The organism is Amycolatopsis sp. NPDC028719 (assembly GCF_055565395.1).
This window is the reverse complement of sequence record NZ_JBVHUL010000013.1, coordinates 112,250-166,775: the sequence shown is the minus strand read 5'-3', so window position 1 is coordinate 166,775 and position 54,526 is coordinate 112,250. Positions and strand designations below refer to the sequence as shown.

General features: G+C 70.3%; 55 protein-coding genes and 1 pseudogene (2 of these 56 cut by a window edge). 26 read left to right on the top strand and 30 right to left on the bottom strand.

Annotation, left to right across the window (positions count from 1 at the left end; genetic code table 11):
- A protein-coding gene (gene gatC, locus ACZ4TR_RS42560) for an Asp-tRNA(Asn)/Glu-tRNA(Gln) amidotransferase subunit GatC (RefSeq protein ID WP_465293933.1) crosses the window boundary here: on the bottom strand, positions 1-260 show its 5' portion. The gene continues 40 nt to the left of window position 1, outside the view; 260 of the gene's 300 nt are visible here — the first part of the coding sequence; it begins with the start codon at positions 258-260; the stop codon falls past the left edge of the window.
- A gap of 235 nt (positions 261-495) precedes the next feature.
- Between gatC and ACZ4TR_RS42555 the strand changes: the two genes are divergently transcribed.
- A complete protein-coding gene (locus ACZ4TR_RS42555) occupies positions 496-1,149 on the top strand; it encodes an ACT domain-containing protein (RefSeq protein WP_364513474.1) in 654 nt (217 codons plus the stop codon).
- A 65-nt stretch (positions 1,150-1,214) separates the two neighbouring features.
- Here ACZ4TR_RS42555 and ACZ4TR_RS42550 read toward each other — a convergent pair whose 3' ends face one another.
- The 4 genes from ACZ4TR_RS42550 to ACZ4TR_RS42535 all read right to left on the bottom strand — a co-directional run bounded on the left by ACZ4TR_RS42550 (position 1,215) and on the right by ACZ4TR_RS42535 (position 5,699).
- Positions 1,215-1,709 carry a GNAT family N-acetyltransferase gene (locus tag ACZ4TR_RS42550; RefSeq protein WP_465293931.1) on the bottom strand — a complete coding sequence of 165 codons (495 nt, stop codon included), beginning with the start codon at positions 1,707-1,709 and terminating at the stop codon, positions 1,215-1,217.
- Positions 1,702-3,861 (bottom strand): NAD-dependent DNA ligase LigA, encoded by a 2,160-nt coding sequence (ligA, locus tag ACZ4TR_RS42545; protein WP_465293929.1) that lies wholly within the window; start codon positions 3,859-3,861, stop codon positions 1,702-1,704. The genes ACZ4TR_RS42550 and ligA overlap by 8 nt, the downstream gene beginning before the upstream one ends.
- An 11-nt stretch (positions 3,862-3,872) precedes the next feature.
- Positions 3,873-4,577: a hypothetical protein gene (locus ACZ4TR_RS42540; RefSeq protein ID WP_465293927.1), complete on the bottom strand. Its 705-nt coding sequence runs from the start codon at positions 4,575-4,577 to the stop codon at positions 3,873-3,875.
- Between the two features lie 84 nt (positions 4,578-4,661).
- Complete coding sequence (locus tag ACZ4TR_RS42535) at positions 4,662-5,699, bottom strand: methionine synthase (RefSeq protein ID WP_364513073.1); 1,038 nt, start codon at positions 5,697-5,699, stop codon at positions 4,662-4,664.
- Positions 5,700-5,820: 121 nt separating this feature from the next.
- Here ACZ4TR_RS42535 and ACZ4TR_RS42530 point away from each other — a divergent pair, with 121 nt between their 5' ends.
- From ACZ4TR_RS42530 to ACZ4TR_RS42510, 5 genes are all read left to right on the top strand, one after another.
- Positions 5,821-6,645, top strand: coding sequence for an LURP-one-related family protein (locus ACZ4TR_RS42530; RefSeq protein ID WP_465293925.1), 825 nt, complete (start codon positions 5,821-5,823; stop codon positions 6,643-6,645).
- Positions 6,646-6,749: 104 nt separating this feature from the next.
- On the top strand, positions 6,750-7,793 hold the full coding sequence (locus ACZ4TR_RS42525; RefSeq protein ID WP_465293923.1) for an MBL fold metallo-hydrolase: 1,044 nt from the start codon (positions 6,750-6,752) through the stop codon (positions 7,791-7,793).
- A 79-nt stretch (positions 7,794-7,872) separates the two neighbouring features.
- Positions 7,873-8,274, top strand: coding sequence for a GNAT family N-acetyltransferase (locus tag ACZ4TR_RS42520; protein ID WP_465293921.1), 402 nt, complete (start codon positions 7,873-7,875; stop codon positions 8,272-8,274).
- 10 nt (positions 8,275-8,284) lie between these two features.
- Positions 8,285-8,737, top strand: coding sequence for a GNAT family N-acetyltransferase (locus tag ACZ4TR_RS42515; protein WP_465293919.1), 453 nt, complete (start codon positions 8,285-8,287; stop codon positions 8,735-8,737).
- Between the two features lie 229 nt (positions 8,738-8,966).
- Positions 8,967-10,247, top strand: coding sequence for a DUF222 domain-containing protein (locus tag ACZ4TR_RS42510; protein WP_465293917.1), 1,281 nt, complete (start codon positions 8,967-8,969; stop codon positions 10,245-10,247).
- A gap of 7 nt (positions 10,248-10,254) precedes the next feature.
- Here ACZ4TR_RS42510 and mnmA read toward each other — a convergent pair whose 3' ends face one another.
- From mnmA to ACZ4TR_RS42490, 4 genes are all read right to left on the bottom strand, one after another.
- Positions 10,255-11,346 carry a tRNA 2-thiouridine(34) synthase MnmA gene (gene mnmA, locus ACZ4TR_RS42505; protein WP_465293915.1) on the bottom strand — a complete coding sequence of 364 codons (1,092 nt, stop codon included), beginning with the start codon at positions 11,344-11,346 and terminating at the stop codon, positions 10,255-10,257.
- 4 nt (positions 11,347-11,350) lie between these two features.
- Positions 11,351-12,547, bottom strand: coding sequence for a cysteine desulfurase family protein (locus ACZ4TR_RS42500; RefSeq protein ID WP_465293913.1), 1,197 nt, complete (start codon positions 12,545-12,547; stop codon positions 11,351-11,353).
- A gap of 64 nt (positions 12,548-12,611) precedes the next feature.
- A complete protein-coding gene (locus tag ACZ4TR_RS42495) occupies positions 12,612-13,979 on the bottom strand; it encodes an MFS transporter (RefSeq protein ID WP_465293911.1) in 1,368 nt (455 codons plus the stop codon).
- A gap of 44 nt (positions 13,980-14,023) precedes the next feature.
- Entirely contained in the window at positions 14,024-15,307 is a 1,284-nt protein-coding gene (locus ACZ4TR_RS42490; RefSeq protein ID WP_465293909.1) for a helix-turn-helix transcriptional regulator, read from the bottom strand.
- A gap of 150 nt (positions 15,308-15,457) precedes the next feature.
- Between ACZ4TR_RS42490 and ACZ4TR_RS42485 the strand changes: the two genes are divergently transcribed.
- Entirely contained in the window at positions 15,458-16,360 is a 903-nt protein-coding gene (locus ACZ4TR_RS42485) for an NADP-dependent oxidoreductase (RefSeq protein ID WP_465293907.1), read from the top strand.
- A gap of 219 nt (positions 16,361-16,579) precedes the next feature.
- Here the strand turns inward: ACZ4TR_RS42485 and ACZ4TR_RS42480 are convergent, their stop codons facing one another.
- From ACZ4TR_RS42480 to ACZ4TR_RS42465, 4 genes are all read right to left on the bottom strand, one after another.
- Positions 16,580-17,464: a lysophospholipid acyltransferase family protein gene (locus ACZ4TR_RS42480; protein WP_465293905.1), complete on the bottom strand. Its 885-nt coding sequence runs from the start codon at positions 17,462-17,464 to the stop codon at positions 16,580-16,582.
- Entirely contained in the window at positions 17,461-18,243 is a 783-nt protein-coding gene (locus ACZ4TR_RS42475; RefSeq protein ID WP_465293903.1) for a GNAT family N-acetyltransferase, read from the bottom strand. The genes ACZ4TR_RS42480 and ACZ4TR_RS42475 overlap by 4 nt, the downstream gene beginning before the upstream one ends.
- Positions 18,244-18,400: 157 nt before the next feature.
- Entirely contained in the window at positions 18,401-19,360 is a 960-nt protein-coding gene (locus tag ACZ4TR_RS42470) for an electron transfer flavoprotein subunit alpha/FixB family protein (RefSeq protein WP_364513109.1), read from the bottom strand.
- Positions 19,361-19,389: 29 nt separating this feature from the next.
- Complete coding sequence (locus ACZ4TR_RS42465) at positions 19,390-20,175, bottom strand: electron transfer flavoprotein subunit beta/FixA family protein (protein ID WP_364513112.1); 786 nt, start codon at positions 20,173-20,175, stop codon at positions 19,390-19,392.
- Between the two features lie 242 nt (positions 20,176-20,417).
- Between ACZ4TR_RS42465 and ACZ4TR_RS42460 the strand changes: the two genes are divergently transcribed.
- Positions 20,418-21,263 carry a DegV family protein gene (locus ACZ4TR_RS42460; protein ID WP_465293901.1) on the top strand — a complete coding sequence of 282 codons (846 nt, stop codon included), beginning with the start codon at positions 20,418-20,420 and terminating at the stop codon, positions 21,261-21,263.
- Here ACZ4TR_RS42460 and ACZ4TR_RS42455 read toward each other — a convergent pair.
- A complete protein-coding gene (locus ACZ4TR_RS42455) occupies positions 21,241-21,666 on the bottom strand; it encodes a hypothetical protein (RefSeq protein WP_364513117.1) in 426 nt (141 codons plus the stop codon). The genes ACZ4TR_RS42460 and ACZ4TR_RS42455 overlap by 23 nt on opposite strands.
- Positions 21,667-21,719: 53 nt before the next feature.
- On the opposite strand from ACZ4TR_RS42455, the gene ACZ4TR_RS42450 reads away from it, so the two are divergent.
- From ACZ4TR_RS42450 to ACZ4TR_RS42440, 3 genes are read left to right on the top strand one after another with little or no spacing between them, the layout of a single operon-like run.
- A complete protein-coding gene (locus tag ACZ4TR_RS42450; protein ID WP_465293899.1) occupies positions 21,720-22,493 on the top strand; it encodes a class I SAM-dependent methyltransferase in 774 nt (257 codons plus the stop codon).
- Complete coding sequence (locus ACZ4TR_RS42445; protein WP_364513122.1) at positions 22,490-23,995, top strand: glycoside hydrolase family 57 protein; 1,506 nt, start codon at positions 22,490-22,492, stop codon at positions 23,993-23,995. The genes ACZ4TR_RS42450 and ACZ4TR_RS42445 overlap by 4 nt, the downstream gene beginning before the upstream one ends.
- Positions 23,996-24,004: 9 nt before the next feature.
- A complete protein-coding gene (locus tag ACZ4TR_RS42440) occupies positions 24,005-24,493 on the top strand; it encodes a glutathione peroxidase (protein WP_465293897.1) in 489 nt (162 codons plus the stop codon).
- Positions 24,494-24,535: 42 nt separating this feature from the next.
- On the opposite strand, the gene ACZ4TR_RS42435 is transcribed toward ACZ4TR_RS42440, so the two are convergent.
- The gene (locus ACZ4TR_RS42435) at positions 24,536-25,765 is read right to left on the bottom strand and encodes a YbiU family protein (protein ID WP_465293895.1); all 1,230 of its coding nucleotides are present in this window, start codon (positions 25,763-25,765) and stop codon (positions 24,536-24,538) included.
- Positions 25,766-25,853: 88 nt separating this feature from the next.
- On the opposite strand from ACZ4TR_RS42435, the gene ACZ4TR_RS42430 reads away from it, so the two are divergent.
- The gene (locus ACZ4TR_RS42430) at positions 25,854-26,969 is read left to right on the top strand and encodes an ROK family transcriptional regulator (RefSeq protein ID WP_465293893.1); all 1,116 of its coding nucleotides are present in this window, start codon (positions 25,854-25,856) and stop codon (positions 26,967-26,969) included.
- 107 nt (positions 26,970-27,076) lie between these two features.
- Here ACZ4TR_RS42430 and ACZ4TR_RS42425 read toward each other — a convergent pair whose 3' ends face one another.
- Positions 27,077-28,840, bottom strand: a complete 1,764-nt coding sequence (locus tag ACZ4TR_RS42425; protein WP_465293891.1) for a glycoside hydrolase family 2 protein — start codon at positions 28,838-28,840, stop codon at positions 27,077-27,079.
- A gap of 125 nt (positions 28,841-28,965) precedes the next feature.
- Between ACZ4TR_RS42425 and ACZ4TR_RS42420 the strand changes: the two genes are divergently transcribed.
- Positions 28,966-30,243, top strand: a complete 1,278-nt coding sequence (locus tag ACZ4TR_RS42420) for a glycosyltransferase family 4 protein (RefSeq protein ID WP_465293889.1) — start codon at positions 28,966-28,968, stop codon at positions 30,241-30,243.
- A gap of 117 nt (positions 30,244-30,360) precedes the next feature.
- Here ACZ4TR_RS42420 and ACZ4TR_RS42415 read toward each other — a convergent pair whose 3' ends face one another.
- From ACZ4TR_RS42415 to ACZ4TR_RS42405, 3 genes are all read right to left on the bottom strand, one after another.
- Positions 30,361-30,489: a hypothetical protein gene (locus tag ACZ4TR_RS42415; protein WP_364513138.1), complete on the bottom strand. Its 129-nt coding sequence runs from the start codon at positions 30,487-30,489 to the stop codon at positions 30,361-30,363.
- Between the two features lie 117 nt (positions 30,490-30,606).
- Positions 30,607-31,386 (bottom strand): methyltransferase domain-containing protein, encoded by a 780-nt coding sequence (locus tag ACZ4TR_RS42410; protein ID WP_465293887.1) that lies wholly within the window; start codon positions 31,384-31,386, stop codon positions 30,607-30,609.
- A gap of 57 nt (positions 31,387-31,443) precedes the next feature.
- Positions 31,444-31,902, bottom strand: a complete 459-nt coding sequence (locus tag ACZ4TR_RS42405; RefSeq protein ID WP_465293885.1) for a nuclear transport factor 2 family protein — start codon at positions 31,900-31,902, stop codon at positions 31,444-31,446.
- 90 nt (positions 31,903-31,992) lie between these two features.
- Between ACZ4TR_RS42405 and ACZ4TR_RS42400 the strand changes: the two genes are divergently transcribed.
- A complete protein-coding gene (locus tag ACZ4TR_RS42400; RefSeq protein WP_465293883.1) occupies positions 31,993-32,526 on the top strand; it encodes a TetR/AcrR family transcriptional regulator in 534 nt (177 codons plus the stop codon).
- On the opposite strand, the gene ACZ4TR_RS42395 is transcribed toward ACZ4TR_RS42400, so the two are convergent.
- The 4 genes from ACZ4TR_RS42395 to aceA all read right to left on the bottom strand — a co-directional run bounded on the left by ACZ4TR_RS42395 (position 32,517) and on the right by aceA (position 37,143).
- Complete coding sequence (locus ACZ4TR_RS42395; protein ID WP_465293881.1) at positions 32,517-33,377, bottom strand: hypothetical protein; 861 nt, start codon at positions 33,375-33,377, stop codon at positions 32,517-32,519. The genes ACZ4TR_RS42400 and ACZ4TR_RS42395 overlap by 10 nt on opposite strands.
- A 10-nt stretch (positions 33,378-33,387) precedes the next feature.
- Positions 33,388-33,879, bottom strand: a complete 492-nt coding sequence (locus ACZ4TR_RS42390) for a SigE family RNA polymerase sigma factor (protein ID WP_465293879.1) — start codon at positions 33,877-33,879, stop codon at positions 33,388-33,390.
- 242 nt (positions 33,880-34,121) lie between these two features.
- A complete protein-coding gene (gene aceB / locus ACZ4TR_RS42385; protein WP_465293877.1) occupies positions 34,122-35,768 on the bottom strand; it encodes a malate synthase A in 1,647 nt (548 codons plus the stop codon).
- 94 nt (positions 35,769-35,862) lie between these two features.
- Positions 35,863-37,143 (bottom strand): isocitrate lyase, encoded by a 1,281-nt coding sequence (gene aceA / locus ACZ4TR_RS42380; protein ID WP_364513156.1) that lies wholly within the window; start codon positions 37,141-37,143, stop codon positions 35,863-35,865.
- A gap of 228 nt (positions 37,144-37,371) precedes the next feature.
- Between aceA and ACZ4TR_RS42375 the strand changes: the two genes are divergently transcribed.
- The gene (locus ACZ4TR_RS42375) at positions 37,372-38,796 is read left to right on the top strand and encodes a short-chain fatty acyl-CoA regulator family protein (protein WP_465293876.1); all 1,425 of its coding nucleotides are present in this window, start codon (positions 37,372-37,374) and stop codon (positions 38,794-38,796) included.
- Here ACZ4TR_RS42375 and ACZ4TR_RS42370 read toward each other — a convergent pair whose 3' ends face one another.
- Together ACZ4TR_RS42370 and ACZ4TR_RS42365 are read right to left on the bottom strand one after the other, a co-directional pair.
- Entirely contained in the window at positions 38,797-39,783 is a 987-nt protein-coding gene (locus ACZ4TR_RS42370) for a hypothetical protein (protein ID WP_465293874.1), read from the bottom strand.
- Complete coding sequence (locus tag ACZ4TR_RS42365) at positions 39,780-40,271, bottom strand: SigE family RNA polymerase sigma factor (RefSeq protein WP_465293872.1); 492 nt, start codon at positions 40,269-40,271, stop codon at positions 39,780-39,782. Before ACZ4TR_RS42365 ends, ACZ4TR_RS42370 begins: the two co-directional genes overlap by 4 nt.
- A gap of 88 nt (positions 40,272-40,359) precedes the next feature.
- Between ACZ4TR_RS42365 and ilvA the strand changes: the two genes are divergently transcribed.
- Both ilvA and ACZ4TR_RS42355 read left to right on the top strand, forming a co-directional pair.
- A complete protein-coding gene (gene ilvA / locus ACZ4TR_RS42360; protein WP_465293870.1) occupies positions 40,360-41,616 on the top strand; it encodes a threonine ammonia-lyase IlvA in 1,257 nt (418 codons plus the stop codon).
- A 20-nt stretch (positions 41,617-41,636) separates the two neighbouring features.
- A complete protein-coding gene (locus ACZ4TR_RS42355; protein ID WP_364513165.1) occupies positions 41,637-42,203 on the top strand; it encodes an NADAR family protein in 567 nt (188 codons plus the stop codon).
- A gap of 1 nt (position 42,204) precedes the next feature.
- Here ACZ4TR_RS42355 and ACZ4TR_RS42350 read toward each other — a convergent pair whose 3' ends face one another.
- Positions 42,205-43,605: an alpha/beta fold hydrolase gene (locus ACZ4TR_RS42350; protein WP_465293868.1), complete on the bottom strand. Its 1,401-nt coding sequence runs from the start codon at positions 43,603-43,605 to the stop codon at positions 42,205-42,207.
- 674 nt (positions 43,606-44,279) lie between these two features.
- Positions 44,280-45,011, bottom strand: a complete 732-nt coding sequence (locus tag ACZ4TR_RS42345; RefSeq protein WP_465293866.1) for a FadR/GntR family transcriptional regulator — start codon at positions 45,009-45,011, stop codon at positions 44,280-44,282.
- 75 nt (positions 45,012-45,086) lie between these two features.
- Between ACZ4TR_RS42345 and ACZ4TR_RS42340 the strand changes: the two genes are divergently transcribed.
- Positions 45,087-45,962 carry a carbon-nitrogen hydrolase family protein gene (locus tag ACZ4TR_RS42340; RefSeq protein ID WP_465293864.1) on the top strand — a complete coding sequence of 292 codons (876 nt, stop codon included), beginning with the start codon at positions 45,087-45,089 and terminating at the stop codon, positions 45,960-45,962.
- Positions 45,959-47,284, top strand: coding sequence for an APC family permease (locus ACZ4TR_RS42335; protein WP_465293862.1), 1,326 nt, complete (start codon positions 45,959-45,961; stop codon positions 47,282-47,284). The genes ACZ4TR_RS42340 and ACZ4TR_RS42335 overlap by 4 nt, the downstream gene beginning before the upstream one ends.
- A 1-nt stretch (position 47,285) precedes the next feature.
- Here ACZ4TR_RS42335 and ACZ4TR_RS42330 read toward each other — a convergent pair whose 3' ends face one another.
- Both ACZ4TR_RS42330 and ACZ4TR_RS42325 read right to left on the bottom strand, forming a co-directional pair.
- Positions 47,286-47,663 carry a hypothetical protein gene (locus tag ACZ4TR_RS42330; RefSeq protein WP_465293860.1) on the bottom strand — a complete coding sequence of 126 codons (378 nt, stop codon included), beginning with the start codon at positions 47,661-47,663 and terminating at the stop codon, positions 47,286-47,288.
- A 44-nt stretch (positions 47,664-47,707) separates the two neighbouring features.
- Positions 47,708-48,463: an acyltransferase gene (locus tag ACZ4TR_RS42325; protein ID WP_364513174.1), complete on the bottom strand. Its 756-nt coding sequence runs from the start codon at positions 48,461-48,463 to the stop codon at positions 47,708-47,710.
- 52 nt (positions 48,464-48,515) lie between these two features.
- Between ACZ4TR_RS42325 and ACZ4TR_RS42320 the strand changes: the two genes are divergently transcribed.
- From ACZ4TR_RS42320 to ACZ4TR_RS42295, 6 genes and pseudogenes are all read left to right on the top strand, one after another.
- Positions 48,516-49,478, top strand: coding sequence for a nucleoside hydrolase (locus ACZ4TR_RS42320; protein WP_465294131.1), 963 nt, complete (start codon positions 48,516-48,518; stop codon positions 49,476-49,478).
- A gap of 23 nt (positions 49,479-49,501) precedes the next feature.
- A complete protein-coding gene (locus tag ACZ4TR_RS42315; RefSeq protein WP_364513479.1) occupies positions 49,502-50,638 on the top strand; it encodes a C40 family peptidase in 1,137 nt (378 codons plus the stop codon).
- Between the two features lie 99 nt (positions 50,639-50,737).
- Positions 50,738-51,145 carry a YciI family protein gene (locus tag ACZ4TR_RS42310; protein WP_364513177.1) on the top strand — a complete coding sequence of 136 codons (408 nt, stop codon included), beginning with the start codon at positions 50,738-50,740 and terminating at the stop codon, positions 51,143-51,145.
- Between the two features lie 86 nt (positions 51,146-51,231).
- Positions 51,232-51,717 (top strand): annotated as a pseudogene (locus ACZ4TR_RS42305) (pyridoxamine 5'-phosphate oxidase family protein); the annotation flags it as partial.
- Between the two features lie 26 nt (positions 51,718-51,743).
- On the top strand, positions 51,744-52,193 hold the full coding sequence (locus tag ACZ4TR_RS42300) for a VOC family protein (RefSeq protein WP_465293858.1): 450 nt from the start codon (positions 51,744-51,746) through the stop codon (positions 52,191-52,193).
- A 3-nt stretch (positions 52,194-52,196) separates the two neighbouring features.
- Positions 52,197-53,342, top strand: coding sequence for an RNA polymerase sigma factor (locus tag ACZ4TR_RS42295; RefSeq protein ID WP_465293856.1), 1,146 nt, complete (start codon positions 52,197-52,199; stop codon positions 53,340-53,342).
- Positions 53,343-53,363: 21 nt separating this feature from the next.
- On the opposite strand, the gene ACZ4TR_RS42290 is transcribed toward ACZ4TR_RS42295, so the two are convergent.
- A complete protein-coding gene (locus tag ACZ4TR_RS42290; RefSeq protein ID WP_465293855.1) occupies positions 53,364-54,185 on the bottom strand; it encodes an MBL fold metallo-hydrolase in 822 nt (273 codons plus the stop codon).
- Between the two features lie 69 nt (positions 54,186-54,254).
- Here ACZ4TR_RS42290 and ACZ4TR_RS42285 point away from each other — a divergent pair, with 69 nt between their 5' ends.
- Positions 54,255-54,526: the 5' portion of a hypothetical protein gene (locus ACZ4TR_RS42285; RefSeq protein WP_465293853.1), read on the top strand. It continues 265 nt past the right edge of the window; the window shows 272 of its 537 coding nt (coding positions 1-272); its start codon is at positions 54,255-54,257; its stop codon lies off the right edge, out of view.

Genomic DNA, 54,526 nt, shown 5'->3' with positions numbered 1-54,526 from the left:
CCGTCCTCGGCGGCCGGCGCACCGGACAGCGCCTGCTGCTGCGTGAGCCCGGGACGGACGACGTCCTGCCGGAAGACGTTCGTCAACGGCACGGCGTGCGAGGTCGGCGGCACGTCGTCGGCGGCGACCTCGCTCACCTTGGCCACCGAGTCCAGGATCTGGTCGAGCTGACCGGCGAAGACGTCGAGCTCGTCATCGGTCACGGCCAGCCTGGCCAGCTTCGCGAGGTGCGCGACCTCGTCTCGGGAAATGTTGGGCACGCGGGTGACTCCCGGGTTGTGCTGTGCGGGTTGTCTCGGAAGCTGCAAGTCTATGGTGACGACGTCGGACGACTCGACTGGGTTACGCCCGGCGCAGGCCGGGTGCCGTCCGGCGACGCTCGACTCCCGCCCGGCGGACAGCAGGCCCACGGACCGGGTGGGTCTGTCACAATCGGCGACCGGCATCGAGCGTCCCACGGCAAGGCTGGGACGCCAGAGGTGAGAGGGGCGCGTGGTGTCGTTCCTGATCCGGGTCCTCCTTCCGGACAGCCCGGGGACCCTCGGCGCGGTCGCCACGGCGCTCGGCACGGTAGGCGCCGACATCCTCAGCGTGGACGTCGTCGAGCGCGGCACCGGAGTGGCGGTGGACGACCTCGTGGTCGAGCTCCCGTCCGGCCGGCTGCCCGACGCGCTCATCACGGCGGCCGAGAGTGTCGAAGGCGTCGAGGTGGACGCGGTCCGGCCCTACGCGGGCGTGCTGGACACGCACCGCGAGCTCGAACTCGTCGAAGAAATCGCCGCGCAGCCGAAGTCCGGCCTCGACATCCTGGCCGAGGGCGTGCCCCGCATCGTGCGCGCCGGCTGGGCGATGATCGTCGAGCACGCCGAGACCGGCGCCCTCCGGCTGGCGTCGTCGAGCGCCGCGCCGGAGACCCCGATCACCGACCTGCCCTGGCTGCCGCTCGAGCGCGCGACGGTGCTCGACGGCGAAGAGGCCTGGATCCCGGAGACGTGGAAGGAACTGGGCACCGAGCTGGCGGCGACGCCGCTCGGCAAACCGGGCAAGGCGCTGCTCGTCGCCCGCCCCGGCGGCCCGGCCTTCCGCGCGGCCGAAGTCGCCCGGCTCGCCCACCTCGCCGGGATCGTCGCGGTCGTCCTGGACGGCTAACCCCGCACGTCGCCGAAAAGGGGACGAGCCCGAGTCGGCTCGTCTCCTTCTCGACGAACGCCAGGTCAGACGTCGATCTGGTAGGCGATCAGGCTGATGTGCGGGAACGGCCGCCAGTCCCGTTCGGCCAGGCGCGCGAACCCGAGACGCTCGTAGAGCCGGTGGGCGGAGTGCATCCGGTCGAGACTGCTGAGCACCACCTTGGGGACGCCCAGCGCCCGCGCACGGTCGAGCACGGCCCGCGTCAAGGCTTCGCCGACACCGCGACCACGTGCTGACGGCGCCACCGCGAGCATCCGGAACTCCAGCTCTCCCGGACGCGAAATCTCGGCGTACGGCGACCCCGGCCGCACGACGGTCACGGTCCCGAGTACCTCTCCCGCCGCATCGACGGCGACGAGCACCTCGGCCAGCTCGGCCCGGCTCGCGACGTCACGCAGCTTCGCGTCATAACCGACGTCGTCGGCCAAGTGACCATCGACGTCGTAGGCCCGAACCGTGACCTCGCCCGCCGCGGCGTACTCCTCGGGCCGCGGTGGCCGGATTTCGACATCACCCATCCGTCTCCCCAGACTCTTCTTCGGCGGTCTCGTCGCCGGCCGGCAGCGCCACCTCCTGCGCCGCCTCGGGCCCCCGCTCCAGCAGCACGCGGAAGCCGGCTTCGTCGAGCACCGGCACCTTGAGCTGCACGGCCTTGTCGTATTTCGAGCCAGGCGAGTCCCCGACGACCACGAACGACGTCTTTTTCGAGACCGACCCGGCTGCCTTGCCGCCACGGGCCATGATGACCTCCTTGGCTTCGTCGCGGGAGAAGCCGTCGAGCGACCCCGTCACCACGATCGACAGGCCTTCGAGGTTGCGCGGGACGGAATCGTCGCGTTCCTCCTCCATCCGCACGCCGGCGCGTCGCCACTTTTCGACGATCTCGCGGTGCCAGCCGACCTCGAACCACTCCCGCGTCGCGCGCGCGATGGTCGGGCCGACGCCGTCGACGTCCGCCAGCTCTTCCTCGGTCGCCTGCTCGATGGCCTCGATCGAGCCGAACTCGCGAGCCAGCGCCTGCGCCGCCGTCGGCCCCACGTGCCGGATCGACAAAGCGACCAGCACCTTCCACAGTGGCCGGTCCTTCGCCACGTCGAGGTTGGCGAGCAGCTTTCGCGCGTTCGCCGACAACTCGCCGGCCTTCGTGCGGAACAGCTCGACCTCGGCGAGGCTGTCCTCGTTCAGGTCGAAGACGTCGCCCTCGTCGGCGACCACCCGCGCGTCGAGCAACGCGACCGCGGCCTCATACCCGAGAACCTCGATGTCGAAGGCGCCGCGCCCGGCCAAGCTGAAGAGGCGCTCACGCAGCTGCGCTCGGCAGAACCGGCTGTTCGGGCAGCGGATGTCCTTGTCGCCTTCCTTTTGGTAGGCGAGCTCGGTCCCGCATTCCGGGCAATGGGTGGGCATGACGAACTCGCGTTCGTCGCCGGTGCGCGCGTCCACCACCGGCCCGAGGACCTCGGGGATGACGTCGCCGGCCTTCCGGATGACGATCCGGTCGCCGATGAGCACGCCCTTGCGCTTGACCTCCTCCTGGTTGTGGAGGGTGGCCCGCGCGACGGTCGACCCCGCGACCTTGACCGGCTCGGTGACCGCGAACGGGGTCACCCGCCCGGTCCGCCCGACGTTGACCTGGATGTCCAGCAGCGTCGTGATCGCTTCTTCCGGCGGGTACTTGTAGGCGATCGCCCACCGCGGCGCACGCGACGTCGTGCCCAGCCGCCGCTGCAGCGCCACCCGGTCGACCTTGATGACCACGCCGTCGATTTCGTGCTCGGCGTCGTGCCGGTGCTCACCCCAGTAGGTGATGTGCTCGGTGAGCTCCTCGGCCGACGTCAGGACCTTGCTGTGGGGCGACACCGGCAGCCCCCACGCGGCCAGCGCGTCGTACGCCTCCGACTGACGCTGCGGTTCGAAGCCCTCGCGCTTGCCGAGGCCGTGGCAGATCAGCCGCAGCCGGCGCTCGCGCGTGATCTTCGGGTCCTTCTGCCGCAGCGACCCGGCCGCGGTGTTGCGCGGGTTCGCGTAGGGCGGCTTACCCGATTCGACCATCTTCGCGTTCAGCTCGAGGAAGTCCTCGACGCGGAAGTAGACCTCGCCGCGCACCTCGACCAGGGCCGGCACCGGGAACTGGTCGGTGCTCGTGAGCGTCTCCGGCACCTGGTCGAGCGTGCGCATGTTCAGCGTCACGTCTTCTCCCGTGCGGCCGTCACCCCGCGTGAGCGCCCGGGTGAGGTGGCCATTTTCGTACAGGAGGTTGATCGCCAGGCCGTCGATCTTCAGCTCGGCGAGGAACTCGGTGTGCCCGACCTCCTTCTCGACGCGCTCCACCCAGACGAGGAACTCGTCCTCGTCGAAGACGTTGTCGAGGCTGAGCATGCGCTCGAGGTGGTCGTACGCGGTGAACTCGGTCGAGAACGTGCCCCCGACGCGCTGGCTCGGCGATTCGGGAGTGACCAGCGCCGGGTGCTGCTCCTCGATCCGCTGCAGCTCACCGAGCAGCTCGTCGAACTGCCCGTCGGAGATGATCGGCGAGTCCAGGACGTAGTAGCGGAACTGGTGGTTGCGCAGTTCCTCCGCGAGGGCGCCGTGGCGCTCGCGCACGTCGGCCGGGACGTCGGTGACGTCCTCCGCGGTGATCTGCTCCTGGGGGCGTTCGGTGCTGCTCACAGGTGGTGAGCCTAGTCGGCGGCACCGACAATTTCGTCCGGTCCGGCGTCCAGCCCGCGGACCAGTTCACGGAACTCCAGAAGGGTGATCGCGCCCGCCGGTTCGGCCGCCGCGGTCTCCACGCGCCGTAGTCGTTCGGCGGCGAGCCGTTCACCCAATGTCGCGTCGAGAGGCAAGAACGTCATGGTCTGCCGGGCGGCCTCGTCGAGGTCTTCGAAGCCCGGGTGGAAGACGGCGACGTCGACCACGCGCTCGTCCTCGTCGACCTGCGCGACGACCCGGACGTCGGCCAGCGCGATCCGGTGCTCGCCGAGGTTGACGGTGACCTCCGTCGGATCGGGCACGGGCGGGACCGAGTCGTGGTACTCCCAGATCGCGTCCTCCGGCGGCGCGGCGGCCCGCCACGCGTCGGTGAACGGACGCAGCTCCGGGTCCTCCTGACCGGTCACGACCAGGGCGTAGATCGCCCGACGACCACGTTCGAGCGAAAAGTGCAGCCGTGGGTGCAGCGCCTCGACGAGCTGGCAGAGCTCGTGCTCGACCCGGTGCGGCTCACCTTCGCCGAGCGCCGCGCTGACCATCGGGAGCAGGTCGTACCAACTGCGCCAGAACGCCTCCGCGGCGGCCGCCGGGTCCTCCGGCACGTGCTGCTCGGGCCACGCGGTGCGCGGGTCGGGCGGATCGGCGTCGGTGCTCTTGCGGCGGAACAGGCGCATGGCTACAGGTGGTCCTCGTTCGGTCGGCTACCCGGCCACGCTACTGGCCGGGCCGGGTGGACGTCGGCGAGTCGCCGAATTTCGTCACCAGCCTTCCGGGGGCTCCACGAAGGCCTTACCGAGATCACGCGTCAGCGCCAGGACGCGCCGCATCCAGTCGGGCGTGGCGCCGGCGAGACCACAAGCCGGGGTCGGCACCGCACGTTCGGCGAGGACGCTGCGGTTGAAGCCGAGCCGGTCGGCCAGCCGGAACGCCGGCTCACCGATGTCCTTCAGGCTTGGCGGCGACGCGGGCTCCGTCGTCGGCACCGCGCCCAGGAACAGCGTCGCCCCGCCGTCCCAGACTTCGCCGATTTCGTCGAGGAACGCGGCGGACGCGCCACCGAGCGCGGCTAGGTCGAAGGCCAAAGCGTCGGCACCGGCTTCGCGCAGCAGGCCGAGCGGCGGCTTCGCGGCGCAGCAGTGCAGGATCACCGGCTGCCCCGTGATCGCCTTCGCGCCATCGATGACCGTCGAGAGCAGGTCACGTGCCTCCGGCTCCGGCACAGCGGCGACATTCCCGTAGCCGGACGGAGTCGACAGGCCGCCGGCCAGCACCGCGGGCAACGACGGCTCGTCGAACTGGACGACCACGGGTGCGCCGGTCCTGGCCTGAACCTCTGCGACATGCCCGGCGAGGCCGTCCAGCAGGGAGGCCGTGAAGTCCCGCAAGGCGCCATGGTCGGTCAGCACTCGGTGGCCTCGGGGCAGCTCGATCCCGGCACCGAGGGTCCACGGGCCGGCCAGCTGGACCTTGAAGACCGGCGGGGTGGCTCCGGCCTTCTCCCGCGCTTCCTGCAAAGCGTCGAGATCCCAGCGGAGCAGGTCGACGGCTCGGCGGTGCTCGTGTCCCGGCCGCGGGGCGACGCGGTAGCCGCTCGGCACGACGTCGACGGCCAGGTCGACCAGCAGCGCGGCGGTCCGGCCGAGCATGTCGGCACCGACGCCGCGGGCCGGCAGTTCCGGCAGGTGCGGGAAGTCCGGGAGCTCGCCGAACACGATCGCCGCTGCCTCCGCGGCGTCCGTGCCCGGCATCGAGCCGATCGCCGTCGCGGCACCGCTGGGCCAAACTCGCTCATTCACGACCACCGATTCTGGTCGACCACCTGATGGCAGCGCCGACCGGGCTGTCCGGAGACAGACATACGCCGCATTTACCTTTACCGGCACCGTGGCGGGGCCCGCGCGGATAAGCTCACCCGCCATGACGAGTTCGCCACCGCAACCGGGCTGGTATCCCGACGCGCGGGACCCCCGTCTGCACCGTTGGTGGGACGGCCGGGCCTGGACAGCCAACACCCGCCCGGCCGACCAGACGCCACCACCGAGCGACTCCGAGCTGATCGAACTGGACATCGAGCGGTCCCACGACCCGGCACGGGTCCAAGACCAGGTCAATCGCGCGACCCGCGGCCGCGGTGCCGCGCACGCCGGTGGCGGGACGCTGTTCACCGAGCCGGTCCTGGTGGTCAACCAGCGCGCGAAGCTGATCGAGATGGCCAACGAGTTCGGCGTCTTCGACCAGCACGGCAATCGGCTCGGCGGAGTCGTCCAGGTCGGGCAAAGCACGTTGAAGAAGGCGATCCGCCTCCTGACCAACTACGACCAGTTCCTGACCCACAAGTTCGAGGTCCGGGACGCCAACCACAGCACCGTGCTCAAGGTGACCCGGCCCGCCAAGGTCTTCAAGTCGCGGTTCCTCGTCACCCGGGCCGACGAGACCCCGATCGGCGAGATCGTCCAGGAGAACGTCTTCGGGAAGATCCGCTTCGGCTTCGTCGTCGACGGCCACTCGGTGGGCGGCATCTTCGCCGAGAACTGGCGTGCCTGGAACTTCTCGATCCGCGACCACGCCGGCACCGAGGTCGCCCGGGTGACCAAGACGTGGGGCGGGTTCCTCAAGGCCGCCTTCACCACCGCCGACAACTACGTCGTCGAGATCCCCCGCCCCCTGCCTGATCCGCTCGCCAGCATGGTCGTCGCCGCGGCCCTCACGATCGACACCGCCCTGAAGCAGGACACCAACTGAGCAAGTGACCGGTGTCTCAGCTTCTCCCGGTGGACAGCGCGCCCGGCACGGCTCAGGGTGAATGGAGGCCGGGACACCGCAGTCTCGCCGGGACGGAGGTCACCGTGGAACCGTTGCCGGAAAGCAGCGACAGGAACTGGACCGAGCCCGGAATCTACGAGGTCTCGGCCGGTGTCTACCGGATCCCGTTGCCCCTGCCCAACGACGCTCTGCGCGCGGTCAACGTCTACGCGGTCACCGACGGCGAGAAGCTGGTCCTGGTCGACTCGGGCTGGGCGTTGAGCGTGGCACGGCAACAGCTCGCGGACGCGCTCGGCGGCATCGGCGCGGAACTCGCCGATGTCAGCGAATTCCTGGTGACCCACGTGCACCGCGACCACTATTCGCAGGCTGTGGTCCTTCGTCGCGAATTCGGCTCGAAGATCGCCCTGGGCCAAGACGAAGAGCCATCGCTGAAGGCCTCCGGCAACCCTGACCGGATGCCGATGGAAGCTCAAATCGACCTGCTTGCCCAGGCCGGCGCCCGCGAAGTCGTCGAAGCCCTGGCCCGCGATTTCGGTACGGACCGGCGGCACACGGAGGCCGATCTCTGGGAAGCACCCGACGAGTGGCTGACTCCGGGACGGCGATCGATCCTGCCCGGCCGCGAGTTCGACGTCGTCGCCACTCCCGGTCACACGACCGGCCATGTCGTGTTCGTCGACGACACCGCCGATCTGCTGTTCTCCGGTGATCACGTGCTGCCGCACATCACGCCTTCGATCGGGTTCCAGCCCGTGCCGGCCGAGTTGCCGCTCAACGACTTCATGGACTCGCTGCGCCTGGTGCGCGCGATGCCCGATCGCCGCATGCTGCCCGCCCACGGTCCGGTGTCCGAAAGCGTGCACACGCGGGTCGACGAACTGCTGGAACACCATCGGCAACGCCTCGAGACGATCGGTTCTCAGATCACAGCCGGCGCAAGCACCGCATTCGAGGCCGCACATCGGATCGGCTGGACGCGCCGCAACCGCAAACTGTCCGATATGGACTCGTTCAACCAGACGCTCGCGGTCCTGGAGACAGCGGCACATCTCGACCTGCTGGTATCGCAGGGCAAACTGGCCGCCCAGGTCGTCGACGGCGTCCGCCACTACACGGCACCCTGAGCGACATCGCGGCCAGCACCGCGGGTAGTCACGTCGTCGCTTTCACGACGCTCGGCCGGCCTCCTGCATACTGGGTGAAATGGAAGTCATCAGGCGTGCCAGAGCGAGGGACATCGAGGCGCTCGTGCGCCTGTTCGGCGCACCGGGCGAGCCGCTGGCAGCCGCACTCCAAGAACTCATGACCACCCCGCACGTCACGCTGGTCGTCGCCGAGGACGACAACGGCGTCGCCGGTACCGCGCAACTGACGGTGCTGCGAGGACTCGCCTGGGACGGCGCGACCCGCGGCTTGCTCGAGGGCATCCGCGCCGCGCGGCGTGGCGTCACCAGCGCACTTCTGACGTGGGGCATCGACGAAGCTCGTCGACGGGGCTGCAGCCGCCTCCACCTCGATTCCGGCCTGGCGCGCGTCGACCTGCGGGACTTCTACGCGCGCTTCGGCTTCGAGCAGAGCTATCAAGGGTTCACCCGAGCCCTGTGATACTGGCGCCGTGAACGACTACATCATTCGTAGGGCACGGCGCGAGGACATCGGTGCGATAGTGCGCATGCTGGCGGACGACCAGCTCGGCGCGGGCCGTGACGATCCCCGTGACCTCGGGCCCTACCTGCACGCTTTCGAGCAGATCGACGCAGATCCGAACCAGCTTCTGATCGTCGTGGTCTCCGAAGATGAACCGGTCGGGACATTGCAGCTGACGATCATTCCCGGACTCGCCCGGCGCGGTGCCCTCCGCGGTCAGGTCGAGGCCGTCCGGATCCGGGCCGACCACCGCGGCTCCGGGCTCGGCGCCGACCTCATGCGCTGGGCGATCGACGAGTCGCGTCGACGGGGATGCGCACTCGTACAGCTCACGTCGGACGTCTCGAGGGCCGACGCACACCGGTTCTACGAGCGGCTCGGCTTCGTTCCGAGCCACACCGGCTTCAAGCTCAAGCTCTGAACTCTCACGGCGTTGGTGTCCAACGATTTCCGGTCCATCCACATAGGACATAAACTCGATCAGCCTCCTTCCGGAATCGGTGACGCACACGTCCGCGCACGCGAACCATCGCGAATCAATTCGCGTACGTCAAGTCACAGAGGGCGCGAACGGACCGTTCGCTCCCCTTTACCACCCATTCTTCTGAATCTCGGTGACATTTCCCGCGAGGCCTCGTACGGTCGAGCTCATGACACCTTCGCAACCGCTTCGCAAACTCGTCCCGCCCGGAGACTCCTCGACCATCTACGACAAGCTCCCGTTCGTGCTGAACACGGTCCGCGCTGACCCGGATGTGTTGCAACGCATGAAAGACGATCAGCTCGTCGAGTTGATCCGCGTCACCGATGCCGAGATTTCCAAGCTGCAAGCCCTTCAGCTACGGGCGATCGCGGACCTCAGCGTGCGCCGGAGACGGGCGCCCGGTACGGCTTCCGAGGTGGCGTTGGCACTGTCCATCACGGAACACCGAGCAGGCGCCATAGTTTCGGCGGCGAACGCGCTGATCGCCCGGCTCCCCCGCATGCTCAACCTCATGGACGACGGCCGGCTCGACCTCTATCGCGCCATGAAGGTCACCGATGCGACGGCATGGCTGTCCAGAGACCACGTACGCGTCGTCGATGCGACGCTCGAGGACCGCGTTCCGGGGCGCAATGCCACTCAGGTTCGCCGAGCTGCAGCCTACGCGGCCGCGAAAGTAGATCCGGAGGGTGCCGCGCAGCGCACCGAACGGAGCCTCGTCGAACGGCGGTTGGCGATGCACCACCAAGACACCGGCGTGACCAGTCTTTCGATCAACAACGCGCCGACCGAGAAAGCGACAGCGGCCTACGCCCGTATCGACCGGGCCGCTCGGGCGTTGAAGACCCCGGACGAGTCTCGGACCCTGGACCAGCTTCGAGCGGACATCGCCATGGATCTACTGCTCAGCGGCATGGGCGGCCCGAGCGAGCGCACCGAAGTGTTCCTGCACGTCGATCTGGCGACGTACCTCGGCGTGAACGACTCCCCGGCCATCCTGGCCGGACGCGGGCCCATCGCGGCGTCAGTGGCCCGGCGCATCATCAGCGGCTCCGACACAACGCTCCGGCGAGTCCTCACCGATCCGCGTAGCGGCCAAGCGATCGAGCTGTCACCGACGCGGTATCCGCTGGCCCCGGCGCACGACGAGTTCGTCCGGGTCCGGGATCGCGAGTGCCGACAGCCCGGATGCACACGTCCTGCGCAGAACTGCGGGGTCGAGGCGACCCGGGCGCAGGGCGAGCCCGCAGAAGCGGCGGATCAGCCGGTCACGTACTGCTCGCGGCATCGCAAGCTGAAGGGCCAACCCGGTTGGAACTACGAAGTCACACCTGACGGCACGGTGAACGTCGCGACACCGGCGGGCCGGACGCACTCGACGACACCGCCATCGATGCACGCCGGCCGAAGACGGGCGACCCGGAGCCGCAAGAAGCCACGGCAATAACCGACGATCAGCGCGTGCCCAAGATCTTCGCGCTGCCCAGCACGATGTCCCCGCCCTCGGCATCCGGCCGGTAGAGCACGACGACCTGGCCCGGGGCCACCCCGCGTAGCGGCTCGCGCAGATGCACCGTCATGGTGTCGGAGTCCACGTCGGCGACTGCGTCGACAATGCCTCCGTGGGCCCTGACCTGCACCACGCATTCGGTCGGCTCGGTCAACGGCTTACCACTGGGCCAGATCGCGCGGTCGGCCTCGATCGTGTTGATCCCGAGTCCGGCGGCGGAACCGACCTTGACGGAGCCGGAAACCGGTTCGAGGGACAGGACATATCGAGGACGGCCGTCAGGCGCCGGAGCTTCGATCCCGAGCCCCTTGCGCTGTCCGACGGTGAATCCGTGCACCCCGGTGTGCCGGCCGAGCACTGCGCCGGTCTCCGCGTCCACGAGTTCGCCGGGACGCTGCCCCAGCCGGTTCTCCAAGAACTTCTTGGTGTCACCGTCCGGGATGAAGCAGATGTCGTGGCTGTCCGGCTTGTTGGCGACGGACAATCCGCGACGCTCCGCCTCGGCGCGCACATCGGTCTTCCATGAGTCACCCAAAGGGAACATGGCGTGGCTGAGCTGCTCCGCGGTGAGGGAGGCGAGCACGTAGGACTGATCCTTGCCACTGTCGGCACTACGACGCAGCTCGGGCACGCCGGCCTCCACGGAAAGGCGTGCGTAGTGTCCCGTCGCGACCGCGTCGAACCCGAGCGCCATCGCCTTCTCGAGAAGAGCCTCGAACTTGATCTTCTCGTTGCAGGTGACGCACGGATTCGGTGTGCGTCCGGCGGCGTATTCCCCGACGAAGGTTTCGACGACCTCTTCGGTGAAGCGTTCCGCGAAATCCCAGATGTAGAACGGGATTCCGAGGATGTCGGCAGCCCGCCAGGCGTCGTGGGAGTCTTCGATCGTGCAGCAACCGCGTGACCCGGTCCGCAAGGTGCCGGGCTTGGCCGACAGCGCCAGGTGCACGCCGACGACGTCGTGCCCGGCGTCGACCGCGCGTGCGGCGGCCACCGCCGAGTCCACTCCTCCGCTCATCGCGGCCAAAACCCGCATTGCGTTACACCTCTTGCTTCTGGGTCTGCTTGCGCATTCCGGCCAGGCCTGCCTGCCGGGCGCGCGTGACGACTCCGCCGATCTCGGCGGCGACCGCCTCGACGTCTGCGGCAGTGGATGTGTGACCGAGGGAGAAACGGAGAGAACCCCGAGCCGCCGCGGGGTCGGCGCCCATGGCGAGCAGCACATGGCTCGGCTGGGCGACGCCGGCTGTGCACGCGGACCCCGTCGAGCATTCGATACCCTTGGCGTCGAGCAGCATCAGCAGGCTGTCGCCGGCGCAACCGGGGAATGTGAAGTGAGCATGGCTGGGCAGCCGCTCGCCGTCTCCGCCGTTGAGGATGGCGTCGGGTACTTCGCGCTGGATGACTTCGATGAGTCCATCGCGGAGCTCCTCGACGCGCTTTGCGTAATCGGCTCGGGTCGCGACGCTGGCTCGGACCGCGGCCGCGAACCCGACGATCGCCGGGACGTCAAGGGTGCCGGAGCGAACGCTGCGTTCCTGGCCTCCGCCGTGCAGAAGGGGCACGCACGTCACGTCACGGCCGAGCAGGAGCGCGCCCACGCCGAAGGGACCACCGAGCTTGTGTCCGGTCAGGGTGAGTGCGGCGGCGCCGCTGGCCGCGAAGTCGACCGGGACGGCGCCGACGGCCTGTACCGCGTCGGTGTGGAGCGGGATGTCGAACTCGGCGCTGACCGCGGCCAGCTCGGCGATCGGATTGATCGTCCCGACTTCGTTGTTGGCCCACATCACCGTCACCAACGCCACGGTGTCGGGATCCGCGGCAATGGCGGCGCGGAGGGTGTCGGGCGAGATGCGGCCTTGACTGTCGACTTCCAGCAGCGTGATCTCGGCGCCGCAGTGGGATTCGAGCCATTCGACCGTGTCGAGGACGGCGTGGTGCTCCGCGGCGCCGACCAGGATGCGGCGACGCTGCTCCTGCTCGTCGTGGCGAGCCCAGAAGATGCCCTTGAGCGCGAGGTTGTCGCTCTCGGTGCCGCCGCCGGTGAAGATCACTTCGGAGGGACGAGCCCCGAGGGCGTCGGCGATGGTTTCGCGGGCTTCCTCGACCATCCGCCGGGCGCGGCGGCCCGAGGAATGCAACGCGGAGGCGTTGCCCACGTGGGACAGCGCCTCGGTCATCGCCGCTACGGCTTCGGGCAACATCGGAGTGGTTGCCGCGTGGTCGAGATAGGTCATCGCTTTATCAGGGTAGTCCGCTCCACCGCGTGACGAAGTCCACCCTGGCCCTCGAAGTGGGCTGTCACACCTTCGACGGCCAGCGTCCGGTCAGCCGGGCCCCCAGCAGCGCGAGGGCCACCAAGGCCATCGTGAGCAGGGCCATCGCCGGCGACGGAGCGAAAACCGACCCCACCACGCCGAGCAGGACACCGCCCAAGCCGATGAGCAGCGCGGAGCCCACCCAGTCGGCCAGCTGCATCGCTGAGGTGTTGAAGCCGCGCTCGCCCTCGGGTGAATAGCGGAGCAGGAGGACGGAGATCGCCGGCATCGCGATTCCCATACCGGCGCCCCCGACCGCGCAGGCTACGAAAGCGGTCCAGGCGGAAAACCAGGGCTGGGAGACGAGACCGAAACAAGCCAAACCTGCCGCGACCAGCAAGAACCCGGTGCGAAGCGATGCCTCTCTGGACCAGTTGAGGAACCGGCCCTGCACTGCCGAGGCCGCTGACCAACCCAACGCCGTGATGGTCAGCGGTAGGCCGGCCATGGCGGGGCTGTAGCCGTGGACCGCGCTCATTGTCAGAGGCAGGTACGCCTCCATCCCGGCGTACGCGCCGGCGATCAGGGCGCGGGATGCGACGACTGTCGGGAGGCCGGGGCGGGATGACAGCGTCCCGGTCGGGAGCAGCGTCCGGATGGCGTAACCCAGGGCGACGAGCCCGGCCGTGCCGTAGGCGAGGGCCAAGAGTGAGTGATGCTGGGCCGCCCATGTCAACGCCGCGACGCCGAGGGCCGCGACGATCGCCTGGACCACGCCCGCGCGGCGGCCGTTGGCGGAAGGGATGTGCGCAGGCAGGCGCCGGATGACCACCATCAACATCGCCACGCCGATGACCACCAGCGGGACGAGACCGAGGAAGACCCAGCGCCAGCCGATGCTGACGGTCACCACACCGGCCAAGGACGGCCCGAGCACCGCCGGCAGGACCCAGGCGGCCGCGTTCGCCGCGTAGATCACCGGGCGCTCCTGGTCGGTGAACGTCAACGCGATCAGGAGCGAGACCGAGACCAGGAGCAGTCCCGAACCGAAGCCTTGCAGGGCGCGACCGAGGAGGAACGTGAGCATTTCGCTCGCCGTCCCTGCGACGACCAGGCCCACCGCGAACAACACCGGTCCCACCAGCAACGCCGGAGCCGGCCCGCGGCGGTCGCCGATCCGGCCCGACAGCACCGTTGCGACCACGCTCGAGATGAGGAAGATCGTGAATGGCCACGAGTACAGCGACAACCCGTGGAGGTCGGCCACCAAGGTCGGCATCGCCGTCGCGACGCCCATGTTCTCGAACGCGACCAACGTGACCACGAGCAGCAGCGCGATCGTGGTCAGGCGGTGTTCCGCGGTCCACAGCACGCTGCGGCGACGAGGTGCGGAGTCGAGCGTCGAGGCCATGATCGGCAGCGTGCAACCTCCAGCCCGCTGGAGGTCAAGCCGGTTCAGGCCGTGCGACGCGCCACTGGCTCCACCCGCAGGTCGTGGGCGAGCGCGGCGGCCTCGCCGCGGGAGCTCACGTCCAGCTTGTCGAGGATGTTGCGGACATGGAACTTCACCGTGTGCTCGCTGAGCTGCAGCTGTTCGGCGATCTGCCGATTGCGCAAACCCTGCGAGATCCCCGTCAGGACCTCGACCTCACGCGGGTTGAGCCGGTCGAGCGGACGCAGCTCCGGTGGTTCGGCGACGCCGAGCGGGAGAACCGCGCTGACCGTCGTGCCCCAGCCAGGCACCGCGTCGACCTCCCAGCGGCCGCCGAGGGCGGTGAGCCGATCGGTCAGGCCGCGGGCCGGGATCGCGTCGGCGACTTCGGGGCTGTCGTCGCGGACCGTGATCCGCAGCACCGGGCCGTCGAGCCGCCACGACGCCCGCAGGCGCGTGGTCGCCGGCCGGTCCAAAGCAGCGAGCACCAGCCCCCGGGTCATCGTCCGCGCCGTGTGGGCGATGTCTTGCGGGAGCGATGCGTCGCCGACCGGGTCGACCAGGTCGACGTCGACCTCGGTGTGCCGGACCAGGTCGGCGAGCTGGGTCCTCAGCAGGGCGAAGGCCACGCCTGCCCGTTCCTCGGACAGGGCTTGGTCGCGGTCGACGACACCTTTCAGTTCGAGCAGCGCGTCGCTGGCCAGGTCGGTCGCCGTGCGGCGGGCGACGGCGTCGGAGAGGCGCCCCGAGCGCAGCACCGCCAGGAGCGTGGTCAGCGTCGCCGCGTGGGTCTGTCCCAGGTCGGTGATCGCCTGGGCTCGCGCGGTGGCCGCCGCGAGGTTGCCGGCCAGGACGTCCGGGCCCGGGTCGGTCGCGCGCTGGCCCGCGTCGGTGCCGAGGATGTGCCACAGCTGCGCGGCCAGCCCCAACTCGGCCGCCGGCAGCTCCGTGTCCTCCGGCACGACGGCGAGCACGGCACCCTTGCCGACTGCCGGCATCGCCGAAAGAAGGACGAGACGGCGCTCGACGCCGCCCAGGACGCCGTCGACCACCAGGGCCTTGCCCGGCTCGCTGCGGTCGACCAGCCGTTGCAGCTCGACGCTCGTCACGGCGTCGACGATCGCCTGGTCACCGACGACCTTGAGCGGGCTGCGCGGACAGTCCCCGGTCTGCATGGCGACCGCGCGGTGCGGGATCAGCTTCCCGAGCTCGGCGGAGAACTGGAGCAACAGGTGCGGCCGCGGTGCCGACAGCAACCGTTCGACGACGTCGAGCACGTGTCGCGGATCCGACCAGGAAGCGTCCATGCGTCCAAGGTAGGCGCGCCCGGACTGTGTCCACCCGCTCGTCCGGCTAGTGAACACTGCTCGTCCGGGTGGTTCGGCGGAATAGCCGCAGGAGTTGACTCCTTGGAGAGGACATTCGAAGTCACACACCCGAGGAGCGCAGCGAACACCATGCGAGCGATCACCTTCTCCGCCTACGGCGGGCCGGACGTCCTGCAGCTGTCCGAGGTTCCGGTGCCGGAACCCGGCCCGGGACAGGTGCGGCTGGCCATCCGCGCCGCCGGGATCAACCCGATCGACTGGAAGATCCGCAACGGCTTCATGCAGCAGAACTTCCAGGTCTCCTTCCCGCACATCCCCGGCCTCGAGGTGGCCGGGGTCGTCGACGCCGTCGGCGAGGGCGCGGACTTCGCCGTCGGTGACGAGGTGTTCGGCTGGTCCGAGACCGGCGCGTACGCCGAATACGCGCTGGCGAAGACGCTCGCGCCGAAGCCCGCCAGCGTTTCGTGGGCGGACGCCGCGGCCTTGCCGGTCGCTGGCGAAACGGCGCTTCGCGTCCTCGGGCTACTCAACGTCCGCGAAGGCGAAACGCTGCTGGTCCACGGGGCCAGCGGCACCGTCGGCCGGTTCGCCGCGCAGGTCGCCGTAGCCAAGGGACTGACCGTCATCGGCACCGCCGGCAACCGGAATCTCGACGACCTGAAGGCGCTGGGCATCGTGCCGGTGCGCTACGGCGACGGCTGGGTGGACCGGGTCCGCGAGGCCGCGTCCGGGCCGGTGGACGCCGTGTTCGACGCAGCCGGACACGGGGTGCTGCCCGGCTCGGTCGAGCTGCGGGGCACCAAGGACCGGATCGTCACCATCGCCGATGGTGCCGCTTTCGAGCTCGGCATCCCGTTCTCGAGCGGCGGCGAGCAGTCGCGTGAGGTCCTGACCGGGATCGCCGGCTGGGTGACCGACCGCGGGGTCCGCATCGCCCAGGGCAAGAGCTATCCGCTCGCCGAGGCCGCCGCCGCGCAGATCGAGAGCGAGGACGGGCACCCCGGCGGGAAGCTCACGCTCGCCATCAGCTGAACGAACCCGGCACGACAGGAGACCGAGCGCGCCGGCCTCGACGGCGAACGCCGTCGGCTGAGCGGGTCCACGCGAACCGCAGCACGGACGCCGCGAACTCGGTGCCCGAATTCGGGCGAACGGGCCTGTCATCGGATCACGATGGCAGGCCCGGGCTCACAAGACCGCAATTACCTCCCGACCCGGGCCTGTCGCCGGATCGCGACGACAGGGCCCGGATCACTTCGCGGGAGGCGAAGCCAGTGGGACCGGCTGGGGACGCGGGATCCGCCGCCGCTGCTGGGCCGGGATCTGCACCGTCCCCAGCGCCGAATGCACCGCAGCCTCGGCGAGAGCCGCCAGCTCACGACGGTTCTCCGCGCGGCCCGGGGCGATCTCCGGGCAGATGTGGATCTCGAGCACCAGCCCGCGCAGCGCCGCGACCCGGCGGATCGACGCGATCAGCGACTCCGGGCCGATGAACGCCGGACGGCTCGTCTCGCGGCCGTCCGCGAGGCGGTACCTGAGTGCGATCGGGCGGACCGGGACACCGCCGTCGATGGCCGCCTGGAACGTCGCCGTCGTGAAGCGGCCCGATGCCAGGCCGCACCACGTCGTCCCTTCGGGGGTGACGCTCACCAGCGAGCCCGTCCGGAGCGCGTCCGCGAGCGACGCCATCGTGGCCGGCAGCGTCGTCAGCCGTTCGCGGTCGAGGAAGATGCTGCCGCCGCGGCGGACCAGGCCGCCCAGCACCGGCCAGCCCGCGATCTCCTTCTTGGCCAGCGCGCGCATCGGCCTCAGTGCGTTGATCGCGACGATGTCCAGCCACGAGATGTGGTTGTTGACCACCAGCGCGCCACGGCCGGCGGGCGCGGTCAGGAAGTCGGCGCCGCCCCGGATGTCCAGGCGGACGCCGAACGCCCGCAGCACGCCGCGGAAGATCAGCCGGACCCGGCGCTCACGCCCCCACGACACCAGCAGCAACGGCGCCGACAGCAGCGCCACGAGGACAACGAAGATCGACGCGGTGACACGCAGGACGCGTCGCGGGAAACCGACCACCGGGTCGCCGTCGGTCAGGCAGCCGTCACCGCACGGCGAGGCCGGCATCCAGGCGTGGCTCATGCCTGGACCCCGAGGAAGAACTTCAGGTACCGCTCGTCGACGTTGTGCAGGTCCAGCACGACGAAGAAGTCCGCGACACCGAAGTCCGCGTCGAGCGCGGGCGGGCCGTAGGCCTTGGCGCCGAGCCGGACGTAGCCCTTGATCAGCGGCGGCAGGATCGAGCGGCCGGGACGTTCGATCTCCGACGCGTCCCACGGGATCAGCGGCGAGACGCGCGTGGCCTCGTCCGAGTAGTGCTTGGTGCGCAGGACGTCCCAGACGCCGGCGGCGAACGAACCGCCGTCCACCAGCGGGACCGACGCGCAGCCGGCCAGGTAGCGGTGGCCGGACAGCAGCATGTAGCGGGCGATCCCGGCCCAGACCAGGCTGACGACGGCGCCGCTGCGGTGGTCCGGGTGCACGCACGACCGCCCGGTTTCGACCAGGGACGGCCGCAGCCCGTCGAGCGCGCTCAGGTCGAACTCGCTGTCGGCGTAGAGCTTCCCGGCCTGCGCGGCGCGATCCGGTGGCAGCATCCGGTAGGTGCCGACGATTTCATTCGTGTTGTCGTCGCGGACCACGAGGTGGTCGCAGAACTCGTCGAACTCGTCGACGTCGAGACCGGCGACCGGCGAGTGCAGCCGAGCGCCCATCTCCTCGGCGAAAACGCGGTGCCGGAGCTTCTGCGCGGCGACCACTTCGTCGTTCGCGTGGGCGACGAGAAGGGAGTACCGGGGAGTGTCCGCGGGGAGGTCGGCACCCGCCTGATCAGTGCTGACGAGGAGCTGTGACGTCGTCATGGTCAAGGTTTACCCGCGCGGAGGAAACCGCGGAGAGTGCCATCCGATGACCGATTGGTGCACGTTCAGTTAATGGCGGGTTCTCAGGCTTTTCTCAGGTCCCGAGAACGCACGAAGGGCCTTCCGGGAAGTCCCGGAAGGCCCTTCGAACAGGCAATCAGCCCTTACGCTTCTCGACCGCTTCGGTCAGCTGCGGCGCGACGTTGAAGAGGTCGCCGACGATGCCGAAGTCGGCGATCTCGAAGATCGGCGCCTCCGGGTCCTTGTTGACGGCGATGATCGTCTTCGACGTCTGCATGCCGGCGCGGTGCTGGATCGCGCCGGAGATGCCGAGCGCGATGTACAGCTGCGGCGACACGGTCTTGCCGGTCTGGCCCACCTGGAACTGCGCCGGGTAGTAGCCGGAGTCGACAGCGGCACGCGACGCGCCGACAGCCGCGCCGAGCGAGTCGGCCAGCTTCTCGACGACGTCGAACTTCTCCGCCGAGCCGACACCGCGGCCACCCGAGACCACGATCGAGGCCTCCGTCAGCTCCGGACGGTCACCGCCGGTCACCGGCTCGACGCCGGTGATCTTGGTCGACTTCGCCGCATCGGTGGCGGGCAGCTCGACGGTCTCCTCGGCCGCCGCACCCTCGGCCGGCTCGGCCTCGACCGCACCCGGGCGGATCGAGACGACCGGCGCGCCCTTCGCGGACTTCGACTTCACCGAGAACGCGCCACCGAAGATCGACTGGTCGATGACGCCGTCGCCGTTGACGCCCACGGCGTCGTAAATCAAACCAGAGCCCAGGCGCACGGCCAGGCGGGCGGCGACCTCCTTGCCCTCACCGCTGGCGGTGACGAGCACGGCGGCCGGGGACGCCTGCTGCGCCAGCGCGGCGAGCACGTCCACCTTCGGCGTGACCAGGTAGTTCGCGGCGTCGTCACCTTCGGCGACATACACCTTGGCGGCGCCGTGGGAAGCCAGCGCCTGCTTCGCCTTGGCGGCGGTCCCGGTCGGGCCGACGACGACGGCCGACGGCTCACCGAGCGCGCGGGCCGCGGTCAGCAGCTCGAGCGTGACCTTCTTGACCTCACCGTCGACGTGGTCGACGAGGACGAGTACTTCAGCCATGTTCTTTGATCCTCCTCGAAGAGCCGTTGTCAGATGAGCTTCTGGCCGACCAGGTACTCGGCGACCTTGGTGCCGCCGTCGCCCTCGTCCTCGACCTTCTCGCCGGCGGTGCGCGGCGGCTTCGGCGAGGCTTCGGTCACGGTGGACCACGCGTTGCCGAGGCCGACCTCGCCCGCGTCGATGCCCAGGTCGGCGATGGTGAACGTCTCGACCGGCTTCTTCTTCGCGGCCATGATGCCCTTGAAGGACGGGTACCGCGGCTCGTTGATCTTCTCGCCGACACTGACCACCGCGGGCAGGGTCGCCTCGAGGCGGGTCAGGCCGTCCTCGGTCTCGCGGACGGCCTTGATGGTCGTGCCGTCGACCGTGACCTCACGGGCGTAGGTGACCTGCGGCAGGCCGAGCAGCTCGGCGAGGATCGCGGGGATGGCACCGCCGCGGCCGTCGGAGGACTCGTTGCCGGCGATGATCAGGTCGTAGCCTTCGACCTTGGCGATCGCGGCGGCGAGCACCTTGGCGGTGGCGATCGCGTCGGAGCCGTGCAGCGCCTCGTCGGAGACGTGGATGGCCTTGTCGGCGCCCATGGACAGCGCCTTGCGGATGGCGTCGGTCGCGCGGTCCGGGCCCACCGAGATCACGGTGACCTCGCCCTCGCCGGCTTCCTTGATCTTCAGCGCCTCTTCGACGGCCTTCTCGTTGATCTCGTCGAGCACGGCGTCGGCGGATTCACGGTCAAGGGTGTGGTCGGTCCCGTTGAGCTTCCGCTCCGAGTAGGTGTCCGGTACCTGCTTGACCAGGACAACGATGTTCGTCATGGGTCTGCTTCGACCTCCCGGTTGTGCCCCGCGGACGACCACGGGTCAGTGCTCTACTGGCCGGTAGATTAGGGCCAATCGGCGCGCAGGACCCGCCGAGGTGACGCCATTCACCTGGATGCGCAACTTAGTGGGACTATCGTCCCGGTAGTCGACCGGTTACCCCACCCGACCTGCCGTTCGTCCGATCGGACCAACCACGGCCTACTCGCAGTGGGTGTAAGGCATTAATCTCCCCCACCATGCCCGCGCGCATCGCCGTCATCACCGACTCGAGCTCCTGCCTGCCCGACCTCGTCGCCTCCCGCTGGGCCATCGGAGTCGTCCAGATCCAGCTGAACCTGGGTGGTCACTTCGACGACGAAAACCGCTTCGACCGCGGCGAGGTGATCGACGCCATGAGAAAGGGGCACATGATCACCACTTCGCCCCCGGATCCGGGGGCGTTCTTCTGGACCTACCAGGAAGCGGCCGCCTCGGGCGCGACCGCCATCGTCAGCATCCACATCTCCGGCCGCATGTCCGACACCGTCCGCGCGGCCCGGGAGGCCGCCCAGCAGGTCCGCATCCCTGTGCACGTCCTGGACAGCCGCACCACCGGGATGAGCCTGGGCTTCGCCGCGGTGTCGGCCGCCCGCGCGGCCGCGGCGGGTGCGGACGCCGGCCGCGTCATCGAAGCCGCCGAACGCCGGTGCTCCACGAGTACCGAGTTCATCTACGTCGACACGCTGGAGTACCTGCGCCGGGGTGGGCGGATCGGCGCCGCGCAGGCGATGATCGGCTCCGCGTTCTCCATCAAGCCGCTGCTCACGGTCAAGGACGGCGAGGTCGCGCCGCTGGCCCGCGTCCCCGGCACGCGGCGGGCGCTGGCCAAGATGGTCGACCTCGCGGTCAAGAAGTCCGGCGGCTTCCGCGCCGACATCGCCGTGACCCGGTTCGGCGCGAGCGACCACGAACTCGAGATCGGCCGGCAGATCGAACGCCGGGTGCCGGCGATGGCCGAGAGCATGGTCGTCGAAGCGAGCACGGTCATCGGCGCGCACCTCGGCCCGGGCGCGCTCGGCATCACGGTGTCACCGGTGTACTGACCCGGCGCCCCGGAATCGCCAGCAACACGAGCGGCACCAGCACGGTCAGCCCCGTCAACGCGATGATGAGCACCTGGTCGATCGCTGCGAAGTGCGACACGTGCCCGACGTGGTACGCGAAGTGCGGAACGCTGTAGAGCAGCGCCGCCACGGAAGCCAGCCGGGCCGCGGCTGTGGTACCGATCACGGCGGCACCGATGAGCGTCGCCGCGAGCGCCAGGTTGAGGCCTCCGAAGTCGCGCAGCAGGTGTTCGTTGAAGGGCCCGTCCATCGACACCCAGCCCGTGCGGACGCCGGGAAAGTCCTGGTAAAAGCCGGTTGGTGTGATCAGCGGCCACAGTCCGATCGGGACCTCGATCAGGCCGAAGAGGACGAGCAGAACGCGAGTGATTGGTCGTTGCATGACCACGGAACGAGACGGCCGGGCCGGACGTGACACCCGCTAGGGTCGCGGAGGTGACCATCCCAGCCACCCGGGCCGAGGCGCTGCACCTGACCGGCGAACGGACCGTCCCCGGCATCGCCGAGGAGAACTACTGGTTCCGCCGCCACCAGGCCGCCTACCTCGCCCTGCTCCCCCACTGCGCGGACGCGACGGTGCTCGAAGCCGGCTGCGGCGAGGGCTACGGCGCGAGCCTCCTCGCGACCACAGCCCGCCGGGTGCTCGCGCTGGACTACGACGTGCCGACCACCGAGCACGTCGCCCGCCGCTACCCCGAGATCGCGGTCGCGCGGGCGAACCTGGCGTTCCTGCCGGTGCGCGACGGCGCTGTCGACGTCGTGGCCAACTTCCAGGTCATTGAGCACCTATGGGATCAGGCCGGGTTCCTGGCCGAGTGCCGGCGGGTGTTGTCTCCGGGCGGCAAACTGCTGGTCACGACCCCGAACCGGCTGACCTTCACCCCAGACAGCGACACGCCGCTGAACCCGTTCCACACCCGCGAGCTGGCGCCGGCCGAGCTGGCCGCGCTGCTCACCGACGCCGGATTCGCCGTCGAAGCGCTCCACGGCCTGCACCACGGTGATGCCGTGCGCGCTCTGGACGAGCGGTACGGCGGATCGATCATCGACGCCCAGCTCGACGTGGTCATGGGTTCGCTGCCGGGACAGGCCGTCTGGCCGGCGCCGCTGCTCGCCGACGTCACCGCGATCGAGGCCGCCGGGTTCGACATCCACGGCGACGACCTCGACTCCAGCCTCGACCTCGTCGCCGTGGCGGTGCGCCGATGAACGAAGGCACCTTCTGCCTCGTCGTGCACAGCCACCTGCCGTGGCTGCCGCACCACGGGAGCTGGCCGGTCGGCGAGGAATGGCTCTACCAGGCGTGGGCGCATTCGTACCTGCCGATGGTCGACCTGCTCGAGCGGTTCGCCGCCGAAGGCCGCCAAGACGTGCTGACCCTGGGTGTCACGCCGGTGCTCGCCGCGCAGCTCGACGACCCGTACAGCATCCGCGCGTTCCACGACTGGCTCGGCCACTGGCAGTTGCGCGCCCAGCACGCGTCGACGTTGTGGCGCGGCGACCCGACCCTGCGCGAGCTGGCGGCGGCCGAACACCGCACGGCCGTCCGCGCGGCCGAAGAGCTGGGCACCCGCTGGCGGCACGGCTTCTCCCCCATCCTTCGTTCGCTGGTCGACCACTCGACGATCGAGCTGCTCGGCGGACCGCTGGCCCACCCGTTTCAGCCGCTGCTGGACCCTCGGGTGCGCGAGTTCGCGCTGAACGCCGGGCTGGCCGACACGGCGCTGCGGATCGGGTCGCGGCCCGAAGGGATCTGGGCGCCGGAGTGCGGCTACGCGCCTGGCATGGAGAAGGGCTACGCGGCCGCCGGCGTGCGGCGGTTCATGGTCGACGGGCCGTCTCTGCGCGGCGACACCTGGCTCGCGCGGCCGGTCGGCGACAGCGACGTGGTCGCTTTCGGACGAGACCTCGAGGTCACCTACCGCGTGTGGTCGCCGAAGGCCGGCTACCCCGGCCACGCCGCCTATCGCGACTTCCACACCTGGGCGCACGAGGTCGGGCTCAAGGCGTCGCGCGTCACCGGGAAGACGGTCGAACCGCCGGACAAGGCGCCGTACGACCCGTCGCTGGCCGCGGACGTCCTGGGGTCGCACGTCAAGGACTTCGTCGAGACCGTCGTGGCACGGCTGCGTTCGCTGAAGAAGCAACACGGGCGTGAGGCGCTCGTGGTCGCCGCTTACGACACGGAGCTGTTCGGGCACTGGTGGCACGAAGGGCCGGCCTGGCTGGAGGGCGTGCTGCGCGCGCTGCCCGAGGCGGGTGTCCGGGTGACGACGCTGAAGGGCGCGCTCGACGCCGGGCTCGTCGGCGAGCCGATCGCGCTGCCCGCGTCGTCGTGGGGGTCGGGCAAGGACTGGCGCGTCTGGGACGGCGAGCAGGTCAAGGACATGGTCGACGCCAACACGGCGCTGCAGGAACGGCTCCTTTCGCTGGTTGCCGGATTGCCGACCACGGCCCGGGACACCGTCGCCGACCAGGCCGTGGCCGAGGCGATGCTGGCGCTGGAGAGCGACTGGGCGTTCATGGTCACCAAGGACTCCGCCGCCGACTACGCACGCCGTCGCGCGGCGGTGCACACCGAGCGCTTCGACGCCTTGGCCGGGTTGCTGCGACGCGGCGACCGCGCACGGGCCGAGGAGCTGGCGGCCGCCTACCGCGCCGACGACGGACCGTTCGGGCACCTCGACGCCCGGGCACTGAAGCACGACTGAAAGGAACTCATGGGGATCCACGAAATTCCGGTCAAGACGCTCGACGGGCAGGACAGCTCGCTGGCTTCGCTCGCGGGCAAAGCGCTGCTCGTGGTCAACGTCGCGTCGAAGTGCGGCCTGACCCCGCAGTACTCCGGCCTCGAGCGGCTGCAGGAGCGTTTCGGCGGCCAGGGCTTCTCCGTCGTCGGTTTTCCGTGCAACCAGTTCGCGGGGCAGGAGCCGGGCAGTGCGGAGGAGATCCAGACGTTCTGCTCGACGACCTACGGCGTGACCTTCCCGCTGTTCGAGAAGATCGACGTCAACGGCCAGGACCGGCACCCGTTGTACGCGGAGCTGACCAAGACGGCCGACGCCGAGGGTGACTCCGGCGACGTCCAGTGGAACTTCGAGAAGTTCCTGGTCGGCGCCGACGGTGAGGTCCTGGCGCGGTTCCGGCCGCGGACCGAGCCCGAGGACGACGCGGTCGTCAAGGCCATCGAGGCCGCGCTCCCGGCGTGAGACGTCCGGTGCCGCGCCGGGCCCCGTCCGACGCGGCGCCGTTCACAGACCGAGCTGCTCGCGCCCGAGCGCGTTGAGGTCGTCGATCGTGGCGCGGCCGGTCCAGGTCACTTCGTAGTCTTCGGGTGCGAAATCGCCCGGGCTCGCGCCGGCCAGGAACGCGCGGCCGCACTTTTGCGCGTAGGCGGCGTTCTTCGCGCAATGCGGGCTCGCCGGGATGTACATGACGTTGCCCCAGCGATCCGGATTGGTGCCGTCGGCGACCGAGTGGATGACGTCGCCGTGCCACCAGACCGTGTCGCCCGGTTCGACGTCGGGGATCGAGGTCAGCGCGGGCAGCAGGTCGTCGTGGTACTTGTCGTCCACCGGCAGAGCCTGGCCGTTGGCCGCGCCGCAGAGGTCGTCGGCGGGGATGTCGTCCTGCAGCGCGCGGAGCAGCACGTACGTGATCGCCGACGGGATCGGCACCACGTGCAGGACGCCGTCGCCCTGGTGCATTTCCGACAACGCCGTCCAGCCCTGGAAGGTGCGGAAGGCCGAGCACATGACCGTCGACGGGTATTCGTCGACTTCGGTGCGGTAGGCGCCGTCCCACGGGTCGTACTCGTGCCAGTTTCCGGCGAAGACGTGGCGGAACACCTGCTGGTAGGCGGGCAGCAGCCAGCGTTCGACCGAGCCCGAGTCGGTGTGGGCGGACAGGCCGAGCGACGCCGAGCCGGGCGGGCGCCGGCGGATGCGGTCGGGGTAGGCCGTGTCGCGATCGGGGTCGAACCAGACGCGACCCTCGGACTCGTGCCGCCAGAAAGAGTTGAGGAACCGCCGGACAGCGACCATGTGCTCGTGCTGCCGGGCCTGGATCTGCGGCTTCGACCAGTAGACCGGGTAGATCTGCGGCTGGCTCGACGCGAGGCCGGCGAAGACGTCGTCGGCCGGGCCTTGGTAGGTCCCGGCGAAGTCGTTGTCGGCGAGGTACGCGGCCAGCTCGGCGTCCCAGGCTTCGGCTGTTTCGCGGGCGAAGGTGCCCTTGACAAGGGCACAACCGCGGCGCCGGACGGCGTCGAGCGTGCGCTGCGGCACGGTCCCGCCGGCGATGTCGCGGAAACGAACGATGGGGAAGGCGTCCGGATCGGCGGCGACGGCGTCGACCTCCCGCTGCATCCCGTCCCGGACTTCGGCGAACGCGCCGGCGACGTCGCCGATCCGGGCGCGCAGCTCTTGCTTGGTCCGCGAGATGGCCTCGGACATGTTCGCGGGCAGCTCAGTGGTCGTCATCGGTGTCCTCGCAATCTTTGGTTAGGACTCCTTACTAGAATGTCCCGGCTACGGTAGCCCGTGTCCGTCTCCCGCCACAAGAGGTGCGATGTCCGACCCCGAACGGCCGCTTCCGCGCCTGGCGATGCTGCGGGCCATGACCGACCGCACGGTGCTCGACCACGTTTTCGACCACGGCCGGACCACGCGCGCGGAGCTCGCCGCGACCACCAGGATCTCGAAGCCGACGATCTCCGAGTCGGTCCGCCGGCTGGAGACGGCGGGCGCGCTGCGGGCCACCGGCACCGACCAGACCGGCCGCCGCGGCCGGATCGCCACCTTCTACGAACTGGCCGCCGACGCCGGCCGCGTGGTCGCCGCGGAGGTCAACCAGCAGGGCGTCCGCACGATCACGACCGATCTGACCGGGACGGTCCTGGCCGCCGAGCGGCACCCGCCCGGCGGCCGGCCGGTGACGGCCGCGGTCCGGAGCGCGGTCATCGCGGCGGGCGAAGTGGGCTCAGGTCCGGTGCGGGCGATCGCGATCTCGGTGGCCAACCCGGTCGACCCGGTCACGCACGAGGTCGTCGCGCTGCCCGGGTCGCCTTTCCCCGAAGGGAAGCTCCGGGCCGAGGAGATCGGGCACGACGTTCTGCTCGACAACGACGTCAACTTCTCCGCACTCGCCGAACGGCGGGAGGGCGCCGCTCAGGACGCGAAGAGCTTCGCCTACGTCTACGTCGGCGCCGGGCTCGGCGTCAGTCTTTACGTCGGCGACCAGCTCGTGCGGGGCGCGCACGGGCTGGCGGGCGAGATCGGGTACCTGGACAGTTCGGGGTCGACCCTCGCGTCGGCTCTCGCTGACCAGGGTTTCGGCAGGTCCGACGCGCCTTCGCTGGACGTCGACGCAATCTTGACCACGCTCGACCAGGCCGCCGGTGACGCCGTGGCCGCCGAACGGCTACGGCTGCTCGGCGCGACGCTCGGCCGGGCCGTCGCCGCGATCTGCACGATCGTCGATCCAGACCTGGTGCTGCTGGGCGGCCCGGCGGGGAGCCGGGCGGGCCTCGTGGCCGAAATCCGGCGAACGGTCCGCGCGGCGGCGCCGGGGCCGGTCCGGGTGGAGGCGGGAGCGGTGACGGACTCGGCGGCCCTGCGCGGCGCGTTGTTGTCAGCGCTCGACCACGGGCGGGATGGCCTGGTCAAAGCAGCTGCCGAAAGCTGACCACCGCCGGGGCGAGGGGCCCGCACTCGTCGGGATGAGTCGCCGGGAATCGACCGAGAGGAGTCCGTGCTCGGTGCGAAGAGTCGCCGGGAATCGACCGAGGCAGCTCAGGCCGAGCCGGCGTCGATCACCGCTCGTACGCACTTCGCGACCACCGACGGGTCGACCTTGACCACCCGGCGGTCGTACGTCAGCAGGCCGTTGACCTCGTTCTCGACATCGGTCGTCTGGGTGTAGATCGCGCCGGACAGTCCTCGCTCGACGACCACCCGTTCCAGTGCGGTGCTCACGTCCGCGTAGCGCTCGGTCAGCCGCTCCCGGGTCGGCGTCATCTCGTACGCGTTCGGCGGACCCGGCCAGCGGTGGTCGTCCAGGACCAGACCGAGGCCGCCGTACTCGCCGTCGACGATCGCCCGGCCATCGGTGACCGTCGGCGCGCCCGGGCCCACATACGTGTGGTCGTCGTAGACGTCACCCGCGCCCGTGTCCGGGCGGGAGAAGCAGCAGTTGACCCCGCTGTTCGCGATCACCAGCCGGGTCGGGTCGAGGGCCTTGACCAGTTCCGCGACACGGGCCGTGTCGAACTCGCCCCAGCCCTCGTTGAACGGCACCCAGCCGACGATCGACGGGACCGCCCGCAGCTGAGTGATCATTTCGATCAATTCCGCCTCGAACCGCTCGCGCGCCCGCGGGACCGGGTCCGGCGCGATGCCGGGTGGGCCGTCGAACGACACCGTCAGCGACGGCATGTCCTGCCAGACGACCAAGCCCAGCGTGTCGGCCCAGAAGTACCAGCGCGCCGGCTCGACCTTGACGTGTTTGCGGACGAAGTTGAAGCCCAGCTCCTTCGTCTTCTCGAGGTCGAAGCGCAGGGCGTCGTCGGTGGGCGCGGTCGAGATGCCGTCCGGCCAGTAGCCCTGGTCGAGCGGGCCGTGCAGGAACGTGGGCCGGCCGTTGAGCGCGATCCGCGGGCGCCCTTCGGAATCCGGGAGCAGGCCGATCGTCCGAAGACCCGCGTAGCTGCCGACTTCGTCCAGAACCGCGCCATGCCGATCGAGCAGGCGGACGCGCAGCGTGTAGAGGTGCGGGTCGTCGGGCGTCCAGAGCCGTGGTTCGGGAACGTCCACGCGCACCGACGTCCCCGCCGGACCCGAACCGCGCGCCACCTCGCCATCCGTGGCCGAAACGTCGACCACGACCTCGGTACCGCCGGTGACCTGCGGGAACACCGTCACGCCGGTGAGGTCCGGGGTCAGGTCCAGGCATTCGACGCGCGTCTCGGGCACCGGCTCCAGCCACACGGTCTGCCAAATTCCGGACGACGCCGTGTAGCAGATCCCGCCTGGTGCGTTGCGCTGCTTGCCGACCGGGAAGGGCTCGATGTCGGTGCGGTCCTCGGCCCGCACGGTCAGCTCCTGCGGCCCCGACGCCCGCAGGACGTCGGTGATGTCCGCGCTGAACGCCGTGTAGCCGCCTTCGTGCGTCGCGACGAGCTGGTTGTTGACCCACACCTTCGCCGTCTGGTCGACCGCGCCGAAGTGCAGGAGGACCCGCGAGCCGCGCCAGTCGGCGGGGATCTCGACCAGGCGCCGGTACCAGAGGACTTCGTCGCGCCGGCTGATTCCGGACAACGCCGACTCCGGTGGGAACGGGACCAGGATCCGCTCTGCGTAGCCGGACGGCCGTGGTTCCTCCGGCGACGACGGCCAGCCCGCGTACTCCCAGACGCCGTTGAGGTTCAGCCAGCGAGGCCGGGTCAGCTGCGGCCGCGGGTACTCGGGCAGGGCGTTGTCCGGGCCGGCCTCGCCGGTCCACGGGGTCGGCAGGGGCGGGTCGAGCCGGCGCCAGCCGGTGTCCTCTGGTGAAGTCATCCCGGCCGATGGTGGCAGAGATCGCCGGGCTCGCCAGTGAGTCGGACCACATTCCGTGACCGATCTGGCCGGTCGGCTGGCACGGGCGCCGCCGAGCCGTCCTGACTCGCGAGTAACCTCTGCCCATGCGTGTGCTGATGCTGTCCTGGGAGTACCCGCCAGTGGCCATCGGTGGCCTGGCCCGGCACGTGCACGCGCTCGCCTGCCACCTGGCCCGCCAGGGTCACGAGGTCGTCGTCCTCTGCCGGCACGCCGCGGGCACCGACGCCGGGACGCACCCGCGCACCGACCGCGTCGTCGAGGGCGTGCGGATCATCCGGGTCGCCGAGGACCCGATGCACGTGACGTTCGAACGCGACCTCGTCGCCTGGACGCTGGCCATGGGGCACGCCATGATCCGCGCCGCGCAGGACCTGCTGCGCGGCTGGCAGCCCGATGTCGTCCACGCGCACGACTGGCTGGTCGCGCATCCGGCCATCGCGATCGCCGAGGCCGCCCGGGTGCCCCTGGTCGGCACGATCCACGCGACCGAGGCCGGCCGGCACTCCGGCTGGCTGTCGCACCCGCTGAACCAGCAGGTTCACTCGGTCGAGTGGTGGTTGGCGAACCGGGCCGACGCGCTCATCACCTGCTCGCAGGCCATGCGCCGCGAGGTCGCGCATCTCTTCGAGGTCGAGGCCGGCGACGTCACGGTGATCCACAACGGCATCGAGGAACGCGGCTGGCAGGTGCCGGCGAAGGAGATCGCCCGCGCCCGCGAGGTCTACAGCCCGGCCGGGGCGCCGCTGTTGCTCTATTTCGGCCGGCTCGAGTGGGAGAAGGGCGTGCAGGACCTGCTGGCCGCGCTCCCGCGCATCCGGCGCCGCCACCCCGGCACGCGGGTGGTCGTCGCCGGAAAAGGACGGCACTTCGACGAGCTGGTCGAGCAGGCGCGGAAGCTGCGGGTGCGGCGGGCGGTCGACTTCGTCGGGCACCTGTCGGACCGTGACCTGCGTGCGGCGCTGGCCGCGGCCGACGCCGTCGTGCTGCCCAGCCGGTACGAGCCGTTCGGGATCGTCGCCTTGGAGGCCGCGGCCGCGAAGGCGCCACTCGTGGCGTCGACGGCCGGCGGGCTCGGCGAGGTCGTGGTGCACGGCGAGACCGGGCTGGCGTTCAGCCCCGGCGATGTCGCGGAACTGGCCAACGCGGTGACGGCCGTCCTCGACGACGCGCCGGCCGCGGCGAAGCGGGCGAAGGCCGCGCAGTCGCGACTGGCCGCGGACTTCGACTGGGGCCGGATCGCCGAGGCGACCGCCGCGGTCTACAAGCGGACCAGGCCGGGCGAGCCGGTCGAACTGCCGCGGCCGAAGATCGCCACCGGCAACGCGTTCGAGCCGGTCCCGGCCGGGTTGCCGGAACTGTAGGTAGCGGTCGTCTGCGCCGTAACGACGAATGCTCGACGACGCGACACCCCGGTCGGCCGACCGGGGTGGCTGACGGACTCGAAGCTCGCCAAAGCCGAACTGTAGGTAGCGGCCAGCTCAGAAGCGACAGGACCGGAGGCAGTCGCTGTGAGCCGAGGTCGGCGCGGGCACGGTCACCACGGCGCCGAACGAGAACGAAAGCACGACGAAGACGGTGGCGACGACGGATCTCAACGTGCTGGTCATGGGGACTCCTCGGGACGACAGACGCAAAGACGCCTGGTAGCGAGCATCCGCGCGGGTCCCCGGGGAAACAATAAGCGGAACACTACGGGCCAGTACCCATTCGCCTTCCGTGACCGGTCAGCGAGTCCCGGTCAGGATGCGCACCCGGACCCGCTCCCGCAGTGGTCCGTGCGGGGCCACCGCCTCCCGGACGCGTTCGGTGAAGGCCGGCCGCGCCTCGGGCGCCGGCAGCTGCGACGGGCTCATGGCCGAAAACACGCCACCGACGATCTCCTCGACACTCAGCGGCGCGTCATACGAGACGACCTGGGAATCGACCGCGTACCCCGCTGCCGAGAGCGCGTCCGCGTAGCGCGACTGGCTCGTCTCGTCCGTGCCGCACGTGCGGTGCGGCGGTGTCCCCAAATACGACGAGACCACCTCGCGCAGCGCCGCCGACCACGCCGTGTCCTGCAACCACAGCGGCTCGCCGTTGGTCACCACCGCAATACCGCCGCCCGGACGCAGCAGCGGGCGCACCGCCGCGAACAGCCGAGCGTGGTCCATCCAGTGCAACGCCTGCGCCACCGTCACCGCACCCAGCCGGCCCGCGCCGAGAGCCGGCGTCAACGCGCCGACGTCGGAATCCGCGCCCAGGAGCCAGCTCACGTTCGGCGGCGAACCCGCCTTGCGGGCCTGGCCGAGCATCGCCGGTTCCGGGTCCATGCCCAGCACCGCGCCCACGCGGGGCGCCAGGACCCGGGTGAGCTGGCCGGTGCCGCAGCCCAGGTCGAGCACGACGTCGTCGCGCGTCAGCGTGAACGCCGCCGTCAGCGCGTCCCCCACCGCGGGCGGGTAGCCGCGGCGGAACCGCTGGTAGTACTCGCTCACTTCGCCGCCGAACGCCGGTGCCGTCACGCTCCCGAGCATGCGACGACGAGACACCGGCCGGGGCGATTTACGCGCGAAGCGGACTCAGAAGACCGGCAGCAGGACGCCGTGCTCGGACTCCGGGCGCGGGCCGAAGATCCGGCGATCCGACGCCTCGATCGGCACGTCGTTGATGCTCGCCTCCCGCCGGCGCATCAGGCCTTCGTCGCTGAACTCCCACAGCTCGTTGCCGTAGCTGCGGAACCACTGGCCGTCGGCATTGCGGGACTCGTACTGGAACCGGACGCCGATGCGGTTGCCGCGGAATCCCCACAGCTCCTTGCGCAACGCGTAGTCCAGCTCGCGCTCCCACTTCGCCGTCAGGAACTTGACGATCTCCGCGCGGCCCACGACGTGCTGGTCGCGATTGCGCCACACCGAATCCTCCGTGTAGGCCAGCGAGACGCGCTCGGGATCGCGCGTGTTCCACGCGTCCTCGGCGGCCTGGACCTTCTGGCGGGCGGTGTCCTCGTCGAAGGGCGGGAACGGCGGACGCGGGGTCATGTGAGCTCCTTCTCCAAGAGGAGAACGTGCGTTCTCCAGCCACCCCGCTAGGCTAGAGAACGTTGATTCTCCGCACCAGAGGCAGGTGACATGACTCCCACGGAGGCGACCGACCGGCTCCTGGAAGCCGCCGAGGAGCTCTTCTACGCCCACGGCGTCCAGGCGGTCGGGATGGACGCCGTCCGCACGCGCTCGGGCGTCTCGCTCAAGCGGCTCTACCAGGCCTTCCCGGCGAAGAACGACCTGGTCGAGGCCTATCTCCGGCGCCGCGACGAGCGCTGGCGGGCGTCGTTGCGCGCATTCGTCCACGCCCGCGGCGACGACCCGCTCGCCGTGTTCGGCTGGCTGCGGAACTGGTTCTCCGAACCGGGCTTCCGCGGCTGCGCGTTCGTCAACTCGTTCGGCGAGTTCGGCGAACCGGCGCCGGGGATCGCGGCCGCGATCCGCGAGCACAAGGACCACGTCCGCGCTTACCTGCGTGGTCTCGTTCCGGACCAGACCGCCGCCGACCAGCTGTTCTCGCTCGTCGAAGGCGCGACCGTGCTCGCGGCGATCACCGGAGATCCGCGCGAAGCGGACACGGCTCGCGAAGCGGCGAAGGTTCTTCTGGCGGCTCAGGGATAGAGCGTCAGCCCCGGGTCCAGCGCGATGTCGGTCAGCTGGGCGAGGCTCAGCGGCGGCGAAGGCATGTCCGGTCCGCCCGGGTGATCCTTCTTGGCGTCGTCGGCGACGTTCTGCGCCTCCACCATGACACCTGTGCCGTCCGGCTTGGTGACGTTCGTCCGGTTGGCCGTCGCCTGCCCCGGAGAGCTGAGCGTTTCCTCGACGACCGTCTCGCCGTGCGGCCCGGCCTTCCGCTCGCACGATTGCCGAGCGTCATCGGGCGGCTTGCCGCACTCGGTGGCCGGTGTGGCGTTGCCACCGAGCCGGGTGACGATCGCCCAGACGTTGCCCTGGCCCGCCGAGCCGGCCGTCGTCGCCGCGGCCATGAAGTAGTCCTCGCCGCCGCTGCACGAGCTCTCGTGCCGCACCTGCGCGGAAAACACGTGGTAGAAGGTCAGCGGCCCGTGCTGCTTCCCCTTCGGGTACTCGCCCTGGGCGTGCGGCTGCAGTTTCGTCCCGGCCGCGACCCGCTGCTGGACGGCGGCGGTCAGCACACCGGTCAACCGGTTCGCCGCGACATTCACCTTTTCCGGGATCGGCGGCCCCGTCTGCGGCGGGTAGGGACTGGTGGCGCACGGATCGGGTGAGGGCGGCGCCGAAGGCGGGCTTCCGGGCATCACCGGCGCCGCGCCGGAACCCCCGGGCACGAACACCACCGCGGCGGCGACGGCCACCGTCGCGACACCCGCGGCCGCGGCCGTCCACGGGTTCACCACCCGGGCGCGACGGCGTTCACGAGCCAGCACCGCGTCGAGGTCCACCGTGGACACCGGCACCGCGCCGATCGCCGCGTCGAACTGTTCCTTGCTCATGGCCCCTCCTTCAGCTCTGGCTCGCGGCGACGAGCGCGCGCAGCGAGTCGAGCCCGCGCGCGGTCTGGCTTTTCACGGTTCCGGGCGAACACTCGAGGATCTCGGCGGTCTCCTCGACGGAGAGGTCGCAGTAGTAGCGCAGCACCACCGCGGCCCGGCGCCGCGGCGGCAGCGCGTCGAGCAGCTCGAGCAGGCCCAGCCGTTCGACGACGTCGTCACCGGGCAGCACGGCCGGTTCCGGCAGCGTCTCCGCCGGTTCCTCCCGCCGCCACGCGCGGGCCTTCTCGTCGAGCCACGTCCGCACCAGGATCCGGCGCACGTAGGCGTCGACGTGGTCCATCCGCCGGACCCGCGGCCAGTGCCGGTAGAGCTTGCCGATGGCGATCGACACCAGGTCGTCGGCGAGGTGCCAGTCCCGGCACAGCAGGAAGGCCGTCCGGCGCAGGACGTCCATCCGGGCCGTGACGTAGTCGCGGAACCCCGCCTCTTCCGGCCGTCTCACGTAGTCCTCCTCGTCGCCCTCACACCGTGTCAAACGGGGCCGGCGGACGCGGAGGTTGCTCGGAGGAGGAAATCGGCCGGAAACGACGAACTGGCCCGGCGACGGGGAGCCACCGTCGCCGGACCAGTTCCGGACCACACCATCCCAACCAGTGTGGTTTCCGGGGACCCCTCGTCAGGTAGGGGTCCCCGGCGCCCGAAGCACTCTCCTTACCGGTGAGAGCGCATCGAGCGCAGCCCCTGCTACCGGGCGTCCGTGAGATACCGCGCGTAGGCGCCCGTGGTGAGGAAGCTCGGCAGCTTCTCGCCCAGCGCGGTTTCGGTGAAGATTTCGTACGCGTCGTCGAGGCGGTTGCCGGTGCCCAGCTCCGCGCGCACCGACGCGAGCTCCTCGTTCAGGTACTCGACCGCCAGCTCGCGGGTCAGCGCCGTGCCGTCCTCGAGCTTCGTGCCGTTGCGGATCCACTGCCAGACCTGGCAGCGCGCGATCTCCGCCGTCGCCGCGTCCTCCATCAGGTTGTGGATCGCCGCCGCGCCGGTGCCGCGCAGCCAGGCATCGACGTAGCGCAACGCGACGTTGATGTTCGCGCGCACGCCCGCTTCGGTGACCTCGCCGCCGGCGCTGGCCACGTCGAGCAGGTCCTCGGCGGTGACATGGACGTCGTCGCGCAGCTTGCCGAGCTGGTTGGGCCAGCCGCCGAGCACGCCGTCGAAGACCTCGCGGCAGATCGGGACCAGGCCCGGGTGGGCGACCCACGAGCCGTCGAAACCGTCGCCGGCCTCGCGTTCCTTGTCGGCGCGGACCTTCTCGGCCGCGATCGCGTTGACTTCGGGGTCCTTGCTCGGGATGAACGCGGCCATACCGCCGATGGCGTGGGCGCCGCGCTTGTGGCAGGTGCTCACCAGCAGTTCGGTGTAGGCGCGCATGAACGGCACGGTCATCGTGACCTGCGCGCGGTCCGGCAGGACGAAGTCGGCGCCGTGCGCGGCGAAGTTCTTGATCATGCTGAAGATGTAGTCCCAGCGCCCGGCGTTGAGACCCGCCGCGTGCTCGCGGAGCTCGTAGAGGATTTCGTCCATTTCGAACGCGGCGGTGATCGTCTCGATCAGCACGGTGGCGCGGATCGTGCCGCGCGGGATGCCGAGCTCGCGCTGCGCCATCAGGAAGACGTCGTTCCACAGCCGCGCTTCGAGGTGGTTCTCCAGCTTCGGCAGGTAGAAGTACGGGCCGACGCCGCGGGCGAGCAGCTGGCGCGCGTTGTGGAAGAAGTACAGGCCGAAGTCGACCAGGCTCGCCGACACGGGACGGCCGTCGATGCGGATGTGCTTCTCCACCAGGTGCCAGCCACGCGGGCGCGCGACGATCGTCGCCGGGTCGTCGCCGATCGTGTAGTGCTTGCCCGCCGACGTGCTCTTTCCCGCGGAGGCGGCATCAGACACAGCCTCGGTCGTGAAGTCGATGTTGCGGCGGATCGCGTCGTAGAGGTTGATCTGTCCGTCGATGACGTTGTGCCACGTCGGCGACGTCGCGTCCTCGAAGTCCGCCAGCCAGACCTTCGCGCCGGAGTTCAGCGCGTTGACCGTCATCTTGCGGTCGGTCGGGCCGGTGATCTCGACGCGGCGGTCCTCCAGACCCGGCGCGGTCGGCGCGACCTGCCACGAGTGGTCGTCACGCACCCGGCGCGTCTCGGGCAGGAAGCCGAGCGGCTTCTCGCCGGACTGCAGCTCCTCGCGGCGCACGCGACGGGCGTCGAGCAGCTCGCGCCGGCGGCCGGCGAACGTGTTGTCGAGCTTGGCCAGGAAGTCGAGTGCCGCCGGGGTCAGGATTTCGGCGAACCGGCCCTCGACCGGCCCGGTGACCTCGATGCGGTAGTTCAGTCGATCAACCATGGGATGCCTCCGCGAGCAGAGCAGTGCAGGGAAGGAAAGAAGGGAGGGACGCGGCCTGACGACGGAGGGGGTCGCCGTCAGGCCGCGACCGGGATCAGTGGAACTGGGCTTCTTCGGTGGAGCCCTTGAGCGCCGTGGTGGAGCTCTCCGGGTTCAGCGCCGTCGCGACGTTGTCGAAGTAGCCGGTGCCGACCTCGCGCTGGTGCTTGGTGGCGGTGTAGCCGCGGCTCTCCGAAGCGAACTCGCGCTCCTGCAGGTCGACGTAGGCGGTCATGCCCTCGCGGGCGTAGCCGTGCGCCAGGTCGAACATCGAGTAGTTCAGCGCGTGGAAGCCGGCCAGCGTGATGAACTGGAACTTGTAGCCCATGTGGCCGAGCTCGCGCTGGAACTTCGCGATCGTCGCGTCGTCCAGGTGCTTCTTCCAGTTGAACGACGGCGAGCAGTTGTAGGCCAGCATCTGGTCCGGGAACTTCGCCTTGATGGCCTCGGCGTACTTGCGCGCCACCTCGAGGTCCGGCTCGGAGGTCTCCATCCAGAGCAGGTCGGCGTACTGGGCGTAGGCCAGGCCGCGCTCGATGCACGGCTCGATGCCGTTGCGGACCTCGTAGAAGCCCTCGGCGGTGCGGCCGCCGGTGAGGAACTGCTGGTCGCGCTCGTCGACGTCGCTGGTCAGCAGCGTCGCGGCCTGCGCGTCGGTGCGGGCGACGATCAGCGACGGCACGTTCAGCACATCCGCGGCGAGGCGGGCGGCGTTCAGCGTGCGCTCGTGCTGCTTGGTCGGGATGAGGACCTTGCCGCCGAGGTGACCACACTTCTTCTCGGACGCGAGCTGGTCTTCCCAGTGCACACCCGCGGCGCCGGCGGCGATCATGCCCTTCATCAGCTCGAACGCGTTGAGCGGGCCACCGAAGCCGGCCTCGGCGTCGGCGACGATCGGCGCGTACCAGTCGATGTCGGTGTTGCCCTCGGCCCAGTTGATCTGGTCCGCGCGGCCCAGCGCGTTGTTGATGCGGCGGACCACGGCCGGCACCGAGTTGGCCGGGTAGAGGCTCTGGTCGGGGTAGGTCTGGCCGGAGAGGTTGGCGTCGGCCGCGACCTGCCAGCCGGACAGGTAGATCGCCTGCAAGCCCGCGCGGACCTGCTGGACGGCCTGGTTGCCGGTGAGGGCGCCGAGCGCGTGGACGTAGTCCTCGGTGTGCAGCAGGTCCCACAGCTTCTCCGCGCCGCGGCGCGCCAGGGTGTGCTCCTCGACCACGCTGCCGCGCAGCTTGACGACGTCCTCAGCCGAGTAGGAGCGCTGCACGCCCGCCCAGCGGGGGTCGTTCGCCCACTGCGCCGCCAGCTCCGCGGCCGCCTGCTTGGCCTGTTCCGTCATCGGATCTCCCGGTGTTGCGAAGTTTGCGATTGCTCGCCTTGCCTGATCTGACCCTCGCACGGCTGGGAAAATTCGGTCCAGCTGTCCAAGTTGCCAATTTGTGCGAAGGGTCCGTAGGCTCTTTGCAAAGGTTGCGAATCGCCCGGTTCGCAACTGATCGAAAATTCGCGTTCTTGACCGTTCACGTAACCGTTCAGGACCGGAAACCTTCCGGAGAAGAGGGCTCGAATGGAGAAGACTTTCGCCGGAGCGCGGTTGCGTCATTTGCGCGAAAGCCGGTCGATGAGCCAGGCCGACCTCGCCCGTGTGCTGGAGATCTCACCCAGCTACCTCAACCAGATCGAGCACAACTCGCGTCCGCTGACGGTCCCGGTGCTGCTGCGGATCACGCAGGCCTTCGGGGTCGACACGGAGTTCTTCGCCAACAACGACACGTCGCGGCTGGTCGCCGACGTCAAGGAAGCCCTGCTCGACGAGGTCCTCGGCGTCGACGTCACGACCAGCGAGCTCAACGAGCTGGCCACGAACCTGCCGGCGATCGCCCAGGCGCTGGTCAAGCTGCACCGCAGCTACCGCAACGCCGTCGAAAGCACCGCCGCGCTGACCACGGAAAACGGCCTGGGCCTGCACGGCAGCGCCGCCGGGGCGCTGCCGCACGAGGAGGTCCGCGACTTCTTCTACGAGCGCGAGAACTACGTCGCCGAACTGGACGAACGCGCCGAGAAGATGGCGGCCGACATCCCGCTGCAGCGCGGCCAGGTGCTCAGCGCGCTGAAGGAACGGCTTTGGCAGCGCTACGGCGTCGAAGTGACCAACGACGGCATCGACGAATCCGCCGGCCAGCAGCACCGCTACGAGCCGGTGACGCGCGTGCTGCGGCTGGCGCCCAGCCTGCGGGTCGGGCAGCAGGCGTTTCGGATGGCTTCGCAGATCGCGCTGCTCGACTACGACGACCTGATCACCGAGCTGGCCGACTCGTGGGCGTTCTCCGGGCCGGCGGCGCGTTCGCTGGCGCGTGTCGGCCTGGCGAACTACTTCGCGGGGGCGCTGATCCTCCCCTACGGACCGTTCCTGGCCACGGCCGAGCGGTTCCGCTACGACATCGAGCGGCTGTGCGACCACTACGGCGTCGGCTTCGAGACCGTGTGCCACCGGCTGTCCACGTTGCAACGTCCGAAGCAGCGCGGGGTGCCGTTCTCCTTCGTGCGGGTGGACCGGGCGGGGAACATGTCGAAGCGCCAGTCCGCGGCCGGCTTCCACTTCTCCCGGGTGGGCGGCGCCTGTCCACTCTGGAACATCTACGAGGCGTTCACCCAGCCGGGGAAGATCCTGACGCAGATCGCGACGCTGCCCGACGGCAAGAGCTACTTCTGGGTCGCGCGCACGGTGTCGCGCAACATCGGCGGGTACGGCAGTCCCGGCAAGACGTTCACCGTGGGCCTGGGCTGCGAACTCCGCCACGCCGGACGGCTCGTCTATTCGACGGGCCTCGATCTCGACGAGCCGGCCGCCGCGACGCCGATCGGGATGGGCTGCAAAGTCTGCGAACGGCCGGCCTGCTCGCAGCGCGCGTTCCCGACGATCGGCAAGCAGCTCACCGTCGACGAGAACACCAGCACCTTCGTCCCCTACCCGGCGGTGCCGAAGGGCTGATCACCCGATCACGTGCTCGGTCCACTTCGCCTCGTCCGGGCCGAGCAGCGTGATCCGGCTCAGCAGCTCCTGCGCGGTGATGCCAGCGGCCTTCGACTGATCGATCCCGACGCAGGCCTGCAGCCCGTTCTTCGTGACGCACTTCGGCACGCCGAGGCCGTCCTTGCGGGTGGCGCCCGGCGGGGCGACGTTGATCGTCACCAGTGCGCCGTTCGCCGAGTACTGCAGCACCAGCTTCCAGGGGACGCCGTCCTGGTCCGGTCGCCGCGAGGTGTAGGCGTCGGACAGGTGGAACGTCGGCGGGAGACTGCTGATGTGCAGCGGCAGCGGCACGGCCCGGGGCCTGAAGGTCACCTCGCTCGCCACCCGCACCAGCGTCTGCTGCAGGTCGGGCCGGGCGAGGTAGTACGTGTGCAGCTGAGCCCAGCGGCCGTCCGGGGTCGGCCAGCGCAGGTAGCTGTCGCCGTGGTTGAGGGGGTCGTTCGCGTCGGCTGTGATCCAGTGGCCGTCACGGCCGCCGACTTTCTGCGGGATCTGCTTCGGCGTGCCGCTCAAGTCGCGCGGTGCGGCCGGTTCGCGGTCGTAGACCGAGAGCCAGATCATCGGGGCCAGGTCGCCGCGGCCGATGGCCAAAACAGTGTCGCCGTGTCCGCCGGCGGCGTACTCGACGCCCTTGACCTCCTCCGGCAGCCAGCCGAAGCCCGCCTTCGCCACCAGCGGGTTGTCGGTGGGCGCCGGCGCGACGGACGCGGGCGCGGGTTTGGGCAGGACGGCGGCCGGCGCGGGCGGTGGCGTGGACGTGAACACCGACACGGCCGTCAGGCCGGCGGCCGTCACGATCGCGGCGCAGCCGACGACCAGCGCCGTGGTCCGCGCGCGACGACGACGTCCGCCGGCCCGGCGTGCGCGGTCGAGGTCGAGCCGGGGCGGCGGCGCGGGTGTCTCGGCCAGGTCCTTCAGCATGGTGGACAGCTCGGTGTCGGTCATGCTCGTCCCTCCACGATCGGCTCGCGCAGCAGCCCGCGGAGGGTCTCCACGGCTTTCGCGGTCTGGCTCTTGACGGTGCCCTGGGAGCACCCGAGGGCCCGTGCGGTTTCGGCCACGGGCAGGTCGCCGAAGTAGCGCAGGACGATGGTCGCCCGCTGGCGCGCGGGCAGCCGGTCCAGCGCGGCCCGCAAGTCGAGCGCCGAGTCGACGTCCGGGCCGGGCGCCGGTGGCGGGTCGTGGTCGATTCCGCGCAGATCCACCCGCCGCCACCACGACTGCCGCTGCTCGGCGAGGAACGTGTTGACCAGCGTCCGGCGGGCGTACCCGTCGAGGTTGTCCGCCCGGGTGGCCCGCGGCCAGTTCGCGTAGAGCCGGGTGATCGACGACTGGACCAGGTCGTCGGCCCGGTGCCAGTCGCCGCAGAGCAGGTACGCGACCTTGCGCAGCCAGCCGGCTCGTGTCGTCACGTACTCGGTGAAGTCGTCCACCGGCGCCCCCTGTCCTGTTCGTCACCCCTTTGATGTGCCCGGAGGCCCGGACGGTTGCCCGGCATGCGCGAGTCGTACATTCAACCGGGTGCAAGACATCGACACGGTGACCGCGGCGACCATCGAAAAGGCCGCCGAGCGGCTGGCCGGGGTGGTGACCCGCACGCCGCTGGAGCCGAGCGCGCGGCTGTCGTCCCGGGTGGACGCCCAGGTCTGGGTGAAGCGCGAAGACCTGCAGACCGTCCGGTCGTACAAGATCCGCGGCGCCTACAACTTCATCGTCCAGCTGGACGACTCCACGCGCGCCCTGGGCGTCGTCTGCGCCAGCGCCGGTAACCACGCGCAGGGCGTCGCATACGCGTGCCGGCGGCTCGGCGCGAACGGCCGCGTCTACGTCCCGGGCACCACGCCGCGGCAGAAGCGCGAACGCATCGCGACGCTCGGCGGCGCGCACATCGAAGTCATCGTCGTCGGCGAAACGTACGAAGACGCCTTCGCCGCCGCCAACGAGGACGCGCAGCGCACCGGGGCGACCCTCGTGCCGGCGTTCGACGACGTCCGCACCGTCGCCGGCCAGGGCACGGTCGCGTTGGAGGTCGTCGAGCAGCTCGGCTTCGTCCCCGACGTCGTGGTCGTCCCGGTCGGCGGGGGCGGGCTGCTCGCCGGTGTCGGCAGCTGGCTGCGGGAGCGGCACCCGGAGGTCCGCGTCGTCGGCGTCGAACCCGCGGGCGCGGCGTGCATGGCAGCTGCCCTGGCCGCGGGACAGCCGGTGCGGCTGCCCGAGCTCGACTCGTTCGTCGACGGCGCCGCCGTGCGCGAGGCCGGCGCGGTCACCTACCCGCTGATCCGCGAGAGCGGCGCCGAGCTGACCGCGGTCGCCGAAGGCGCCATCTGCACCGAGATGCTGGCGATGTACCAGTCCGACGGGATCATCGCCGAGCCCGCGGGCGCGCTGGCCGCGGCCTCGCTCGGCTCGGTGGTCGAGGTGAAGCCGCGGCAGACCGTCGTCGTCGTGGTCTCCGGTGGCAACAACGACGTCAGCCGCTACGGCGAGATCCTCGAACGCTCGCTGATGCACGAAGGGCTGAAGCACTACTTCCTCGTCGGGTTCCCGCAGGAGCCGGGCGCGCTGCGGCGGTTCCTCGAGCAGGTGCTCGGGCCCGAGGACGACATCACCCGCTTCGAGTACGTCAAGCGCACCAACCGCGAGATGGGCCCGGCGCTGGTCGGCGTGGAAATCGCCCGGTCGTCCGACCTCCCGGGCCTGCTGGCGCGGATGGACGCGAGCCCCCTGCAGGTGGAGCGGATCGAGCCGGGCAGCCCCCTGTTCCACTTCCTCCTCTGACCGCGTGGTCCACTAGGCGAATGGTGAAGGTCGACGGGGTCCGCAGTGTCGAGGCGTTGCGCGAAAAGGTCCACGAGGGTGCGGAGCCCGAATACCTGCTGTTCTACGGGCACACGCCCACGAAGTCCGGACGGGTGACGGCGAGCTGCCTGAGCCAGTGGTGGGTCGACCCGTTCGAGGCCGACGGCGTCGTCTACCCGACCGCCGAGCACTACATGATGGCCGGCAAGGCCGAGCTGTTCGGCGATCACGAGAAGGCTGCGCTGATCCGGGAGACGCCCGATGCGAAGACGGCGAAGGTGCTCGGCCGCGAGGTCGCCGGGTTCGACGCCGCGACCTGGGAACGGCACCGGTTCGACATCGTCGTCGACGGCAACCTGGCCAAGTTCCGCGCCCACCGCGACCTGCGCCGGTTCTTGCTCGGAACCGGCGAGGCCGTGATCGTCGAGGCGTCGAAGAAGGACCTCGTGTGGGGCAGCGGCCTCGCGCGCGAGGAGAAGAACGCGACCAAGCCGGACTACTGGCGCGGGCTGAACCTGCTCGGCTTCGCGCTGATGGAGGTCCGCGAGCAGCTGCGGGCCCGCTGAGTCACGGCTTGGGGGTCGGCGCGCCCGGGCACGGCTCCGACGTCGTCCGGCCCGTGTCGAAGAAAGTGACGGCGGCGTCCGCGCACGGCAGTGAGGACAGCGAGCCGTGGGCGTCGTCCTCGACGGTCATCAGCGTGCCGCCGATCTTTCGCTGCATCCGGATCGCCCAGCCGATGGGCGTGACCGGCTCATAGGCGTGGCCGACGAGCTGCAGCGGGCTTCGTCCGTTGGCGAACGACCACGGCCGCGCGTCCAGTGGCCAGCCGATGCAGAGCTGTTCGTAGAAGCCGTAGGCACCGGCGACCGGAAGCCGCTTCATCCGGTCGAGGCGGTGCTGCCAGACGGTGTCGAAGTCGCGGGGGCTCGGCGACTCGTTGCAGAGCAGGGCCGTCTGCTGGAAGTGGTTGAACGCCTGCGGCTCGCCGTCCCAGCCGAAACCCTGGGTCTTCGCGGTCTTCGGCGCGGATGTGCCGCCATCGCGAAGGGCTGCGAGCTGCTCGGCGAGGCCGGGCCACTCGCGGCGCGGGTTGGCGAGCATGCCGTTCACGGTCGCGCCGAACTCCGCCCGCAGGTCGAGGACGGCCTTCGCGACCGCGGGCTCGGTGGTCCCGAAGTGGTAGACGGCGTCGTAGCGGGCGATCCAGGCCGCGAACTCGTGGAAGGTGTTCTCCCCGGCGGTCGCCTGGTCGTCGTCCATTTCGGTGACGTCGAGGTGCGGCGCCATGACGGAGTCGAGGAGCATCTTGTCGACGTGGTCGTCGAAGAGCGATCGGTACTGCGCGCCGAGCGCGGTGCCCCAGGAGACGCCGTAGTAGCCGATCTTGTCCTCGCCCAGAGCCTGCCGGATCCGGTCCAGGTCGCGGGCGATGGTCGGCGTGGTCAGGTTCCGGACGAAGGCGGGGTGCGCGGCAACGCACTCGCGGTTCGCGGCTGCTGCGCGCTCCGCGGCTTCGCGAGCCTTCTCCTTGTCGGGGACGCCGGGGTCGGGATCCGGGAAGTCGACCGCGCACGGCAGGTCGGCGCTGTAGCCGACGCCCCGCGGGTCGAACCCGATGAGGTCGTGGTGGAGGCCGATGCCACCGGCATGACTGCCGGCGATGCTGCGCGGCATGGTCAGGCCGGACTGACCGGGCCCACCCGGATTCAGCAGGACGACGCCGGCTTTCGCGCCCGTCGCCTTGATCCGGCTGACGGCGATGTCGATCTTCGGGCCCTCCGGGTCGGCGTAGTCGAGCGGGACCGGAACGAGCGTGCACTCGCTGCGCCGATCACCGGAGTCCCAGCCTTTCGCGACGGCAGAGCAGAGCTGCCAGGAGACACCCTCCGCGGCGGCGACCGCGGGGACGGCTGGGACGAGCGCCGCGGCCACGAGCAGCGGGACGGCGAACCGGGTGATCGACATGGACCCAGGCTGCCGGGAGGGCGGTCGGGGGAGATCGGCCGATCAGCCGATGATCACCGCCGAACGGCCGGAGCCAAGACGATGGTCGCCTTCCGGCCCACGGCGGTAGCCTCAGGCTGCGGCTGTCACAGGTCTCGGCCCCGATCGGGGTCGAGCCTGAGCTGACCGCGCCAGGGCGCCGGGAGGTGGTCGGACTCCGGCCATCGCCAGGCCAGACAGGCCGCAAGCCACTGCCAAACCACGCCGATTCCCGGTCATTGCCGGGCAGAGCCCAGCCGGTTCCGGCCGGGGCAAAGTGAGCTGTCGTCAGTTTCCGACCACTGCCAAACCACGCCGTCTCCGGGCCGCAGCCGAGCAGAACCCAGCCGGTTCCGATCGGGCAAATGAGCTGTCGCCAGCTTCCGATCACTGCCGAACCACGCCGAGTTCCCCGCAGCCCAGCAGAACCAGCCAGTTCCAGTCGGAGCAACGAGCTGTCGCCTCTTCCGACCCTGCTGCGCCGCGCCCGACCGACCTCTCGCGGCCTCAAGCAACACCCGCCGAGCGAGACGCTCGCCGAGCACCGGCGGCGAGAGACCCCGGCTCGGCGCGCTGTTCGACACCGCGAGCGAGCCCGACGAGCTGGTGACCATCGCCGACAATCGCCGTGGCGATCCGGCTCAGCCGAGGCGTCGTCAGTTTTCGGGCGTTGGCGGGTCTCCTGTGGCCAGGCCGACGAACATCGTCTGGTGCAGGCCGCGCACGTGCTTCCTCGTCACGCGGGCCGCCGCGTCCGGGTCGCCCGCCGCCAGCGCCTTCACCAGACGCGCGTGGTCGCGGTTCGACTCGCGCAGCTTCGTCATCGGGTACGGCAGGTAGAACCGGTACAGCTCGGCCAGCACCGTCTCGTACTGGGCCACCGCCGCGGCCGGGGCGGGAGCCGCCACCGTCCGGTGGAACTCCGCGTCGAGCTCGTGGAACTCCGCCCAGCCCGTCGCCGTGTCCATGCGGGCGACCAACGTCCGCAAGCGCGGCAGGTCCGGCGACCGCTTCGCCACCAGCTGGACCAGACCGGTCTCCAGGACCAGGCGGTGGTCGATCAGGTCGCGGACCTCGGCCGCCGACTCGCGGTACGCACCGACCTCGCGGACTTGCTCACGCGGCGGATTTTCGGTCACGAGCGTTCCGCCGCCTCGGCCACGACGGCGTTCGATCAGGCCGTCGCCGACCAGGGACTCCAGGGCTCTGCGCACGGTGATCTCCGCGACCCCGAGCGCTCGCGCGATGTCGGAGTTCGCCGGCAGGCGCTCCCCCGGCTTCAGCAGGCCGAGCTCCACCGCGAGCGCGATGCGGGCGCGGACCGTGTCCAGTGCGGACAGCCGCCGGATGCCGGTCAGTGCCGGCGCGCTCAGGTCTGCCGTCGCCATGAACCGACCGTACCGTACAAATTGCTCATCTTGAGCACTCTTGTTTAAGTGTTCAAGATGGACTATTTTTCGTCCATGCCGCGACCACTGCCGATCGCCCTCGTGCAAGCGCCGCCCCGGCCCGTCGGCGACGGCGGGTTCGCAGGCGAGGTCGAAGGCGTCCTCGGCCGGTTTCCGGACACGCGTCTGGCCGCCTTCCCCGAGCTGCACCTCTGCGGTGTCGACGGCGAAGGCGACGAACGCACTGAGCGACTCCGCGCCGCCGCCCAGCCCCTGCACGGACCGAGGACCAAGGAACTCGCGGAACTGGCCGGCGACCTGGGGATCTGGCTCGCGCCCGGCACCGTTTGCGAAGAAGGCGACCACGGCGAGCTGTACAACACCGCCCTCGTCTTTTCTCCGCGAGGCGAGCTGGCCGGCTGGTACCGCAAGATCTTCCCTTGGCGGCCGCACGAGCCCTACGACCCCGGCGACCGGTTCGTCGTCGCCGATTTGGCCGATGCCGGCCGCGTCGGGTTTTCCATCTGCTACGACGCCTGGTTCCCGGAAGTGACCCGGCACCTCGCGTGGATGGGCGCCGAGCTCGTGCTCAACCCCGTCCAGACCACGACCCCCGACCGCGCCCAGGAGCTCGTGCTGGCCCGGGCGAACGCCATCGTCAACCAGGTCTTCGTCGCCAGCGTGAACACGGCCGGGCCGTTCGGGATGGGCGACAGCCTGCTCGCCGGGCCTGAAGGCGACGTGCTCGGCGCGTTGCCGGGAACCGGCCAAGGCGTCCTCGCCCACACGATCGACCTCGACGAGGTGGCGCGCGTTCGCCGCGTGGGCACCGCGGGCACCAACCGCATGTGGGCGCAGTTCACCCCCACCGACACACCCCTCGACCTGCCGCTCTACCAGGGCCGCATCGACCCGGACCGCTGGCGTCCACGAGAAGGAGACGACCGATGACCTCCACGGCCGCGGCCCCGGCCGCCCTGCAGCGCCGGCTCGGACTGCCCGGCGTCGTCCTGTTCGGGCTCGCCTACATGGCGCCGCTCATCGTGCTGGGCACCTTCGGCATCGTCGCGACGACGACCGACGGCACCGTTCCTTCGGCATACCTGCTCGCCCTGGTCGCGATGCTGTTCACCGCGGCGAGCTACGGGAAGATGGCCCGCACCCATCCCGTCGCCGGCTCGGCCTACACCTATGTCCGGAAAGCGGTCGACGCGCGCGCCGGGTTCCTGGTCGGCTGGGCCGTGCTGCTCGACTACTTCTTCCTGCCGATGGTGATCTGGCTGATCGGCGGCGCTTACCTCTCGGCCGAGTTCCCCGCGGTGCCCAATTGGATCTGGTTGATCACTTTCATCGCCGTGACGACGATCCTCAACGTCCTGGGCATCAAGATCGCCGAAAAGGCCAACTTCGTCCTGATGGCCTTCCAGATCCTGGTGATCGGCTTCTTCGTCGTTCTTTCGGTCAAGCAGGTCCTGCACGTCGGCGGCTCGCTGGCGAGCACCCAGCCGTTCTTCCACCCGGGGAGCACGCTGGGGACGATCTCCGGCGGCGCCGCGCTCGCGACGTACTCCTTCCTCGGCTTCGACGCCGTGACGACGTTGACCGAAGAGACGACCGAGCCGCGCCGGACGATCCCTCGCGCCATCCTGCTGACCGCGCTGATCGGCGGCGGCATCTTCGTCGTGCTCGCCTACTTCACCCAGCTCGCGCACCCGGGCAGCGCGTTCACCGACGAGTCGTCGGCCGCGTTCGAAATCGCGACGACGATCGGCGGCAACCTCTTCGCGTCCTTCTTCCTCGCCGGTCTGGTCGTGGCGCAGTTCGCGTCGGGGATCGCCGCGCAGGCGAGCGCGTCGCGGCTGATGTTCGCCATGGGCCGCGACGGCGTCCTGCCGCGGATCTTCGGCAAGCTCCAGCCGCGGTTCGCGACGCCGGTGTTCGGCATCGTCCTGACCGGGCTCGTCGGACTGGTCGCGCTGTCGCTGGACGTCAGCACGTCGACGTCGTTCATCAACTTCGGCGCGTTCACGGCGTTCACGTTCGTCAACGTCAGCGTCCTGGCGACGTGGCTGCGCGACCGGACCGGAAAACGCGCGCTGACCTGGGTGGTCTTCCCCGTGATCGGGGCCGTGGTCGATTTGTGGCTGCTGGTCAACCTGGACGGCATCGCGCTGGTGTTCGGCCTGGTCTGGCTGGCGATCGGCATCGTCGTCCTGGCGGCGATCACCCGCGGCTTCCGCCGGCCGCCGCCGGAGATGACGTTCGAGGAGTAGGTCAGCCGCCCGGGCAGTCGTTGCCGCCGCCGCTGCGCTCGACGCAGTGGCGCGGCCCCGGCGGGGGCGGCGGGGCGTGGCGGACGTGGTCGACCCAGTTCATCCCGGCGACCGCGACGGCCAGGACCAGGCAGATCCCGAAGAACCAGGTCCACCCGGGACGCCGCCCGAGAGCCGCGATGACGACGCCGACCAGCGGCAGTCCCGCGCCGAGCCAGGCCGCCCAAGTCAGGTAGCCGTCGCCCGCGTGGCTGCTCGTGCCGAACACCGGGAAGCTCGCCAGGAACCCCTGCAAGAACAAGAACGGCACGACGAGCAGCAGGCCCACGGCGCACAACGCCAGCACGAGCGACGACCAGACAGTCCGCGACTCCCCCACTCGGTCATCATGCCCGGGAGGCAGACCACGGCACCTGAGTAGATCTACTGCTCGCCGAGGGTTTTCTGCAGTGCCTTGTTCGCCTTCCGCGCCATGTCGGCGACAGCCTCACGGCGAGCTGCGTCGGCCGCGTAGTCCTCTTCGCGGTTACGCACCACGCGAGCCGGCGCGCCGACCGCGATCGAGTAGTCGGGGATGTCGCCACGCACGACCGCGTGCGCGCCCAGCACCGAACCACGGCCGATGCGGGTGCCCTTCAGGACGCTGACCTTCGTGCCCAGCCACGTGTCCGGCCCGATGCGCACCGGCGACTTCACGATGCCCTGGTCCTTGATCGGCACGTGGATGTCGGCGATGACGTGGTCGAAGTCACAGATGTACACCCAGTCGGCGACCAGCGTGGCCGCGCCGAGCTCGATGTCGAGGTAGCAGTTGATGACGTTCTGGCGGCCGAACACGGACTTGTCGCCGATCCGCAGTGAACCCTCGTGGCAGCGGATCGCGTTGCCGTCGCCGATGTGCACCCAGCGGCCGATCTCCAGCCGCCCGTAGCCCGGCCGGCAGTGGATCTCGACGTCCTTCCCGAGGAAGAGCATCCCGCGCAGGATGATGTGCGGGTTGGCGAGCCGGAACTTGAGCAGCCGGTAGTACCGGACGAGGTACCAAGGCGTGTACGCGCGGTTGCGCAGCACCCACCGCAGCGAGTCGGCGGTCAGGAACTTCGCCTGCCGCGGGTCGCGCCGCGCGCGCCGCCAGGCCCGCACCCGCGACAGGGCGGGCGCACCCCACATCGACGTCATGCCCGTGACCGTAACCTGTGTGCGGGACGGGTTCACGGGCAAGGGGAGCTGGATGGGCACGAAGCTGATCATCGACACCGACCCGGGCGTCGACGACGCGCTGGCGATCGCGCTGGCGGCGCTGTCCCCGGACGTCGAACTGCTGGGCGTGACGTCGGTTTTCGGCAACGTGCCACTGGACCGCACGACCTCGAACGCACGCCGGCTGCTGGAACTCTTCGGCCGCACCGACGTGCCGGTGGCCGCCGGGGCCGCCCGGCCGCTCGTGTATTCGAAGCCGCGCGACGCCAAGGAGGTCCACGGCGGCGACGGCCTGTCGGGCCACTCCTACACGCTGCCCGAGGCGAGCCGTCCCCTCGACGAGCGTGACGCCGTCCGCCTGATGCTCGACCTGCTCGAAGCCGCCGACGAGCCGGTGACCATCGCACCGATCGGGCCGCTGACGAACATCGCCGCGCTGCTGGCGGCCCACCCGGGCGCGGCGGCGAAGATCGCGCGGCTCGTGATCATGGGCGGCGGGGTGACGTTCGGCAACAGCACCACCGCCGCCGAGTTCAACATCTGGAGCGATCCCGAAGCGGCTCGCCGCGTGCTGGTCGAGGAGGACGTCCCGGTCGTGCTCGTGCCGCTCGACCTCACGCACCGCTGCGCCGTCGACGCCGACTGGCTGGCGAAGCTCGCGTCGTCGGGGCCGGTCGGCGCCGTCCTCGAAGGCCTCACCTCGACCTACCGGCAGCACTACACGCGCGTGTTCGGCGAAGACCGCATGGTCATGCACGACGCCGTCGCGGTCGCGGAGGCGATTTCGCCCGGAATCCTCCAGACCGAGACCTACCGCGTCGACGTCGACTGCGGGCTGGGCCCGGCGCGCGGGCAGACGCTCGTCGACCGGCGAAGGCTCGGCGAAGACGATCCGCAGTTCAGTCCCGGCCGCCCGATCGAGGTCGCGATGGACACCGACCTCGACGGCCTGCGTGGTTTCGTCCTCGACCGGTTGACCGGAGCCGCGCGGTGACCGACGAGCCGGAGATCGTGCCGATCGAAGAGCCCGAGGTCGCACCGGAGGAGAAGCCCGGGCCTCGCCGCCGGAAGGCCGCCGTCGTGGTGGCCGCGGTGGTCGTGGTCGCCGCCGCGCTCGTCGTGGGCGTCCAGTTCGCGCCGAAGCAGCAGGAGACGACGAATGCCGCCGCGACGGTCACCCAGCCGGTTTCCGTCCCGAAACCGACCACATCCCCGCAGACGTCGGCGCCGCCCAAGGTGCCGGAAGCGAGCGAGTTCGACGCCTGGGCGTCCAAGACCAGCCAGTGGCTCGACGTCCCGCTGCGCGCGATGGTCGGCTACGCGAAGGCGACGACGAAACTCGCAAAGGACGCTCCGGGCTGCCACCTGTCGTGGGTGACGCTGGCCGCGGTCGGCAAGGTGACCACGGACCACGGCCGCGCGCAGGGCGGGCAGATCGGCACCACCGGCGTGCTGGACAAGCCGCTCGGCACGATCGAGGTGCGCGACTTCTACAACAAGGTCGTCTCGACGGCGAACGCCGCCGGGCCGATGCAGGTCTCCCCCGCGATCTGGGCGAAGTACCAGGCGAGCTACACGGGCGGGAAGCCCGATGTCCAGAACATCGACGACGCCGCGCTGACCACCGGCCGCGCACTGTGCGACGGCGGCACCGACCTCTCCCAGGGCCAGCCGTGGTGGGACTCGGTCGCGAAGCTGCAGTCGGCGCCGCTGCTCCTGCACCGGACGCTGGCCACGGTCAACGTCTACGGCACGGTCGGCCAGGGCTCCGCGGCGCCGAACCCGGCGGTGCTGAGCGCGGTGAACTTCGCCATCGACAAGATCGGGCTCCCCTACATCTGGGGCGGCAACGGCACCGGCGGCAACGACCCGGGCTTCGACTGCTCCGGCCTGACGACGGCGGCGTACGGAAGCGCCGGCGTCAAGCTGATGCGCACGGCCGACACGCAGTTCCGGAGCGTCCCGCACGTGACCGATCCGCAGCTGGGCGACCTGATCTTCTACGGCGAGCCGGCGACGAAGATCCACCACGTCGGGCTCTACATCGGCAACCAGCAGATGATCGACGCGCCGCAGACCGGCCAGGCGGTGCAGGTGCACTCCTACCGCAGGAACGGCGACGACTACGCCGGAGCCGGCCGCCCGACGGCCTGAGAAAATTCCTCCGGCGGCGATGTCGAGAACGCGCGATCTGCCGCGTCCCCGGGTCGGACGCGGCCAAGATGGGCCGCACCCGGACCGAGGAGAACGATCATGGCCAAGTACCTGCTGCTGAAGCACTACCGAGGCGCCCCGGCTGCCGTCCACAACGTGCCCATGGACCAGTGGACGCCGGAGGAGATCTCGGCCCACGTGCAGTACATGCAGGATTTCGGGGCCCGGCTCGAGGAGACCGGCGAGTTCGTCGAGCACCAGGCGCTCACCCCGGAGGGGACGTTCGTCCGGTTCGACGGCGACGGACGCCCGCCGGTCACCGACGGCCCGTTCGCCGAGACGAAGGACCTCATCGCCGGCTGGACGGTCATCGACGTCGACAGCTACGAGCGCGCCCTCGAGCTGGCCGCGGAGCTGTCGGCCGCCCCGGGCGCGGGCGGGAAGCCGATCGGCGAGTGGCTGGAGCTGCGTCCGTTCTGGGGCGCGACGCCGACCATTACGGAGTGACCCAGGTCACATGGGCGCCGTGTCGAGAAGCCGCCCACGGTTCCGTCCCCGGCACGAACCACAGCCGATCCGACGAGGAGACCGACATGCAGCAGAGCACGATCGACGAGATCCTGAACCGCCCGCTCAGCCGGGAGCTGCTGGCCCGGGACCTCACCCGGCTGGCCTACACCGCCGTCGACGGCACGCCCCGGTCGATCCCGATCGCGTTCACGTGGAACGGCTCGCAGATCGTCCTGTGCACGCCGACGAACGCGCCGAAGCTGCCGGCATTGCGCCGCAACCCGGCGGTCGCGCTGACGATCGACACCGAGGTGCACCCGCCGAAGATCCTGCTGATCCGGGGCACGGCCGAGCTGGACGTCGTCGACGGCATTCCGGAGGAGTACCTGCAGTTCAACGGCACCTACGAGATGACGCCGGAGCAGCGGGTGGAGTGGGAGAAGGGCGTGCGGTCGCTCTACGACGGCATGGTCCGGATCGTGGTCACGCCCACCTGGGCCAAGTTGATCGACTTCGAGACGACGCTGCCCAGCGCCGTCGAAGAGCTCGTGCAGCGGCAGAAGGAACGTCAGCACGCCCGAGGAGGAGATCGTCAATGGGTGACAACAGCGTCCTGGCGCGGCTCGAACACGTCGGCATCGTCGTCGAGGACCTCGGCGCCGCCAAGGCGTTCTTCAGCGAGCTCGGGCTGGAGCTGGAGGGCGAGATGACGGTCGAGGGCCGCGTCGTCGACCTCATCGTCGGGCTGGCCGGCGTCCGCTCGGACGTCGCGATGATGCGGACCCCGGACGGCAACGGGTGCCTCGAACTGATCAAGTACGAGACGCCCGCGAGTCCGGCCGGGGATCCGGCCGCGCCGGCGAACAAGCCCGGCATCCGGCACATCCTGTTCGAGGTGGCGGACATCGACGACGTCGTCGGCCGGCTGCGGCGCCACGGTGCCGAGCTCGTCGGCGAGGTGACGCAGTACGAGGACAGCTTCCGGCTCTGCTACCTGCGCGGGCCGGCGGGGATCATCGTCGAGCTGGCCGAAACGATCGGGTGAACCGTGGACGAAGTTCTGCTCCGAAGCCTGACGCCGCACGTGCTCGGGATCCTCGTGCGGCGCGGAGCCGACTTCGCTTCGGCCGAAGACGCCGTGCAGGACGCGCTGCTCGAAGCACTCCGCGTCTGGCCGGCCGAGCCGCCGCGCGACCCGAAGGGCTGGCTGGTCACGGTCGCCTGGCGCAAGTTCCTCGACGCAACGAGGTCGGAAGGCGCCCGGCGGCGGCGTGAGGACCTCGTCGACGTCGAGCCGGCGCCCGGGCCGGCAGCCGCCTCGGACGACACGCTCCAGCTCTACTTCCTGTGCGCGCACCCGTCACTGACGCCGTCTTCGGCGGTCGCGCTCACCCTGCGCGCCGTCGGCGGGCTGACCACGCGTCAGATCGCGCAGGCCTACCTGGTTCCCGAAGCGACCATGGCGCAGCGCATCAGCCGGGCCAAGCGCACGGTCGGGCAGGTGCGGTTCGACCAGCCCGGTGACGTCGCGACCGTGCTGCGCGTCCTCTACCTCGTCTTCAACGAGGGCTACTCCGGCGATGTCGACCTGGCCGCCGAGGCCATCCGGCTCACCCGGCAGCTCGCGGCCGCGATCGACCACCCGGAGGTCGCGGGGCTGCTGGCGCTGATGCTGCTCCACCACGCCCGGCGCGCCGGGCGGATCGCGGCCGACGGCAGCCTGGTGCCCCTCGCCGAGCAGGATCGCGGCCGGTGGGACACCTCGGCGATCGCCGAGGGCGTGGCGATCCTGCAGAAGGCGCTCGCCCGCGACCGGCTGGGCGAGTTCCAGGCCCAGGCGGCCATCGCGGCCCTGCATGCCGACGCGCCGACCGCCGGGGAGACGGACTGGGTGCAGATCGTCGAGTGGTACGACGAGCTCGCGCAGCTGACCGACAGCCCGGTCGTCCGGCTCAACCGCGCGGTGGCGGTGGGCGAGGCCGACGGACCACGCGCCGGCCTGGCGGCCCTCGCGGAGCTGGACGACGCGCTGCCCCGGTACACGGCGGTGGCGGCGTACCTCCACGAGCGCGACGGCGATCTGACGACGGCCGCGCGGTTGTACGCCGAAGCGGCCGAGAAGGCGCCCAACCTCGCGGAATGCACTCATCTGACCCGGCAGGCCGCGCGGCTCAACACCCTTCGGCGTGGGTGAGCCCGACCGCGGGCAGTCCCTTCAGCCGAGGTGGTCGTTCGCCCCGCTCACCCACTCGACGTAGCGCTCGGCCGACCGGCGGACCGCGCCCTTGGCGTCGCCCAGGATCTTGCCGCCCAGGAGGCCGTAGAGGCGGTCGAACTCGTACGGCTCGAGCCGGTCCACGATGCGCCTGACCAGCCCGGCCGACAGCGGGATCTTGTTCGGGTAGCTGCGCATGAACGTCACCCAGCCCGCCGCCGCCACCGGCACCATCGTGTCACCCGCCAGCACGAAGCCGCCGGTTCCGGTCGCGACGTGGGCGACCGCGGCGCCCGGGAAGTGCCCACCCGCCTCGATGAGTGTCACGCCGGGCAGGATCCGCTCGGTGCCGGACCACTCCCGGATCACCGGGTCTTCGCGCCGCACCCACTGCCGGTCGGCGGCGTGCACCAATACGGGGACACGGCCGAGGCGGTGGCTCCAGCTGACCTGGGAGCCGTACATGTGCGGGTGGCTGGCCACGATCACCGCGGCGCCGCCGAGCTCCTCGATCTCGGTGGCGAGCGCCGCGTCGAGGTGGTTCGGCGGGTCCCACAGGAGGTTGCCCCCGGCGGTCCGGACCAGGTGCGTCCACTGGCCGATGCCGAACGGCGGTTCGCGGTTGAACCGGTGCAGGCCCGGTTCCAGCTCCTCGTGGACGACTTCGTGGCCGTCGGCCGAGAGCTTGCCGAGGGTCGTCCACACCTGCCCGGAAGCGGGCACCCACTGGCGGTCGTCGGCGCAGATGGCGCAGGTGCCGGCCGGGGGCCGGTCGGTGTCGGGGTGTTCGACCCCGCAGGTTCCGCAGATCCAGATCGTCATCACGCCAGTCTTGAAGCTCCAGCAAGGTCGAGGTCAACCTCGCTGCGGGAGCCCTGGGACAATCCCGCCATGGACTCGGGGACGACCACGCAGCTGATCACCGTGGGCGCGACGCTCGGCGGCGTGCTGCTCACGATGCTGACCACCACGCTCGTGGAGGGCCGCAAGCTGAAGGCGACCCAGCGTGCCGAGGAGCGGAAGCGCGCGGCCGAGCACGCCACCTGGCTGCGTGACGAACGGGTCAAGGCCTACGCGGGCCTGTCGAACGCGGGCGAAGAGGCGTTCCAGCTGATCCGGTCGGAGTTCGTCAACCTGCCGGAGAACCGCGCCGAGATCGAGAC

Excerpts from the sequence above, each read along its gene's own strand:
- ACZ4TR_RS42550 (WP_465293931.1), bottom strand. The coding sequence starts at position 1,709 with ATGGGTGATGTCGAAATCCGGCCACCGCGGCCCGAGGAGTACGCCGCG.
- ACZ4TR_RS42540 (WP_465293927.1), bottom strand. The coding sequence starts at position 4,577 with ATGCGCCTGTTCCGCCGCAAGAGCACCGACGCCGATCCGCCCGACCCG.
- ACZ4TR_RS42530 (WP_465293925.1), top strand. The coding sequence starts at position 5,821 with ATGACGAGTTCGCCACCGCAACCGGGCTGGTATCCCGACGCGCGGGAC.
- ACZ4TR_RS42520 (WP_465293921.1), top strand. The coding sequence starts at position 7,873 with ATGGAAGTCATCAGGCGTGCCAGAGCGAGGGACATCGAGGCGCTCGTG.
- ACZ4TR_RS42510 (WP_465293917.1), top strand. The coding sequence starts at position 8,967 with ATGACACCTTCGCAACCGCTTCGCAAACTCGTCCCGCCCGGAGACTCC.
- mnmA (WP_465293915.1), bottom strand. The coding sequence starts at position 11,346 with ATGCGGGTTTTGGCCGCGATGAGCGGAGGAGTGGACTCGGCGGTGGCC.
- ACZ4TR_RS42500 (WP_465293913.1), bottom strand. The coding sequence starts at position 12,547 with ATGACCTATCTCGACCACGCGGCAACCACTCCGATGTTGCCCGAAGCC.
- ACZ4TR_RS42495 (WP_465293911.1), bottom strand. The coding sequence starts at position 13,979 with ATGGCCTCGACGCTCGACTCCGCACCTCGTCGCCGCAGCGTGCTGTGG.
- ACZ4TR_RS42490 (WP_465293909.1), bottom strand. The coding sequence starts at position 15,307 with ATGGACGCTTCCTGGTCGGATCCGCGACACGTGCTCGACGTCGTCGAA.
- ACZ4TR_RS42485 (WP_465293907.1), top strand. The coding sequence starts at position 15,458 with ATGCGAGCGATCACCTTCTCCGCCTACGGCGGGCCGGACGTCCTGCAG.
- ACZ4TR_RS42480 (WP_465293905.1), bottom strand. The coding sequence starts at position 17,464 with ATGAGCCACGCCTGGATGCCGGCCTCGCCGTGCGGTGACGGCTGCCTG.
- ACZ4TR_RS42475 (WP_465293903.1), bottom strand. The coding sequence starts at position 18,243 with ATGACGACGTCACAGCTCCTCGTCAGCACTGATCAGGCGGGTGCCGAC.
- ACZ4TR_RS42470 (WP_364513109.1), bottom strand. The coding sequence starts at position 19,360 with ATGGCTGAAGTACTCGTCCTCGTCGACCACGTCGACGGTGAGGTCAAG.
- ACZ4TR_RS42465 (WP_364513112.1), bottom strand. The coding sequence starts at position 20,175 with ATGACGAACATCGTTGTCCTGGTCAAGCAGGTACCGGACACCTACTCG.
- ACZ4TR_RS42460 (WP_465293901.1), top strand. The coding sequence starts at position 20,418 with ATGCCCGCGCGCATCGCCGTCATCACCGACTCGAGCTCCTGCCTGCCC.
- ACZ4TR_RS42455 (WP_364513117.1), bottom strand. The coding sequence starts at position 21,666 with ATGCAACGACCAATCACTCGCGTTCTGCTCGTCCTCTTCGGCCTGATC.
- ACZ4TR_RS42445 (WP_364513122.1), top strand. The coding sequence starts at position 22,490 with ATGAACGAAGGCACCTTCTGCCTCGTCGTGCACAGCCACCTGCCGTGG.
- ACZ4TR_RS42440 (WP_465293897.1), top strand. The coding sequence starts at position 24,005 with ATGGGGATCCACGAAATTCCGGTCAAGACGCTCGACGGGCAGGACAGC.
- ACZ4TR_RS42435 (WP_465293895.1), bottom strand. The coding sequence starts at position 25,765 with ATGACGACCACTGAGCTGCCCGCGAACATGTCCGAGGCCATCTCGCGG.
- ACZ4TR_RS42430 (WP_465293893.1), top strand. The coding sequence starts at position 25,854 with ATGTCCGACCCCGAACGGCCGCTTCCGCGCCTGGCGATGCTGCGGGCC.
- ACZ4TR_RS42425 (WP_465293891.1), bottom strand. The coding sequence starts at position 28,840 with ATGACTTCACCAGAGGACACCGGCTGGCGCCGGCTCGACCCGCCCCTG.
- ACZ4TR_RS42420 (WP_465293889.1), top strand. The coding sequence starts at position 28,966 with ATGCGTGTGCTGATGCTGTCCTGGGAGTACCCGCCAGTGGCCATCGGT.
- ACZ4TR_RS42415 (WP_364513138.1), bottom strand. The coding sequence starts at position 30,489 with ATGACCAGCACGTTGAGATCCGTCGTCGCCACCGTCTTCGTCGTGCTT.
- ACZ4TR_RS42405 (WP_465293885.1), bottom strand. The coding sequence starts at position 31,902 with ATGACCCCGCGTCCGCCGTTCCCGCCCTTCGACGAGGACACCGCCCGC.
- ACZ4TR_RS42400 (WP_465293883.1), top strand. The coding sequence starts at position 31,993 with ATGACTCCCACGGAGGCGACCGACCGGCTCCTGGAAGCCGCCGAGGAG.
- ACZ4TR_RS42395 (WP_465293881.1), bottom strand. The coding sequence starts at position 33,377 with ATGAGCAAGGAACAGTTCGACGCGGCGATCGGCGCGGTGCCGGTGTCC.
- aceB (WP_465293877.1), bottom strand. The coding sequence starts at position 35,768 with ATGGTTGATCGACTGAACTACCGCATCGAGGTCACCGGGCCGGTCGAG.
- aceA (WP_364513156.1), bottom strand. The coding sequence starts at position 37,143 with ATGACGGAACAGGCCAAGCAGGCGGCCGCGGAGCTGGCGGCGCAGTGG.
- ACZ4TR_RS42375 (WP_465293876.1), top strand. The coding sequence starts at position 37,372 with ATGGAGAAGACTTTCGCCGGAGCGCGGTTGCGTCATTTGCGCGAAAGC.
- ACZ4TR_RS42370 (WP_465293874.1), bottom strand. The coding sequence starts at position 39,783 with ATGACCGACACCGAGCTGTCCACCATGCTGAAGGACCTGGCCGAGACA.
- ACZ4TR_RS42355 (WP_364513165.1), top strand. The coding sequence starts at position 41,637 with ATGGTGAAGGTCGACGGGGTCCGCAGTGTCGAGGCGTTGCGCGAAAAG.
- ACZ4TR_RS42350 (WP_465293868.1), bottom strand. The coding sequence starts at position 43,605 with ATGTCGATCACCCGGTTCGCCGTCCCGCTGCTCGTGGCCGCGGCGCTC.
- ACZ4TR_RS42345 (WP_465293866.1), bottom strand. The coding sequence starts at position 45,011 with ATGGCGACGGCAGACCTGAGCGCGCCGGCACTGACCGGCATCCGGCGG.
- ACZ4TR_RS42340 (WP_465293864.1), top strand. The coding sequence starts at position 45,087 with ATGCCGCGACCACTGCCGATCGCCCTCGTGCAAGCGCCGCCCCGGCCC.
- ACZ4TR_RS42335 (WP_465293862.1), top strand. The coding sequence starts at position 45,959 with ATGACCTCCACGGCCGCGGCCCCGGCCGCCCTGCAGCGCCGGCTCGGA.
- ACZ4TR_RS42325 (WP_364513174.1), bottom strand. The coding sequence starts at position 48,463 with ATGACGTCGATGTGGGGTGCGCCCGCCCTGTCGCGGGTGCGGGCCTGG.
- ACZ4TR_RS42320 (WP_465294131.1), top strand. The coding sequence starts at position 48,516 with ATGGGCACGAAGCTGATCATCGACACCGACCCGGGCGTCGACGACGCG.
- ACZ4TR_RS42310 (WP_364513177.1), top strand. The coding sequence starts at position 50,738 with ATGGCCAAGTACCTGCTGCTGAAGCACTACCGAGGCGCCCCGGCTGCC.
- ACZ4TR_RS42300 (WP_465293858.1), top strand. The coding sequence starts at position 51,744 with ATGGGTGACAACAGCGTCCTGGCGCGGCTCGAACACGTCGGCATCGTC.
- ACZ4TR_RS42290 (WP_465293855.1), bottom strand. The coding sequence starts at position 54,185 with ATGACGATCTGGATCTGCGGAACCTGCGGGGTCGAACACCCCGACACC.